Below are 56,341 nucleotides of genomic sequence, written 5' to 3' on the forward strand. Positions count from 1 at the left end.
TCCAGTGGCGCCACGGCTTTGCGCGCCAACAGCGCACTTGCCGCCCCACCCATCGCGCGCATCGCATCAGTGATTTCTGCCGGCAGGGCCAGCGTTGGCGCATCGATGCCGCAGTACCGGGCCCAGAATTCGGCCGATCCGGCGTCCTGTTCCCGGCTGGTGTTCAGCGCGCCAACGGCCCCATTCCCGAACCGTTCATCGATCTGTTCGGCCATGGCCGATATCGCGGCGCGGAGATCCGCGTAGCGTTCGCTGAAGACCGACCGGTAGGCCGCGATCAGGGGCAGGCCCTCGATCCCCTGACCGCAAAATGGGCATGTCTCATCCGCATGCGGCAAGCCCTCCGCGATCCAGTTCCCCCCGCCATCTGTCATCGCATGCGCCGCCAGATGTTCAGCAATCCGGGCTTCTGCATCGGCCGCTACATCGTCCAGCGTTCGGCCAAGGATTTCGAGGAAGCCTTCCGGCAGTTCCGGAAGGGCCACTTCGGCCAGTGCCGCGCGATCGTTGATCTGGCGCGCCTGGCGAACTGCCTCAACATTGCGCTCCTGTTCTTCGATGCGCCGATCGACTTCCGGATCGGCCGTCAGGGCGATGAATTGATCCAAGTTCATGCCCTGCGGTAGATGTGGCTGGATGGCCCTTGCCGCCGCGGTGATCTCACCGGTCTTTTCTCGACTTGCCGTCGCCAGTTGCGAATCCGCTACGGCTAGGCCTACGCCTTCTTCGCCGATGATGACGCGGTACAGGTTGCGGCGGTGTTCGATATCGACCACTTCGCCGGAATGCACATTTTCGGCAACGAACACGCCATCGAAGATGGCCAGGCCGGGGCATGTCGCGTTCCAGGCTTCGCCGTTGAAGCGCGACATGCCCGCTGCCATCAGCAATTCGATACCGATCGGAGCTTCAACGCCCAGGGTCTTTCGGCCCGCTACATGGGCGGCTTCCCCAGTCTTCAAAGACCGAAGGATCGCACAGATAGTCGTCTTGCCGAAGCCGTTCCCGCCAGCGATCAATGTATACCGAGATAAATCTGGATTGCCTGGGGCGGCCGAATTGATGAACCGGCCTACGTTTTTGATTGTAACGATTTTCCGCAGCATCACTGCATCTCTCAATGGGTACCTTTAAGCGGCCGCGCGTCTTCGCCCGCGGCATTCGATCAGGCTCGCAATCTTTGAAGACCGGGTGTCGGTGCTGGGCCTTCGGTATTCAATTTCTAGTATTAAGCAACTCAAAAGGGAGAGACAAATTTCGTCTCCTCCGCCGACGGCCTCGGCATCCCGAAAGCGGCCGTCAGCTTCTCGACGGAACTGGATCAAGACCAACGGGAGGTGGGCATTCAACGCGGCCTGTGCCGAAGGCCGTATTGCGGACAAAATTGCCTCCCGCATCATCTAAATGGATGACTGTAAGCAGTCATAGCTCGTGCAGACTTGTGACACGCCCGGAGGAAATTGGGAGTTCGGGTCGATCGCAGCGCACAGCTTTTTAGGGACCCAAAACGCGGGTTGTCTGCTTAGAGTAAGCGTGCACGCCATAACGGACGTTCCGCCGAAACGCGCATGGTCGTCTCAATTCTAAATGCGACTGGGATATAACTTCGAACATGGTAGACAGCCGTTATGAATACTATCCTTACCAGAACCGGCCTTTGGATCTCCGATAAGCTCAGCAAGATTGCACAAGAGCTGCGCGTTCGCTCCGTTTCGCGAGTGGAGCGAGCGAAATTCGTCGACCTCGCCCCAACTGATACAGCTGACCAAGGAGGGGTATATTCGGCTGCATTAAAGTTCGCGACCGACAATCCGGACGTTTCGAACATTGCTCTCACCGGACCTTATGGCTCTGGCAAAAGCAGCATTATCCGATCGTTCCTAAAGTCCTACCCCCGCCATGCCCTGCATATTTCTCTTGCCGCTTTCTTACCGGAAACAGGCGATGAAGGACGCACTGTCCCTAGACAGGAGATAACTAAACAGCAGATCGAGCGGAGCATCCTCCAGCAACTGCTTTACGGAGCAGACGCGAAAAAACTGCCACTCTCACGCTTCAAGCGTATCCAGTCGCCAGGATATTGGGGAACTTTCCGATCACTCTACATTCTTGCCGGGCTTCTCGCTTTTGGGCTTGTTTTCCAAAGTCGCGCAGCGATTTTTGATGGGTCGTACTTCGAACCGTTCGATTTTACGAACTGGCTTGATATCTTCGTGGTTGCTTTCGCGTTGATCTTTCTTTGGTCCGCGATCCATCACCTCTACGTCGCCAGTTTCGGCATGTCGCTCAAAAGCATTTCGCTGAAAGATATCGAGATACGACCGTCTTCAGACGACCAGGACTCGATCCTCAACCGTCACCTGGACGAGATCGTCTACTTCTTCCAACGAACTCGGTACGACCTCGTTGTCGTAGAGGATCTCGATCGCTTCGAGGATTCAAACATCTTCGTCACCCTTCGCGAGATCAACAGTCTCGTGAACGGTAATGTGGGGGTGAGGCGCCGGGTCAGATTCCTCTATGCGTTGCGCGACGACATGTTCGTCAATACCGACCGCACCAAGTTCTTCGAATTCATCATCCCAGTCATTCCGATTATCAACAGCTCGAACTCGATCGACATGGTGCTCGCGCAGGGCAAGCGGCTAGAGCTAGACGGAAGGCTCGATCAGCAGTTCCTGCGCGAAGTTTCTCGCCACCTGAGCGATCTCCGACTGATACACAACATCTTCAACGAGTACGCGATTTATGTCGCCAATCTGGAGACCGATGGCGAGAACGTGCTCGACGCCACAAAGCTCCTCGCCGTGCTGATCTATAAGAATGTGTATCCTAGGGATTTCGAACGGCTCCATCGCGGCGAAGGGCAGCTCGCTGGAATTCTCGGACGTAAAGACGAGCTCATCGCCGCACTTGAGCAGAACCATCGATCTGAAATCGCCGCACTCGAACGTGATATCGCAGCGGCGGACCAGCAGATCGCAAAGGATTTGCGCGAGCTAAGGCGCATTTACGCGATGGCCCTTCTCGAAACGCTGCCAGCCAATGTCGCCGCCCTAAGCCAGAACGGACAGGCGTTTGTCGCGCCCGCTCAATTGTCCGAGCAAGAAGATTTTGAACACTTCGTCACCACGCCAACCATGCACTTCCACCGTTTCAATGGCGGCCGGCAAAGGCAGGACAATGCCGCCTTCCAAGACAGTGTTGACCCTAAAGCAAGTTATGCCGAACGGGTACAAAGCATCGAACACAAGGAGGACGCATATAAGAAGGCTGCACAGCGAAGGATCGCCCACCTGAGAGGCGAGATCAAAACGATCCGGACGAGCAAGTTCAACGTCCTGCTGCGCTCCAGCCCACAAGAAATCGAATCCCTCTTTGAAAATCTCGGCGGCGGCGGTGAACTCGCTCGGTTCCTGCTTTTGGAGGGCCATCTCGACGACAGCTATTACCAGTACACGTCTCTGTTCCACGCCGGGCGGCTATCGCCGAACGATAACAAGTTCCTGATCCAAATCAGGGCTTTCCAAACACCTGACCCCCTGTTCCCGATCGACAACCCGAGTGAAGTAATTGCGGGAATGAGGGAGGAGGATTTCGGCCTCGATTATGCGCTAAACATTCGGCTCGTCGACGCGCTCTTGGAAAGCGGGGAGCATAATGAGCGGCTCAGGAAGGTTTTCGCATACCTTTCCAACGAGTTTCCGAACCAGCAGGAGTTCTTCGAAGCCTACTACATGACAGGGTCGCGAGTTGGCGAATTCTTGAGGCAGCTCGTCGACGCTTGGCGCGGCTTCGTGCCGATGGCCATTGTTGGTTCCTTCGCAGTCTTGCATATCGCGCGCCTTATCGAACATCTTCCTTCGGCCATGCTGGCTCGCGAGCGCAAAGAGCACCCCGAACTGCGGACGTTTGCAGCGGACAATCTCTTAGACATTCTCGGTCTTTTGGAGGGGGTCGATCCGGCCAAGTTTGACGAGTTGCAGATCGAGACAAAGGACCTTGCGGCAATCAATGGATTTCCGAACGTAGTACGCAGACTGTATGAGCTCGGATATTACCGCCTGAACAAAGCGAATTTCAGCTACATCGTCGGCTCAATACTCGGAGAAGAAACCGGCCCTACCTTTCGTAAGCGGCATTACTCGAGAGTTCGAAGCTCCAGAGCCGAACCCCTCCTCGACCGTGTCGAGAGCGATTTCGCGGCGTACTTCAAGAACGTGCTGCTCGAGATGGACGATAACGATGAAGAGGATGTCGACGCGATACTAGCTGTGATGTCTCACGATGAGCTCGACGCCGAAGAGATAGAGACCTTCGTCCTGCGCCAAACAGAGCTATTACCGACACTCGAAGATGTACCCGAGCGCTTTCAGACCACGGTGGTCCGCGAGGCCAAGATGGCTCCCACTTGGCCGAACTGCCTAGCCTATGTCCAGTCAGAGACTTTCGAGAGCGACGCTCTCATCACCTTCCTTGATGATGAGGAGGTCCGCACCGCTCTTCTGGAAACGCCGATTCCGGCAACGAAGGAAGCGCTCCCTCTCCGCCAGTTCCTGATCAATGCCGAGGAATTCGAGGATAGGGTGTATGGCGCTTACATCCGGGCGCTACCCGAGAAATTCAAGAAATTTCCCGAATCCATAGGTGCCGGCAAGCTCCTGATACTTATCGATGAGCGGCGTGTCACGTTCGATGCCAGTAACTTGGCAGCACTCGACGGTGAAGTCGATCTTCAAACCGCATTCGTCTCCCGGAACATCGCCTCCTATCTTGGCGACCCCACCTCTTTCTCGATCGACGATGACTTCCACGAGCGATTGCTCGGCACCGATATCTCAGACGAACACAAACGTGCGATCATCGGTTTGATGGACTTGAACGGTCTTTACAACCTTCCAGAGCGCGCCGGCATTATTGGGCCAATCCTGTTGCGTACAAATGGCGCGCTGTCTTCACTCACGCCTGATATCGTCAAGGCAGTTGTCGTGAACGCTAAGCCAGTCGCCACACAGGTCCAGTTGCTCAACCAACTTCACGAAACACTCGACATGATCGAGGTTCGTCAGGTTCTGGGGCAGCTTCCTTATCCATACTCGAAAATCCAAACCGGATATGCTCGCCCGAGGTTAAAAAGGACGATTGAAAATAGCGAGCTGGTCAGATGGTTGGATGAGCGAGACATCATCTCTTCGGTGGGGAAGTCGTCTTGGTCGAACGATATAGTGGTTAATCTATATCGATCTTAGTTTGATCGTCTTGGATTCCGGCTCTTTCGCAAGTCCACTTGCTCCGGCGTTCCAACATTCGGCAAATGCATGCACTGGCGCTGAAAGCCGATTGGCCACTTTGAATGATCATGAAAATGGCGAAACTGTCTGAAATCGAACGGCTGAAGCTGCTCAGGCTACCGACAGGAAATGATCAACCCTTGTCACTCAGGCGTTGGATTTCTTTCGCCCCCTCCTGCGCCGAAGCGAACGTTCCGCCACACCGCTAGAAGGCGTCCATCGACAAGAGCAGGGAATCTCCGCCAAATTGCCCGCCTACTGACGCGCCGGAGAGTTCATTGCCCAGCTTGTTCTTTTCCTATTCCCACCAAGACGAGGACCTCCGCGACCAGTTGGAAACTCAGCTCGCGATGTTGAAACGCCAAGGCGTCATCGACGCGTGGCACGACCGACGAATCCCTGCCGGCGGAGAACTGGATCTGGAGATCGACCAGCATATCAACACGGACGACATTATTCTGCTGCTTGTCAGTCCCGATTTCATCGCATCGGACTATTGCTACGAAGTCGAGATGAAGCGGGCGATGGAACGTCACGGCGCCGGCGAAGCCATTGTCATTCCAGTGATCTTGCGTGCTTGCGACTGGCAGCCAGCACCATTCGGACGCCTCAAAGCGGTTCCGCGGGATGGCAAGCCTGTGAAGCAATGGACGGACTTGGACGAAGCCTTTTTGGACGTGGCAAAAGAAATCAGGGCTGTCGCACAGCGCTTCACGGACGTTGAACACGCCACCTTTGTGGCGACCGCCCCGGTGGCACCCGCAACGGCGACACCTGCGATCCAAACACCGCCGCGGTCGAGCAATCTACGCGTGGCAAAAACCTTCTCGCAGCGCGACAAAGACGCGTTCAAACATGAGACCTTCGCCTTCATGGCCCGCTTTTTCGAGAATTCCCTGGACGAGCTCGCGGCCAGAAATCCTGAGCTAGAAGGCGTGTTCCGACACATCGATGCCAATCGCTTCACCGCTGTGATCTATCGCGCAGGCGCGGTCGTCTGCAGCTGCACGATCTTCATGGGCGGTGGGTTCGGCAACGGGATCAATTTCGTCCACGGCGAGACCAGCGAAAGCAACTCCATGAACGAGTCCCTGCGCGTCGAAGCGGACGACCAATCGCTTTATTTCACCAGCATGGGCATGGCCATGTTCAACGCATCACGCGAACGAGACATGAAGCTTTCCCAAGAGGGGGCCGCCGAGCTTTACTGGGGCCTTCTCATCGCTCCGTTGCAGTAGTTCGAGGCCATTATGATTTCTATCTCACAGGCATTTGCTGGCAGCCTGCAAGACGCTCCACCAATGTCATTCTTCGTCGCCACTTCGTTGGGTGGGCTGGAGTTGCTGGTAATAGGCACTCCTGACAATCGGTCGGCCGTCGTCTTGTCGGGCGAAGACCCGTTTGTTGCTTATGGGCGCGAATTTGATGATTGGGCGGGGCTGATCATACGGGATGTTGCCATCGAACTGGACCAAACGTGCGTGTTCGATTCCAGAACCGGGCAGGCTCCTGCGGGCTGTATCATTTTGGCGGGTGACAAGCCTTATATCCGGCTCGTCGGCAATCACGGCACTAGGTATATGGCGGCGATCGAAGACTCTGCACAACCACATCAGGCAAGCATCGGAGTGGCGTTCCCACGCTGGCAAATCACCCTTGGCCAGGGCGAGCAAAAGCAGGTCTTGAAGACCATCGACGTCGGCCCCAAATAGCCCAACCGCTCCTTCAGCCTCACTCCCCCAACATCTCATCAAACCCCACGCCCAGCGCCCGCACGATCTGTTCGAGCGAGACGATGGTGGGGGCTTTCTTGCAGCGTTCGAGCTGGGAGATGTAGGTGCGGTGAAGGCCGGCCTCGTGCGCCAGGTCTTCTTGCGACCAACCGCGCTCTTTGCGCAGGCGTTTCATGTTGGCGGCAAGGCGGGCGCTGATATCCATCTGCAGTAAAGGACGGATATGCAGCCCATAAGACTACAGCCTATGAGTCTCATTTCGAGTTGACTGGCGCGCCAAAGGACGCTGTCTGCCAGTGAGCTGGACGAGACTCATAGGATGCAGACCCGAACACCTTTTCCGATCGCCCCCACGGCCGTGCGCTATATCAAGCTCGGCGCTGGCGGCGTGTTCGCGAAGGACGCCCTGGCGACAGGTAAGCTGGTCCTAGATTTTCATGAGATTGACCACGGCGTCGCCGCATCGGGAGACGCCGAGGCTCTCTTCGCAGCCTGCCTCGCTTTCCGCGATGGCAAAGCCCAGTCCGCCCGCGGAGATGCGCGGGAGATCACAGCCTTCTATCAAGCCGCAGAGACCGACCTCTGGATCACGCTGGAAGCGGGCAAGCTCTGGTGGGGCTTTGCGGAGGCCGAGGTCATTCCAACCGATCCCGCTGACGGACTGGGCGCGCGCTATCGGCGCATAGCCGGTGGCTGGTCATCACACGACGCGCAAGGGATCCCGCTGGAGCTCCGCGATCTGGACGGACGGATCGCATCCCTGGCCGGTTATCGCCGCACCCTCTGCAATGTCAAAGAAGCCGAGCGTGTTGTCCGCCTCATCAACGCCACGCCCCATCCCGAAGTCGTCGCCGCGGAGAAGGCGCGCGAAAAGCTCCTAGCCTTGGTGCGCACGCTCATCCCGATGCTGTCGGCCGATGACTTTGAAATCTTGATCGACCTCATCGTCGCACGGTCGGGCTGGGAACGCGTCGGAGCCATCGGCGGGGTCCAGAAGACCGTCGATCTCGAGGTCGTCCAGCCGCTGACCGGTGAGCGCGCTTTCGTGCAGGTTAAGTCACGTACCCGCCAATCCGAGTTCGACGTCTATCTCGGAGAATTTGAGGCCTATGGGGTCGACCGGATGATCTACGCCTATCATACCGGACCGGCGCTAAAATGCACCGACCCGCGCGTGCAGATCATGGATCTAGGCGTAATAGCCAACAGCGTTTTGGAGCGGGGATTGCTGCGGTGGCTCACAAATCGCGTCCGATGAGCGATTTTGCAACTGGACAGTTCCAATTTTGCGCCGAAACCCCTATAATAATTGACGTCTGAGACACCAAACTGACCCAAGCGTGATGCGACAGGTCGTGGAAGGTCCCGGGGATTTTGAGCGGACATGGCGCTGCTCCCCCAACGTCGCTGACGCGCTCTCGCGACATGGTGCGCGATGATCGTCGAACGACACTCCGATGACATGGGTCTGCGGAGCTTTCACCCCAAATTTTCATCTTATCCGGCGCCGCGCACGGACTCCTTTCTCATGCGCGCTGCCGCCGGCCTTTGGAGATAGACCTATGTCTACCAAGCAACCTCACGCACGTGACTTCGACGTGATCCCGGCAGACCCATGCCAGCTTGTCCCCTACGAGAAGAACGCCCGAACGCATTCCGACCGCCAGATCGACAAGCTGGCGCGCTCGATCGAGACCTTCGGTTTTACCAACCCTGTGCTAACCGATGGCGAAAACGGCATCTTGGCGGGTCACGGCCGGGTCATGGCGGCCATCAAGCTGGGCCTCAAAACCGTGCCCACCATCCCTTTGGCACACCTCAGCCCAGCGCAGCGCCGAGCCTACATCCTGGCGGATAACCGGCTGGCGGAAGATGCCGGCTGGGACCGTGACCTCCTGCGCTTGGAACTGGGTGCGCTGGAGCTGGACGCGGACGAGATCGAGCTGACCGATACCGGGTTCGAGATCGGTGAGATCGACCAGATCCTGCTGGAAGACGAACCGGCCGACGCTGAAGATACCGTACCGGAGCCTGAGGCTGGGCCCGCGATCACCCAGCCGGGCGATGTCTGGATCTTCGCGGGTGGTGACCACAAGCTCATCTGCGGCAACGCCTTAGACGCAGACGACCGAGCCGCGCTAATGGGTGAAGACCGGGCCCAGCTCTTGCTGACCGACCCGCCCTATAATGTGAAGGTCGACGGGCATGTGGGCGGCCTGGGCAAGGTCAAGCACGCCGAGTTCGCTTTCGCGTCCGGTGAAATGGACAAGGCGGGCTTCACAGACTTCCTGACCAACGCGCTCACGGGCGCAGCCGGTCAGCTCGTAGACGGGGCGCTCGCCTTCGTCTTCATGGACTGGCGGCATGTCGAAGAGATGATGGCCGCGGGCGGCGCCGCGTTTGATGAGTTCAAGAACATCTGCGTGTGGGCCAAAACCAATGGCGGTATGGGCTCGCTCTACCGGTCCGCGCACGAGTTCTGCTTCATCTTCAAGTCAGGCCGGGGAGCACACATCAACACGGTCGAGCTCGGCCGCCACGGGCGCAACCGAACCAATGTATGGTCCTGCGCGGGAGCAAACAGCTTCTCTGCCTCGCGAGACAAGGACCTCGCCGACCATCCGACGGTCAAGCCTGTCGGTCTCCTGGCCGATGCGATCCTCGACGTAACCCGGCGCGGGGACATCGTACTCGATGTCTTTGGCGGATCCGGTTCGACCCTGATGGCGGCGCACAGAACCGGCCGGCGATCCCGGCTGGTTGAGTATGAGCCGCGATACTGTGACGTCACTGTGCGCCGCTGGATCGAGCGCTATGGCGACGTCCCGGTCCTCGCTGCAACCGGCGAGACTTTTGATGAGGTCGCGGCGCGGCGGGCGGTAGATGCAATAGCAGCTGAAGCTGAGGCGCCGGCGAATGATGCGGACGCGACGACCTCCGGCGATGAGGAGGCTGCGTGATGGCCCGGTCGAAAAAGCTGCCGGCGAATTCGATGCCCGCGACGGCGACGGATGACGAAGAGGCGGTCGGCTACTGCAAACCGCCGAAGGAGCATCAGTTCAAACCCGGCCAGAGTGGCAACCCGAACGGCCGCCCGAAGAAGAAGGGGCCGACCGCCCGGGAATTGATGGCCGATTTTGCGTCCGAGACGATCCCCATCAAGCGCGGCGGCCGCGTTGAGAACGTGCCGCGCTTCAGGGCGTTCCAAGAAAAGCTCTTCCAACTGGCCATGAATGACAACACAGCCGCCGGGAACATGTTTATCAAGCTATTGGGGATGTCAGGACAACTTGCTCCCCCTGAGCCGCAAGACCTGACGGAAACGAAGTTTATCTACTTCGGGCTGCCAGAGCCGTGCAATTCCGACGAGGAATGGGAAGCCTTGCCGAATGAACAGGTCGTCGACGAGGGCGAGTGGCTGCGCAGCCAAAACATAAACGGATAGTCGTTCTATCGTGCGCTTTGCCGGGGCCTTTGCGCCCCGGCTTTTTTCTGCGCGCTGCTGGATGGACTGTCCGGGCGGGTCGGTCCTCCTTGGCGCCATGAGTGACGATCTTGAAGACCCGCCCGAACCGCGCACGCAGTTTTATGAACTCGACCCCGCCCACATCATGATGGTTGAAGCCTGCACGCTGTTGAGCAACGCCTCGGAAGCCGCCCTCGCCGTCGGCAATGTCCGCGCAAACGCCCAAGCCATCATCACCGCCTGCTATGACATCGAGCGCAGCTGTGACCTCGCCCGCACCATTCTGCGCGAGGCGGCCCGGTTCGCTGGTGATCAACTGGACATGTGACGACACACCGATTGCCGACTGGACTTCCTGCCGGACCCGAGCGGTGGTGACGAGACAGGAGACTTCGCATGACTGATCCGCTTTACGACCTTCTTGAAGAAGCGCGGCGACAATGTCTGGAAGCCCGCGAGCTGACGGATTGCCCTACACTTCGACCGCGACTGACCGCAATTTCGGCCTTGCTTGAACAGGCCCATATCCCACCCAGGATTCAGACCGCCAGGCGACGGCGACCGCACACCAAGCGCGCAGCCTTGATCGATTGGCTCAAACACCCTGATGGCGCGAGCGCCGAGGCGATAGAGAACCGCTTCCAATGGTCCAGCGGCGCCTTATCGGCCGTGCTGACGGATATTCGCCAAGAAGGCTATGTGATCGAACGAAATCGGCTGCCCGGCCAGAAACGATCAACCTACCGCATCCTGCGGGACTAAAAGCCTAAATGAGCACAGTCGGACTGGACTTCCTGCCCGACCCGAGCATGCATGCTGACCACGCCCGGACGGCTCCGCTTCAAGGACCCGGGCTTGTCTCAGTGCAGCCCCTCGCATCCCGCGACGGGGCCATCACAGGAGACAGACATGTCCAAACTCACACCCACCCACCTTGCCATCCTCAAGTCCCTCGGCGCCCAGGACGGCCCCACGCCCGTCGATCAGCTCTCCGGTCTGCCGGCCTCGGGCGCCGCTCTGGTCGCGCATCTCGATCACCTCGCCAGCCGCGGACTTCTCACGCGGACAGGCAAAGCCATCGCTCTCACCGAGGTGGGTCAGGCCGCCCTCTCTGAAGCGCCGACGAAGGCCACCGGGACGGCGAAGAGCAAGCCCGGCTCCGTGCCAGCGCCAGAGCCTGAGCCCTCGGAAGCAAAGCCCGACGGACCGACGACCAAAAAGGCCCGCCTGATCGCGCTCCTGACCGCCGAGAAGGGCGTCACCGTGCCTGATCTGGCAGCGGCGCTCGAATGGCTGCCCCATACCACACGGGCCGCCCTGACGGGCCTCAAGAAGGCCGGCTACACGATCGACAAACTTCCCCCGCCCGAAGGCAGCCGGTCCTCGCGTTACAAACTCGTCGAGGCGGCCTGATGGCGCGGCGCAAACGCTCGGTCGAGATTGATCTCGATCGCCTGGTTGAACGACCGCGGGATGAGCTGGTGGCGATCTGGCTGGCCAGCTTTGCCACCAAACCGCCGCGTGGATCGAGCCAGGCGTTTCTGGCCCGTCTTCTGGCCTACGACCTTCAGGTCGAGGCCAGGGGCGGGCTTGGCCCGCGCCTGGAAAAACGCCTGCTTTCGCTTGCCGCCGGTGAGACACCCAAGCCCGCGGCCCCCAAACTCAAACCCGGCGCGCAGCTGATGCGCACCTGGAATGGAATCACGCACCGCGTCGATGTCGTTGAAGAAGGCTATCGCTACCGCGACGAGACCTTCACCTCGCTGTCCGCCATCGCCAAGGCGATCACGGGCACGCACTGGTCAGGCCCACGCTTCTTCGGGCTCGTCTCGCGCAAGAAGGCCGCGTGATGGACCGAGCCCCGGGAAACGCCCGCCGCACCATCCGCTGCGCGATCTATACCCGCAAGTCCTCCGAGGAGGGACTGGACCAGGAGTTCAACTCGCTGGACGCCCAGTTCGAGGCTTGCGCGGCCTATATCGCCAGTCAGAAAGCTGAGGGCTGGAAGCTATTGCCCGAGCGCTATGATGATGGTGGCATTTCCGGCGGCACGCTGGAGCGCCCCGCCATCCAGCGTCTCATGGCCGATATCGATGGCGGTCGGGTCGATATGATCGTCGTCTACAAGATCGACCGGCTGACCCGTTCGCTGGCGGATTTTTCCCGGTTGATCGACCGGCTGGATGCGGCGGACTGTTCCTTCGTTTCGGTCACCCAGGCCTTCAACACCTCAACCTCGATGGGCCGGCTGACGCTGAACGTTCTGCTTTCCTTTGCCCAGTTCGAGCGGGAGGTCACATCCGAGCGCATCCGCGACAAGATCGCGGCCTCCAAGAAGAAGGGCATGTGGATGGGCGGCATGGTGCCCACCGGCTATGACGTCGATCCCGACCCCAATGCCAGAGGCCTGATCGTCAACGCCGGTGAGGCAGACAATGTCCGCACCCTGTTCGCGCTCTATGACGAACATGAATGTCTTTCCACCGTCGCGGCCCAGGCCGAGGCTCAAGGAATCCGTTCGAAGCATCGAACCTTCGCCTCGGGCAAGCAGTATGGCGGGGCCGTTCTGTCCCATGGCGCGATCCACAATATCCTGACCAACCCGATCTATGTCGGCCGCATCCGTCACAAGCTGGAGACCTATGACGGCCAGCACGAGGCCATCATCGCTGAAGATCTCTGGGCCCGTGTACAGGACAAACTCCAGGCCCAAGCTGCCCGACCGCGCGTACGAGATCCCGCCACCAAAGCGCTCAAACAACCCGATCAGAAATCACCGCTCGCCGGAAAGCTCTTTGATGAGACGGGTGATCGCCTGACGCCCAGCCATTCGCGGCGCAAGACGGAAAACGGTCACAAGCGCATCCGATATTATGTCTCACGGCGGCTGATGAAGGGCGCGGCAGACGATCCCTCCGGTTGGCGCCTGCCGGCCCTCAAACTGGAGCGGGCCGTTTGTGGTGCGATCGTCAGTCACCTCGACGGGGTCGGTGAGCAGCTTTTCTGCGAACCCGATCCCATCGCGATTTACAGGGCGCAGGACGCGCTCGGTCGGGTAAAGACCCGACTGGATGCGCGCGACGGGGAGACGCTGCGCGTGATCACCCAGACGGTCCGCGTGTCGCCGAACCGGCTTCGCATCGACCTCGACCGTGCGGGGCTGGCGGAAGCACTGGACATCGACCCGAGCGCACTCGCCGAGGATCAGCTCACCATCGAGACCGGGTTTGAGCTGCGCCGGCGCGGTGTTGAGATCAAGATCATCACCGGCCAGTTCGAACGGGCCCCGGACCAAACCCTGATCAATGCCATCGCGAAGGCCCACCAATGGCTCGCCGAAGCTCGCCGCGGCGTCTCTCTGGCCGCCATCGGTCGACGCTATGGCTGGACCGATAGTCCTATCCGCCAGCGCATCCGCCTGGCCTTCCTGTCGCCCGACATCACCGCGGCGATCCTTGACGGGCGCCAGCCGCCAGAGCTGACCTTGCAGCATCTTCTCACCCACCCCATTCCTCTGGACTGGGATGCACAGGCGCGGGTGTTGGGGTTTTCCGAAATCGGCCGAACAGAGCCTGTTTTGGTCCAAAACAGGGCCTGATACTTGCTCGAACAGGGAATAAAGTTTCCCTGTTCGGGGTTTAGGGAAACCCATATAACTCATTGATTATATTAACGACACAGGATCGTCCGATCCGGCGTTCGCTGTTGTTCTCGCAAAAATCCCTGTTTTTGGGGCCAGAGCAGGCAAATCCGCTACCCGATCTGCCCGAACTGGGCCCGCGAGACCTCAGGGGAATTTTAGCCCAGATACGCCCGATCCCGAAGCTCTCTAAGGCGCGCAGGCGCGCTAACCCGCGGACTATCGGGGGTTTCCGGCGGGCGCCGGTGCCATATCCAGATTTGGAGGGATAAATGGCGGTGAGGGTGGGATTCGAACCCACGAGACGGGGACACCGCCTACACGCGTTCCAGGCGTGCGCCTTCGACCACTCGGCCACCTCACCGCAAGAGGCGCGGACTATACTCATAAGAGCGCGGCGGGCAAGGCATCTCGCTCAGTTGAAACACCTGTCCAAACTTTCACTCGCTCCCGGCCCGTCCTGCCGCGAAAGTCGCGGGGGACGCAGACGCCGAACAAACCGGCGCAACACAAAGGGGAGTTCCATGAAAAACAAGCAGTTGAAGGCCATTTTCCTGAGCGGCATCACGGGCCTGCTGGTCCTTGGCGCGCCGGCAGTCCTGGCACAGGACAATGCCACGCGACGCAGTTGGGGCGAGGAGGCTCGGCAGGAAATGGCCCGGCTGGCCCCGCTCGCCGGGGATTGGGTGGTCACGGAGCAGGATTTCGGACGCGATGGCGAATGGCACACTGCGGAGACGGTATACCGGGAGACCACGCGCTACCTGCTCGACGGCATGGCGTTGCGGATCGAACCGGCAGAACGCCCGGCGAAGGCCTGGCGGCTGGAGACCACGATCCAGTATGACCAGAACCGCGATGTCTTCCGTCTCGTCGCCCTGGACGACACCTGGGGCAATCTGGATGTCTTCGAAGGCGATTTCGACACGGACGGGCATCTGGTGGTCACCAATCTTCGGGTCGACACGCCCTATATCGATCCCGACGGTGTGCGCACACACTTCCGGCTCAGCTTCCAGCTCACCGACCTGCATCGCAATGCCCTGGTGATCGATGCGACGACGGATGGCGGTGAGACCTGGACCCCGTTCCAGCGCATCGACCGGGTGCGCTTTGGCAGTGAGGTGCACTGACGCCTCTGGCATTCCGTGTCATGGCCCCTAAATTGGGGATCAGAAGGCTTGTTCCAGGACACCCCCATGATCCCCACCCCGTGGAAAACCGACCTCATTCCGGCCGACAAGGCCCTGCCCGGACGTGATACGGCCCTGCCGACCGCCGACACCCATTTTGTCACCGGGCGCGATCTGAAGATCGCGGTGCCGGACGGCATGGAGGAGATCGTCTTCGGCATGGGCTGTTTCTGGGGCGTGGAGCGCCTGTTCTGGCAGACGCCCGGGATCTGGCACACGGCGGTCGGCTATGCCGGCGGCAGCACGCCCAATCCGACCTATGAGGAAGTGTGTTCCGGTCGCACCGGCCACGCCGAAGTGGTGCGGGTCATCTATGATCCGACCCTGATCGCGCCGGATGATGTGCTGAAGGTTTTCTGGGAAGGGCATGACCCGACCCAGGGCATGCGCCAGGGCAATGACCAGGGCACGCAATACCGCTCGGCCATCTACACGATGACCGAAGAACAGGCCGAACTGGCCCGGGTCAGCCAGGCGCGCTACCAGGACGAGCTCGACAAGGCCGGCCTGGGCAGGATCACCACGGAAATCCGTCCGGCGGGCGATTTCTACTACGCCGAGGATTACCACCAGCAATACCTGGCCAAGAATCCGGACGGGTATTGCGGCATTGGCGGCACCGGCGTGGTCTGCCCGATCGGGCTGGGCGTCAACGCGCAGGCCTGACCGTCAAAACAGACTGACAAGCCGGTCCGGGCTTTCTAGACTCGCGGTCTGGACTGCCCGGGACCTGCGCACGTGACACGCCTGATTGCCTTCGACGTCGATTCCACCCTGTTGCGGGTGGAATCCCTGGACACCGCACTGGAAGCGGCCTTTGCCGCCCTGCCCGACCCGGCGACCGCCCGCAAGCAATTGCACGAGATCACCAATGCCGGCATGTCCGGCCGCATGGCACTGCGCGACAGTCTGGAAGCGCGGCTGAAACTGGCCGGTCTCGACAAGGCCGGGGTCGACATGATCGCCCAGACCCTGCGCCAGCGGATCACGCCGGGCATGTCGCCGCTGATCCGGAAACTGCGCGAGCGCGGTGATGCCCTGCATGCCGTTTCCGGCGGGTTTGCCGACCTGATCGAACCGGTGCTGGAGGATCTGGGCTTCCAGCAGGGCGACATCCATGCCAACCGCTTTGTCTGGCAAGAGGCCCGGGTCGTGGGGCTGGACATTGACTGCCCGCTCTCGCGCAATGGCGGCAAGGCGGAAGTGCTCGACAAGATTGCCGCCTCGGCCAGCGAAACCATCGTCGTCGGGGACGGGATGACGGATTTCGAGGCTTTCGAAAATGGCGCCGCCGACCGTTTCATCGGCTTCGGCGCCATCGCCAAACGCGATGTCGTCATCGCGGCGTGCGAGTATTCCGGCGCGGATTATGTCCGCAGTGTTGCCGACCTGGCCAAGGCGCTGGGCGTCTAGTCCGGATAGATCAGGCGCGCGCGGATCGAGCCTTCCAGCGCATTCACCCGGTCCATGAAATCATCGGGCAGCGGACCTTCCAGATCGGAGGCCACATAGCCCAGCTGACCGCGGGTCTCCAGCTGCTGGGCCGCCACGTTCGCCGAGGTCGCCGAAATCGCCTCGTTGAGGCGCATCAGGAAGCCCGGCGCATTGGCGTGGAAGGACAGGAGGCGCACCCGCCCCGGCTTTACATCGCCCGGCTCGATCTCGGGGACATTGACGGCCCCCTTGGTCGACCCCTGCGACAGATAGCGGGTCAGCTTGGCGGACACATCCTCGCCAATGGCGGCCTGGGCCTCCAGCGTGGAGCCGCCGACATGCGGCGTCAGGATGACATTCTCAAATCGTTGCAGCGGCGAAACGAAGGCTTCGTCCTTGGAGGCCGGCTCTTTCGGGAAGACATCGATGGCCGCGCCCAGCAGGCGTCCCTCGGCCAGGGCATCGGCCAGGGCATCGATATCGACCAGATCGCCACGGGCGTGATTGATCAGGAAACTGCCCGGCTTCATCTTCGCGATGGCCTCGCGGCTCATGATATTGCGCGTCTGCGGCGAGGACGGGACGTGAAGCGTGACGACGTCACACGTCTCCAGAAGCTCGTCCAGCGAGGCACAGGAGCGGGCATTGCCGTGGGCCAGCTTGGGCTCGACGTCATAATAATAGACATGCATGCCCAGTCCCGAGGCCAGGACGGAGAGCTGGGAGCCGATATTGCCGTAGCCGACAATGCCCAGCTTCTTGGCGCGGACCTCGTGGGAATTCGTCGCCGTCTTCATCCATTCGCCCCGCTTGGCCGCGGCGGAGCGCATCGGCACGCCGCGCATCAGCATCACGACGGAGGCCAGGGTCAGCTCCGCCACGGAACGGGTATTGCCGAACGGACCGTTGAAGACCGGAATGCCGCGGGCCTCGGCCGTCTCCAGATCGACCTGGTTGGTGCCGATGCAGAAACAGCCCAAGGCTGCCAGATGGGGCGCCGCGTCGAAGGCCGCCGCATTCATCTTGGTGCGCGAACGGATCCCGGCCAGCTTGGCGCCGGCAAGGCGGTCATGGAGTTCGTCGACCGGCAGGGCCGATGTGTGACGCTCGACATCCAGACCGGCGACCTGGAAGGCGCGGTCGGCGAGCGGGTGGATATTCTCGAACAGGACGACGGTATCGGACATGACGATTTCCCTGCGGATGGCCCCAGTGGCAGACCGGTCCTAGGTAGGCCCGGACATGGCGCACCGCAACATGCAGGACGCCAATAGTCCACATCCTGTTACCGCTCACAGGGGCCTCGCACAGACCTGCCCGCGCAAGACTATTGTTCGTTCAGCGCACGAACCGCGGCAATCGTCTGGTCGACATGCTCATACGGGTTCATTTCCGACCAGGTGAAGGCAATCGTCGAATTTTGATCAATCACATACGAAGTGCGGCTGGTCCAACCCGGACGCATCATCATGCCGACTTCGTAATCGCGCATCATGCCGTCCGCGATCGCGAAGACCGGAAAGGCCGAGGCGCAGTGCTGGGTGGAGAAATCCGCCAGCCGGTCCGTATTGCCGGCCGTGACGCCGATCACCTGCGCGCCTTCGGCCTCGAACAGATCGATCGATTCCGCAAAACTCGCCGCCTGGGCTTCGCACCCGCCGGTGAACGCCGCCGGGAAGAAGAAGACCACGACCGGCCCGTCCTGCAGGGCCTCGGCCAGGTGGAAGCTGACCGGCTCACCGGCCTGGAAGCCCTCGACCGTGAAATCGGTTGCAGCCTCTCCGGGTTCCAGTTCGGCCAGGGCCGGAGCGGACAGGGCGGCAACCGCCGCGAACGAGGCAATGAGATGGCGCATGGAAAACCCCTTCAAGAATCTGGTTGATGCAGAGAATGGGGCTTTTGCGGCGGCAGACAAGGGCCCGCCGCTCACTTCTCAGTCATCATCCATCTTCAGGGCGGCGATGAAGGCTTCCTGCGGGATTTCGACCTTGCCGAACTGGCGCATCTTCTTCTTGCCGGCCTTCTGCTTGTCGAGAAGCTTGCGTTTCCGGCTGGCATCGCCGCCATAGCATTTGGCCGTCACGTCCTTGCGCAGGGCGGACAGGGTTTCGCGGGCGATGATGCGTCCGCCCAGGGCGGCCTGGATCGGGATCTTGAACATGTGCCGCGGGATCAGGTCCTTGAGCTTCTCGCACATGGCACGGCCGCGCATGTCGGCGCGGGCCCGGTGCACCACCATGGAAAGCGCATCGACCGGCTCGTCATTGACCAGAATCGACATCTTCACCAGATCGCCGACCCGGTCCTCGATCCATTGATAGTCGAAGCTGGCATAGCCCTTGGTGACGGATTTCAACCGGTCATAGAAGTCGAACACGACCTCGTTGAGCGGCAATTCATAGACGACGAGCGCCCGGTTGCCGGCATAGGTCAGCTCGGTCTGGATACCGCGGCGGTCCTGGCAGAGTTTCAGCACGCCGCCCAGATACTCGTCCGGAACCAGGATGGTGGCCTTGATCCAGGGTTCGGCAATCGTGTCGATCTTCACCGGGTCCGGCATGTCGGCCGGATTGTGCAGGTCGGTCTGGGTCCCGTCCGTCATGGTCAGGCGATAGACCACGGACGGCGCCGTGGTGATCAGCTCGATATTGTACTCGCGCTCGAGACGCTCGCGGATCACTTCCAGGTGCAACAGGCCCAGGAAGCCGCAACGGAAGCCGAAGCCCAGCGCCGCCGAGGTTTCCATCTCATAGGAGAAAGAGGCGTCGTTGAGGGCCAGTTTCTCGATCGCGTCGCGCAAATCCTCAAACTCGGCACTGTCGACCGGGAAGAGACCACAGAAGACGACGGGCTGGGCCGGCTTGTAGCCGGTCAGCGCCTTGTCGGCCGGGCGTTTGTCATCGGTGACCGTGTCACCCACGCGCGCGTCGCGGACCTGTTTGATCGAGGCGTTGAGATAGCCCAGCTCGCCCGGGCCGAGGCTGTCGATCGCCTCTTTCTTGGGGCGGAACACGCCGACGCCATCCACCGGATAGGCGGCACCCGTCCCCATCAGGCGGACCTTCATGCCCTTTTTCAGCGTGCCCTCGATCACCCGGACCAGACAGATCACGCCGAGATAGGGGTCGTACCAGCTGTCCACCAGCATGGCCTTGAGCGGCGCATCCGGATCACCGGCATCGGGCGCCGGCAGGCGCGTGACAACGGCTTCCAGCACGTCCTCGATCCCCAGACCCGTCTTGGCGGAAATCTCCACCGCGTCCGACGCGTCCAGGCCGATGACATCCTCGATCTGGGCCTTCACCCGCTCCGGCTCGGCGGCTGGCAGGTCGATCTTGTTGAGCACGGGGACGATCTCGTGATCGACCTCGATGGCCTGGTAGACATTGGCCAGGGTCTGGGCTTCCACGCCCTGCGAGGCGTCCACCACCAGCAGCGAGCCTTCGCAGGCGGCCAGCGAGCGGTTCACCTCATAGGCAAAGTCGACGTGTCCGGGCGTGTCGATCAGGTTGAGGACATAGGTCTTGCCGTCCTTGGCCGTGTAGTCGAGACGCACGGTCTGGGCCTTGATCGTGATGCCGCGCTCGCGCTCCAGCTCCATGGAGTCGAGCACCTGCTCCTTCATTTCGCGATTGGACAGGCCACCCGTGACCTGGATCAGGCGATCGGCCAGGGTGGATTTACCGTGGTCGATATGCGCCACGATGGAGAAATTTCGGATCAGGGACGGATCTGTGCTCATGGCGCGGGCAGGTAGCATTCAAAAGGGGTTTGGCCAAGCGGGATAGGCATGGATATTCGCGCCATGGCGTCCCCGCCTGGCGGTCTGTGAGGGGTGCGGGACACGGGTTGGCGTCGTCGCTTTGATAATTTGGGTGACACCCACCGGTGTCCCGCACGCGAAGATTTCCTCCCGCCTCTCGACGGGGCTTCAAGACCGGGTGGGTACAGGTTCCGACCGTTGGAACCAGCGGACCCCCTCGATAGCCGTTCCTTCCTTCCGGTGGTCAATCCAGATGTCCGAAACGCTCCGCTCCCCCAACACCCCCGACCTGACCGGGCCGGGCCTCGAGTGGTGCTGAGGCAAGGGGGAGATTAAGCGAGGCGGTTGGGGGTGGGGATAAAACGCCGATTATCCTTCCCCTTGATGGGGAAGGTGGATTGCCGCGCAGCGGCAAGACGGAAGGGGTGAACCCCGGTGTCCACGGGATAGACCTCGCCCCCACCCCCTCCGCCCGGCATTCGCCGGGCACCTCCCCCATCAAGGGGGAGGATAGTAGAGCCATTTCCGCACTCCCTCGGAGAAAGGGCACTCATACCCGGTGGTCTTGCTCCCCCTACGCGTAGCTCACAACTTCAAACTCGATGCCGTCCGGGTCATCGAAATAGAAGCGGCGGCCGGGTTCATAGTCGGCGTGGGAATGGGTGTGGAGGCCGGAGGCCTTGATCCGGGCCTCGGCGGCGTCTAGATCCTCGACCAGGACGCCGATATGGTTGAGGCGGCCGGCGGGCAGGCGGATGTCATGCGCCTCGGGCAGGCCGTAGACCGCGACATAGGCGTCGTCATTGCCGACATGATAGGTGGTGCCGCCATTCTTGGCCGGGCCGTGCCAGCGCACTTTCCAGCCGAACCAGTCGGTCAGGCGCTGAGCGGTTTCGGCCGGATTGCTGACCGTGACATTGACGTGTTCCAGCGTCGATTTCGTCATCTTGAACTCCTGTTTTCCGGCCCGCGGCCGTCTTGACAGGAAGCTTGATAATTCCTCAACCTTACTTGAGGTCAAGAAAGAAATTTCAGCATGCCGACAGCGCCCAAAACCCCGGCGGATCCGCTCTCCATCGGCCAGCTCGCCAAACGCACCGGCGTGTCGGTCTCGGCCCTGCGCTTCTACGAGGACAAGGGGCTGATCGATCCGGGCCGCAATGCCGGCGGGCAGCGCCGCTTCAAACGGGCCGATGTGCGCCGCGTCTCCTTCATCCTGATCGCCCAGCAATTGGGCCTCAGCCTGGGCGAGATCGCGCAGGCCCTGCAGAGCCTGCCGGACGGCCGCACCCCGACCCAGGCGGACTGGGCGGGGATCAGTGCAAGCCTTCTGGAGCGTCTGGACCGGCAGATCGAGGAGATGACCCGCATGCGCAAAAGCCTGACCAGTTGTATCGGCTGCGGCTGTCTCTCCCTGAAGGCCTGCCGCCTGTACAATCCGCAGGACCGCCTCTCCGACCTCGGCGCCGGCCCGCATTTCGGGGTTCCACAGGCCGACGAATAGAGTCCGCGCAGCGCCCAAGAAAAAAGGGCGCCCCGATGGAGCGCCCTTCTTCAAAAGCCTGGAACAGGCCTATTCCGTGTCACCCATGCCCTCCGGCACCGGGAAACCGCGATCGCGCATCAGGGCGGCCGGGTCGGCGTCGCGGCCGCGGAATTCGCGGTAGGCGACGGCGGGGTCGATCGCATTGCGCGGGGCGAAGAGATAGTCGACCAGGCGGCCGGCCATTTCCGGATCATAGTAACCGCCCGGGGCTTCCTCGAAGGCTTCCGCCGCATCCGAGGTCAGCACATCGGCCCACATATATCCGTAATAGCCAGCCGAATAACCTTCACCGGAGAAGATGTGCCCGAAGTGCGGCGAGCGGTGACGCATGACGATTTCGTCCGGCATGCCCAGCTCTTCCAGGGTTTCCCGCTCGAACGTGTCCGGATCGGAAATCTCCGACGGATCCGTGGTGTGATAGACCATGTCCATCAGCGCCGAGGCCAGATACTCGCCCGTGGCGAAACCCTGGTTGAAGTTCGCTGCCGCCCGGATGCGTTCGACCAGTTCCGCCGGGATCGGCTCACCGGTTTCCACATGCACCAGGTAATTGTCGATCACCGGATCGGTCAGCAGCCAGCGCTCCAGCAGCTGCGACTGGAATTCGGTGTAGTCCCGCACCCCGCCATTGAGCGTCGGATAGGCGACGTTCGAGGAGAGATAGTGCAGGGCATGGCCGAATTCGTGGAAGAAGGTCTCCGCATCATCCCAGGACACCAGGACGGGTTCGCCCGGCGCGCCTTCGATGAAGTTGGAATTGTTCGTGGCCAGGACATTCTGCTCGCCATCAAACGTGGTGTGCGAGCGGAAGGAATTGGCCCAGGCGCCGGACCGCTTGCCCTGGCGGGCGAAGGGATCGAGATACCACAGGCCGACATTCTCGCCGCTCTCCCGGTCGGTGACTTCCCACACCCGCACGGTCGGATGCCAGACCGAAACCTCGCCTTCCGGCAGTTCGCGGAACTCGAAGCCGAACAGCTCGCCGGCCACGTAGAACATGGCTTCGCGCAGATTATCCAGCTGCAGGTATTGCTTCACCTCGTCGCTATCGAGCGCATAGCGGTCCTGGCGGACCTTCTCGGCATAATAGCGGTAATCCCAGGGCGCGATCGTGATGTCGTCACCGCGTTCATCGGCCAGGGCCTGCATGTCAGCGACTTCTTCCTCGATCCGGCCGACGGCGGCCTGCCAGACCGGCAGCATCAGCGCCATGGCGTTTTCCGGATTGCCCGCCATGCGGTCTTCCAGACGCCAGGAGGCATAATCGTCATAGCCCAGCAGCGCCACGCGCTCGTCACGCAGGGTCAGGATTTCGGTGATGATGGCGTTATTGTCGTACTCATCGCCATTATCGCCGCGGCTGTAATAATTGCGCCAGACCTGTTCGCGCAGATCCCGCTCGTCCGAGAAGGTCAAGAAGGGGTCCATCGAGGAGCGCGTATTGGTGATGGCGTACTGGCCCTCCTGCCCGCGCGAGGCCGCCGCAGCCGCCGCGGCCTGGATGAAGCCGTCGGGCAGGCCGGACAGCTGGTCCTCGGTCAGATAGGTGACGTAATTCTCCTCGTCATGCAGGACATTGTTGGAGAAGGTCGTGTGCAGTTCGGCCAGGCGCTGATTGATCGCGGCATAGCGCTCGGCCGCCTCGCCTTCCAGCGTCGCGCCATTGCGGGCGAACCCGTCATAGGTCAGCTGGACGACACGCTGCTGGTCGGGACGCAGCGTCGCCATTTCCTCACCCTCATAGACCGCCCGGATGCGCTCGAAGAGCGCTTCATTCTGGGTGATCTGGGACTGGTAGGCCGACAGGGCCGGGATCATCTCGCGCTGGATCTCGCGGAATTCCGGCGAGGACTGGTTGGACGACCAGATACCCCAATAGGAGAAGACGCGGCCCAGCGGATCGCCGGCGCGTTCCATGGCGGCAATCGTGTTCTCGAAGGTCGGCGGTTCCGGATTGTTCACGATGGCGTCGATCTCGGCGAGATTGGCCGCCATGCCGGCTTCCAGCGCGCCACGCAGATCATCCAGGCTGGCCGCCTGGAAATCCGGCACACCGCCATAGGGGCCGGTCCATTCCGCCAGCAGCGGATTGGTGTCCAGCGCCTCTTGCGTGGCTGCATCCAGCTCGATCCGGGTCTCAGCCGCTTGTGTGACCGTGTCCTCGCTCACCGTGTCCTCACTCGTCGTGGACGGCGTACAGGCCACCGCAAAAAGGGCCGCAAGGCTGGCCGTGCTCATCATCAGTTTACGCATAATTCTGGCTCCCCTGGAGTTTGGCCGGAGACTAGCCGCTCCGGGCATGGGGCGAAAATGAAGATTTCACCATCTTATCCTGCCAAGCCTGCCAGAGCCGCCCGGCCGGCGCTTGATCCCGGCCGGCGAAGCGCCAATGCTGTCCTGAAACCGGGGAGATCAAGACGTGCGGACAAGCTTTATCCTGGCCTTCGGCCTGCTGGTATGTGCGGGCCTGTGGGGGATCTACCGGACCCCGGCCGCCTTGGACACGCCCTCCGAACTCCACCTGACCGCGCACCGGGAGAGCGCAGAGCCAGCCGAACCCGCCGCCCATCTCGTCGCCATCCAGCCCTGGCTGGACCAGCGTCATTACCAATCACCCGACCGGCTGCGCGCCCATCTGGGCGCCTATCTCGCCGAAGCCCGCAATGCCGGCCAGCTCGGCGAGGGCTCGATCGTGGTCTTCCCGGAACACATCGGCACCTGGCTGGTCGCCGCCCGCGCCCCCCGAGCCAGCTTCACCGCGGACAGCACGACCGGCGCGATGACCCATCTCATCCTCGCCAATCCCCTGCCCTTCGTCCTCGCCCTGACCCGCTCCGGCGAAGACGACCGCCTCGCCGCCGCCGTCTTCCGCATGCGCGCCGCAAGCATGGCGCGCGACTATCAATCCGTCTTCTCCGGCCTGGCCCGCGAGTACCAGACCACCATCGTCGCCGGCTCCATCGTCCTGCCGGAACCCTCCGTCATTGAGGGCGAAATCCGGCCCGGCAATGGCCCACTCTACAATGTTTCCGCCGTCTTCGGACCGGACGGCCGGGTGCATGACGAGCTCGTCCGCAAGCTCCACCCCATCCCCGACGAAGCCGGCTTCACCGCCGCCGCCACCCCGCAGGACATCCCGGTCTTCCAAACCCCGTCCGGCCGCCTCGGCGTCCTCATCTGTGCCGACAGCTGGCACCCGGACGCCTACGCCCCACTCACCGAAAACCAGGCCGACCTCATCGCCGTCCCCGCCTTCCTCCAGCCCTCCGGCGTCTGGACCCAGCCCTGGGGCGGCTACACCACCGGCTGGCCCGACGACGCCGACCGGGCCGATGCCGGCCGCCTCACCGAAGGCGAAGCCTGGCAAACCTACTCCCTCGCCGGCCGCCTCAACACCGCCGGCGCCCGCCAAGGCGTCACAGCCTTCCTGCGCGGAGATCTGTGGGATCTGGGATCAGACGGCGCCAACATCCTGGTCGAGGGCAACACGCACCGGGTGGCAGGGGAGATGGACGGCGCGTCGATCTCGGTGTTGCGAATTGGGGGTTAGGGGGAGACGTTGGGTTGGCATGCGGAATGACTCCGTCCAACTTCCTCTTTTCACGTTCCGATTGTTTCTCAATCAGGTCGCCATGGGTGCGGAGTTTCGGCTATGAAGACGGTGTCTGGAAGTTGCGTGGTTTTGGCCTGCCTCTTCTTTTCGGCCGGCTGTTCAGGCGCATCCGATTCTGGAGCGTCGCCAGCCCCATTCCTTTCCCAAAGAACCTGCTCCGCATTTGACAGGGACAGCGCGTCGGAAGAACGCATGGTGGAGCTGTTGGAGCAACTTGCCGCAAATCACAGTGGCAATCTGGATATACACGGCGGATTCCACAGCCTGTCGCTGGCGAACATCGATTACTATGTGATTTTCAAGTCAGGGTTTGGGCCTTACGGCAACATGCTGCTGACATACTGGAGCGATACGGCTCCCGGACAGGACCTTGACTCCATGATTGTAGAATTCGTGTCAGAGCACCCAAACTATTCCGACTGTTCAGCCACATTCAGCTCCGCGATCAACCCTTTCTAGGATTGGTGGAGGGGCGCTCCTGCTCTGCCCGCTTTCTTCAACAAACCCCATTTACCCCGGGCGCAGCCCCGGGGCCGACAGGGCGTTCCGGATATCTGATGGGATTATTCCCTTGTCATCCCGGCCGGTCGCCCCGCGAAAGCGGGGCATAGAGCCGGGACCTATCGTGCCACGGGGCGCAAATGGGTCCCTGATCTGCGCCCCCGATCAAGTCGGGGGCATCCGTCAGGGATGACAAGCCGATGCGTTTGAAGAGTGGGGATAAGCCACCGACTATCCTTCCCCTTGATGGGGAAGGTGGCCCGCAGGACCGGAAGGGGTGAACCCCGGTGCCTCCTGATACACCTCGCCCCCACCCCCTCCGCCGGGCATGCGCCCGACACCTCCCCCATCAAGGGGTAGGACAATTCTTGTTGTCCGCTCACGCGGACGCCCCTCACCCGGCGCTGCGCGCCACCCTCTCCCGCAAGGGGAGAGGGAGTAGGATCAAGCTCTGACGTCCTCCTTCTCCCCTTGCGGGAAAAGGTGCCCGGAGGGCGGATGAGGGGGAAATCCCGGTGCCCGAAGGCTAAAGCTCGCTGAAAAACAGCCCCCCGCCTCCCCCTAAACCAACCCCAATTCATGCGAATCCCAGGCGCGCACCAATTCCTCGGCCACATCCGGCCGTCCGGCCTCGATCATGGCCAGAACCCGATGCTCGGCTGCGGCGATCCGGGCCTGCACGGACTGGCGCGCCTCGCGGTCTCCGGCAAGGCGGCGGGATTGGGCAGCGCCGCGCTCCCAGAGGGTCGGGTCGAACACGCTCCAGGCGCCCTCGAAGCCTGCCGGCCGGAAGAGGGACACGCAAGGCGTCATCGTGCCGGTGAAGGCCAGGCGCGGCGGCTCGCCCGGTGTCAGCATGGCCAGCATGGAATTCGTGGTGGCGTGCGGTCGCAGCAAGCCGCCCGCATGCATGCAGACATCCGCCGTTGATCCTTTTTCGAACCCGGTCCCGCGATCATGGCTGCGCAACAGGGCGGCCATCGGCACCAGTCCCGGCTCGGTCATGGCGTCCAGCCCGGCCATCGTGCAGGCCTGCCGCTCGCGCGCCTTGCCGAAGGTGCGCATCAGCCAACCCTCATCCCGGGCCCCGAACCCGTCCTCCGGCGCGCCCTCGGACTGCATCACCACCGGTCCGGTCAGGGAATAGGTGTTCGAGATCGAGGCGCGGTCGGGGCAGCGTTGCAGTCGCCACTCCCGGCCGCAGGTCTCCAGGACGAGAATGTCCTGCAGGTCGGCGATCAGGAAGGAATTGTCATAGCGAAAGCGCTTGTCCTTGAAGCCGGCCGGTCCGCCCTGGCCGTGGGTTTCCAGGAGATGGATGATTGTGCCGGCCGCCTCATGTGCCGTCGAGCCGCGCTCCAGGGCCAGGCGCACCAGATCCATGCCGAGAAGGGCCGCGCCGGGCCGCATCACATTTTTGGAAAAGACCGCCTCATTGCCGACCACGACCCCGGCGGCATTGGCGCCCATTTCCGCGCCCCACATCCAGTCGGGCCGGCACAGGATTGTCGCCTGCCGGTCGGGCACCTGGTCGATCTCGATATGGGTGCAGCGCACGGTCTTGGCCGTATCACCCGTCACCGCCGCATGCCGCTCGACCCGCTGGGCCTCCTTCGGCTCGCGATCGGAATTCTTGGCAAAGAAGACCGAGGCGCTGGAGCGGATGGCGAGCGTGTCACACATCAGCCCGCCTCCAGCGCGCGGGTGACTTCCGCCACCGCCCGCTCGGCCGCGTCGAGGGCGCCCTCATAATATCCGAAATAGGCGGTCGCCGTTTCCGTCCCCGCCATGTGAAGCGGCCCCAGCGGCTGGCGGAGATGTTCGCCATAGGCTGTCCAGACACCCGGCCCCATCAGCGCGGCATAGCAGCCGCGTGTGAAGGGCTCTGCCGTCCAGTCCTGGTCCACATAATCAATGGGATGGAGGGCCGTTTCATTAAAATAAGCGCTGAAGGCGCGCAGCACGGCGGCCTTTCGCTCCTCCGGGTCACGGCCCGACCATTGGCGCGCTTCACTGCCCTCGATGAAGCCCAAAAGCTGGCCCGCCGTCTTGCCCTCCTGCGTATTATCGAAGGTCACGCGCACCGTCAGTTCCGGCCCAACTGCTTGACCGGCAAGGCCTTCTTCGCGCCAGAACGGGGTCTCATACTGGGCGATGCACTTGATGCAGGCCCCCGGCGGCATGCGCAGCCAGAGCCCCGCCCGGCCCGCCGGAAGGTCCGGTTCATAGCGGATCCGCATGGCCTGGCTGGGCGGGATCGCCATTATCCCGCGCCGGGCATGGTGGATAGCCCGGTCGGTTTCCACGCGGAGACCGTCGGACCAGTCGATCTTGCGCACCGGCTCATTGAGCCGGACCCGGTCTCCCAGACTGTCCGCTATCCGCGTGGCGAGGCCGGCCATATCCCCATGCACCCGGTCCTGCTGCGCCCCGCCCGTGGTGGAGACGAGATTGTCCAGTGAAGTGCCGGCCCTGGCATAGAAAAGCGCATGCAGGAGCGAGACATCATGGGGTTCTGCCGCAAAGACCGCGCCGATCCCGACGGCGAAAACCTCGAAGGCGCGGCGGTAGAGCGCATGCTTGCGCATCCATTCCGCCACGGTCTGGCTGTCCCACTCCTGCGCCCTGGGATGCGCCCAGGGACGGGCCGGATCGATCTGCGCCGCCATTTTGTCGAAGCGCGTCATCATCCAGTGGACATTCAGGAGGATATGCGGGGCGAGCTTGGGGATTGTCCCCGTATACTTGCTGAGCCTGTCGCGGCTCAGCATCAGCCGGTCGCCCTGGTCCCAGAGGGGATAAGTCATCATCCCCATCTCATTGATAAGGGCGTAGAGACGGTCCTGTCCGGGCCCGACCCACTGGCCGCCAATATCGACTGTATCCCCGTTTTCAAACCTGTGCGCCAGGGCGCGACCGCCCACCCGGTCCCGCGCTTCGATCACGCAGACATCATGCGTGTCCGCCAGAAGCTGGGCCGCGCGCAGCCCGCTCATCCCGGCGCCAATGATGATCACATCATGCTGTTGGATATCGGCCATGTGTCTCCCCTGGAACCATGCTGCGCCGATTTTCGTTGAATTGACCAGCCCGACACGGCGATCTTAACCAAGCCTCAACCCTTTCGCCGCTGTCTCGCCATAGTCGTGATACAGGAATTATCCTGTACAGCCTCGCGAACGGAGACATTCGATGCGCGCCCTTGCCAGCCTGCTTGCCGGTATCAGCCTGACCTTCACCCTGTCCTCCGGTCTGACGCCGGATGCCGATGCCCAGGACCCCGATTACGGCCAGCCCAGCGAATATTCCGAACCGGTCGACACTTATTCCCAGGACGAGCTCGTGGATGCCGTGTCCGACTTCTTCGGCGTCACCGCGGAAGCGGCCGCCAGTGTTCTGGAACGGGTTTTCTCCGATCTGGGCCGTCCGGTCGGGTATGTGGCCGGCGAGGAAGTCGCCGCCGCTGCCGGCATCGGCCTGCGCTATGGCGAAGGCTATCTGACCCTGAAATCCGGTGAGCGCGAAAAGGTCTATTGGCGTGGTCCGTCGATCGGCTTCGACGCCGGCGGCAATGCCAGCCGGGTCTTTGTGCTGGTCTATAATCTCAACGACACGGACCGCCTCTATCAGCGCTTTCCGGGCGTGGAAGGCTCGGCCTATTTCGTCGCCGGCATGGGTGTGAACTACCAGCGCGCCGACGAGATCACCCTGGCCCCGATCCGCTCGGGTGTCGGCCTGCGGGCCGGTGCCAATGTCGGCTATCTGGCCTATTCGCGCCGCCGCGCCTGGCTGCCCTTCTGAGCCGCGGCGACCATGCAGATCCGCCCGGCCGACGAAGACGACCATTCCGGCATTGATGCCCTGTTGAAAGCGGCTTTTCCCGGACCGGAAGAGGCCCGCCTCGTCGTCAGCCTGCGCGCTGCCGACCAGGACACGCTGGAACTGGTCGCGGATGACCATGGCCGGATTGTGGGAACCGTTCTCTTCTCACCCGTCCAGGCGAAATCCCCGGCCGGAACGGAGTTCTACGGGATCGGCATGGCACCGGTCGCCGTCATACCGGAGCACCAGAACCGGGGGATCGGCTCGGCCCTGATCGAGCACGGGCTGACCTTCCTGACCTCTCTCGGCGTCCCCTGGTGCATTGTACTGGGGCATCCGGACTACTATCCCCGCTTCGGCTTCCAGCCGGCCGGATTGATCGGCTGGAGCTGGGACGGGGACCCGGATGGTGCCCATGCGGACGCATTCATGATCAAGCCCTTGGGCGGACACGCCCTGCCGGACACGCCCGCCATTGTCAGCTTTCACCCCGCTTTCGACGGGGTCTGACCGGCCTGGTCATGATGCACGCACAGGGCGTGCTCCGACAGGGTCTGGATCACGCGGCATTCGTCCACAACGCCGTGGGAGCAACGCTCGACCATTCGCAGCAATTCGGCCCGGACCGCTTCCAGCCCGGCGATGCGGCGTTCCACATCCTGCAACTGCCGCCGGGCGATCCGGTCTGCTTCATCGCAGGACTGGTCCGGCCGCGCGGACAAATCCTGCAGGGCGCGCAGATCATCCAGGCCAAAGCCCAGTTCGCGGCCATGGCGGATGAAGCGCAGTCGCTCAAGATGGCCCGGCCCATAGCGTCGCTGCCCCCCGGGCGAACGTGGCGGCGCGTCCAGCATGTCGATGGATTCATAATAGCGGATGGTCGGAACCTTGACCCCGGACAGGGCCGACAAACGGCCGATGGACATATCTGACATTTTGCCCTTGAACCTCTAGTCACTAGAGGAATTAGGCTCCTTTTGCTGTCCAGAATCAAGGAGAGGCCTGTGTCCGGCTGTTGTGATCACGAAACCGAGTTTGACGGGACATCCATCGCCTTCCGCCGCGCGCTGTGGGCGGTAATCGCGATCAATGCGGCGCTCTTCCTGGTCGAAATGCTGGCTGGGGCAGCGGCGCAGTCCCAGGCGCTGAAGGCTGACGCCCTGGACTTCGCCGCGGATGCCGCGACCTATGGCCTGTCGCTCTTCGTGATCGGGAAACCGGCGCTGTGGCGCGCCAATGCCGCCCTGGTCAAAGCCGCGAGCCTGTTCGTCATGGGAGCGGTTATCCTGTGCCTGGCGATTTGGCGGGCCTTCTTCGCGGCCCAGCCGGATGCCGAGCTGATGGGTGGTATCGCCCTGCTCGCCCTGGCGGCCAATGTGGCGAGCGTGCTGATCCTGGTGCGCTGGCGCAATGGTGATGCCAATGTCCGCTCGGTCTGGCTGTGTTCCCGCAATGATGCGATCGGCAATCTCGCCGTGATCGGCTCGGCCGGGCTCGTGGCCTGGACCGGGACACACTGGCCGGATGTGATCGTGGCCGGGCTCATGGCCGGCCTGTTCGTCTCATCCGCTGTCCAGATCCTGGGCAAGGCCCTGGCGGAGCGCCGACAGGCCCGTCACGGACGCGCCCCGGACGGCCAGGCCCCTGGCGAGACCTGCCAGTCCCACTAGTGGCCGTCGCCGCCCGTCGAGAAAACCGAACCCATCAGGTCGTCTTCGTCATGGGTGTGACGGCGGCGCGGCGGCTCGCCATCATGGTGCGGACGGTGCCCAGAACGGCGCGGAGCGCAATCATCGCAGCCGCTCGCAATCCGCTCGCGCACCATGGCGAGGCGTTCCGACAGATCATGGAAGCGGTCCTGGCCATCATGCCAGAGCGAGGCCGTGTCCTGACAACTGGCCTCGTCGAAGCGGTTGACCTGAAGACAGCGATTATAGGTCCGGCAGGAGGCCGTCGCGAACCGGTAGGACGCGTCCAGATCGGTTTCGAAGGCAGCGATGAGTTCCTGCGTCTCGGTATTGGCATTGTCCGAGCGCGGTGAGGCGGTGGCCCCGATGGCCTCGCGATAGCCATGGATCTCGTCCAGCATGGCGAGGCGTTGTTCCGCGAGGGTTTCCACTTCGCACATGTCGATTGCCGGCTGGACCGTGTCGCGCATCGGCGGGGCGGGGCGCGACGGCCCCGGCGAGACCGGGCCGGGATTGGGCCGCCGGTGATTGTCCTGAGCACAGGCGGACAGGGCCGCGGTCGCGATCAGCAGGAGTGCCAGTTTCTTCATCACGCCTATCCTTCCTGGATTACCGCTCTGCCGAGCCGGAGGTCTCACCGCCACCCGCGGTGTCCTGACCATCCACCGCTGCCTGATAGCAGCCGGGCAGGTTCAATTCTGCGCCATTGGCGCGTCTCATTTCATCGACCCGCCTTTGCCAGGCGAGATAGAAGCGGTCGCCATTGCGTTCCGCCTCGGCCAGTAGCTGGTCGGATATCCGGGACCAGCGATCGGCGGGCGTGCCGCGGCGACCGGCATACTGGCGCAGCGCCAGGGCGCGACCATGCCCCAGTTCGGCCGCCCGGCGCAGATAGCTTTCCGCCCGTTCCGGACTTTCCACGATCCCGCACAGGCGATAGCTGCCCTGTACCGTGCCGGTGCCATAGATCAGGGCCAGATTGAAATTGGCCCCGCCATGACCGCGCTCGGCCGCCGATTCGAGCCATTCCAGGGCCGTATCGATGTTCTGCTCCAGGCCGAGCCCGGTCGCGAACATGATCCCGAGCAGGTTCTGGGCATGGGTGTCGCGCGCCGTCAGTGCGGCATGGCACATCAGGGTGACGGTCTCCGCCGGGGTCAGTGCACCGGTCTGGTCAAACCCCATATCACCCTGGAAGTCGCGGACAGAGCGGCGGGTCACCGGACCATAGCTGCCATCCACCGTACCGGCATAATAGCCCAGCGCCGAGAGGGCGCGCTGGCGCTGTTCCAGCTCGATGATGTCGCCATCATCCTCGGTCTGGGAAAAGCCGTAGGCGATGCGGGCCAGGGATTGCGGCGTGGTCGGACAGGAGCGCTCCAGAATGGCGGCCTGCAAGCGGCGATGGGCCGTCAGCGAGGCCTGAGACCCGCCGGTTGTCGAACCGACGAGCAGAGCCTGATCCCAGGCGTCACGGGCATCCTCGATCCGGCCGACCGCCTGATAGGCATCCCCCACATTGAGCCAGCACCGGGCGATATCTGCCTCGGCCACGCCATAGGTCTGGGAGGCGCAGATGCGGCCGCCCGGGTCATAGCTGTAGAAGGAGGGCCGCCGATAGGAGCGCGCCTGACTGCCCCCCGTCACGCCCGTGGCGAGAGGAAAATTGAAGCTGGAGCCGGAACCGGAATACCGGCCGGTGTCATTGTCGGAATAGGTGTCGGCACCGGGATAGGTGATCGTTCCGCCCCCTGCGCCGGTGTCATAAGGATCGCGAATGGTTTCTCCAAACGGACCCGAGGTCGGCCGGTCCTGATAGTAGCGGCCATCCTCGCCATAACCGCCGGAACGGATCACGACCCGGTCAGGCGTGTCGGTTCCGCTCTGGTTCGCCTGCCGACCGAAAGGCCACCAGGCGGGCGATCGCGCCTCCCCGTCCGGGCAATGTCGTGTGGCGCAATAGCCGGCCTCATAGGCCTGGGAATGGGTGAAGGCGAGCACAGCGACGAGGCCGATAACAACCAGAATGGTCGCTGCCGCCTGAGCCAGTAGCGCTGTTACGCGTTCCACCATGTCTGATCCCACCGTTGCCGAGGCTCCCCAAAACCCCGGTACGCTTTACCCCTGATTAACCATACTAGCGGTGGCATTCCGGCTCGGCCATACGCTCGAGGCGGGATTCTGGAAGAATCCGGTACAATCAGCGCGAGAATATTTTGATTTCGCGTGACACGCGAATTTTGTCCGGATCACTCGCCCAAAATCAGGCGTGAATGAAGTCCAGCTCTGGCCAGAGGCGTTTCTGCGAATCGCATTTGCGGTTCCAGCCCTCCGGATTGGCGACCCCGGGCATGGGCCGGACCGTCCGGTCAAAGACCGCATCCAGCCCCAGCGGCGCCAAGAGGTCCGGTGCCCCGGTTTCATCGAGACGCAGCGCGACCGCATGGGTCAGCGAGGCGAAGTGACGGAGCGCGTCCTCGGTATTGCGCAAGGGTGCCCGGTCCGTGCCGAACTTGTCATTGAACCAGAGATGCACGCGGGCCTGGTTGCACACCTCCACCGGAACCGGAAAGCCGGCAAATTCCGGTGCAACCCGGCGAATGACCGCATCCTCGGCTTCCCAGCTCAGATCGCTGCCGTCGAAATAGGCGAGGTCATAATCATTGATGCCATAGCCCGGTTCACGACCGGTCAGGGCATTCCAGACCGCCTTGTAGACGGAGCCCGCCATGAGCGCGTAATCCGGCAGTTCCAGACGTCGCGCACCGTCCAGAACGCGGACCGCCAGCGGGTCGGCCAGCACCGCCTCGATCACGAAACGGGGCTGGTCCTCAACCGGCGGGACAGTCCAGCTCACCGGCTCACCCGCGCAGGCTGCCGCCGGTTGCCTTCTCGACCTTGGCGACAATGGCCGCCGCGACCTTGTCGATCTCCTCGTCGGTCAGGGTCTTGTCCTTGGGCTGCAGGGTGACCTCGATACCGAGGGAGACCTGGCCGTCGGGCACGCCCTTGCCGTCATAGGTGTCGAACACGGTGACGCCGGCGATCAGGGCCTTGTCGGCACCCTTGGCGGCCCGGACCAGCGCATCGGCCGCCACGCTCTTGTCGACCAGGAAGGCGAAGTCGCGGCGCACCGGCGTCAGCTCGGCCCGGTCCAGCTGCGCGCGGGCCTTCAGGCCGGAGGCCTTTTTCGGCATCGGGATATTGTCGAGCACGATCTCGAAGGCCAGCACACGGCCATCAATGTCCAGCGCCTTCAGGATGGCCGGATGGATCTCGCCGAACTCGGCGAGGACATTCTTCGGCCCCAGACGCAGAACGCCGGAGCGGCCCGGATGCCACCAGTCCCGCGCCTCGGCGGCGACCTGGAGATTGTCCACCGGCGCGCCCGCAGCGGCCAAGGCCGCCAGCGCATCAGCCTTTACATCGAACACGTCGGGCACGCGGGTGCCGGCCCAGTGACGGCCGGCCTCGACCGGACGCACACCGCTGGCGACCAGGCGCTGACCGTCCGGCGCATCACTCAGATAGACCGGGCCCACTTCAAACAGGCGCGGGTCATCCTGGCCCTTGTCGGTATTGGCCTGCATGGCCGTGAGCAGATGGATCAGCGCGGTCGGACGCATCACGTCCAGTTCCGACGAGATCGGATTGTCCAGTTCCAGACCTTCGCCATGGCCGCCGAACAGGGCGGCCTGGGACTTCTCGCAGAAGGACCAGGTCACGGCTTCCGAATAACCCCGGCCGGCCAGGGCACGGCGGGCATAGCGGGCGCGCAGCTGCATCGGCGTGGCCGGCGCTTCGCGACGCACAGGCGGGCGCGGCAGGGAGACGGTGTCGAGCTTGTCGAAGCCGTGGATACGGGCGACTTCCTCGACCAGATCAGCCTTCTGCGAACAATCCATCCGCCAGGACGGCACACCCACGGTCAGGACATCGCCCTCCCCCTTCGGGGCAAAGCCCAGCGTCTCCAGAATGCGCACGATCTCTTCGCGCGGCAGATCGAGCCCGGTCAGGCGGTTCACTTCGGCGATCGGGAACTCGATGTCCGCCGGCGGGTTCGGAATCTCACCGAACACCATCGTCTCGGAGGCTTCGCCACCGCAGAATTTCAGGATCAGCTCGCTGGCCTGTTCGATCCCCGCCTTCACCGAAGCCGGGTCGACGCCGCGCTCGAACCGGTATTTCGCATCACTGTCGATCCCGGTCGCCTTGGCGGTGGCGCGGGTGATCAGCGGGTCGAACCAGGCGCTTTCGATGAAGACATCCGTCGTTTCGGCGGACACACCGGAATAGGTGCCGCCCATGATCCCGCCGAAGCCGAGGCAATGGCTGTTGTCGGCAATCACGCACTGGTCTTCGCCCGGCACGTATTCCTTGTTGTCCAGCGCCTCGAAACGGTCGCTGTCGCCCGCACCCCGGCGCGCACGCAGCGGACCGTCCAGCTTCGCCAGGTCATAGACATGGAGCGGACGGCAGCGGTCATAGGAGATCATGTTGGTGATGTCGGCGAGGAAGTTGATCGGACGCAGGCCGATCGATTTCAGGGCCTTCTTCAGCCAGTCCGGGCTTTCAACATTCTTCACGCCGCGGATCACGCGGCCGGCAAAGACCGGACAGGCTTCCGGCCAGTCCAGCTCGACCGTCACCGGACAGGGGAAGCTGCCGGGAATGTCCTGAATGTCATGCGTTTTCAGCGTGCCGATGCCGGTGGCGGCGAGGTCGCGGGCAATGCCGCGCACGCCCAGCCAGTCCGGCCGGTTCGGCGTCACTTCGAAATCGATGACCGGATCATCCTGGCCCAGCGCGACGACGGCCGGCGTGCCGACATCGAACGGTTCCGGCAGATCGATGATGCCATCATGATCCTCGCCCAGTTCCAGCTCGCGTGCGGAACACATCATGCCGTGGCTTTCCACGCCGCGGATCTTGCGCGGTTTCTTGTCCAGCGCGAAGTCGAGGCCCGGGATATAGGCGCCCAACGGCGCGTAGACGGCATACATGCCGGTGCGGGCATTCGGGGCACCGCAGACGATCTGCTTCTCGCCATCCTTGGTCGCGACCCGGCAGACCTTGAGCTTGTCAGCATCCGGATGCTGGACCGCCTCGATCACGTGACAGACGGAGAAGTCGGCAAATTTCTCGAGCGGATTGTCGATATGCTCGATCTCCAGCCCGGCCATGGTCATGGCTTCGGCGAGTTCGTCGAGCGTGGCATCCGTTTCAAGATGGTATTTCAGCCAGGAAAGCGGGAATTTCATCGTCGGCTCCTGCCGTCACGTGGGTTTCAATTTGTATCGTCTTGCGGGGTGTCTTGCGGATCGGGTCGGTCAGCAGAGCCGAAGCGCTCGAACACGTCAAAGCGGTCACCGGCTTCACACTGGCGTACCGGCAGACGGTCCTCATTGTCCGACGTCGACTGCCAGCAACGGTCGAAAACCGAGCAATAGCAGGCGACCACACCCCAGTGACTCCACTCGTCGAGCAAGTCGTTGAGGCCATTATCGTCCAGATCGCCGCGCGACCAGGAGAAGGTCACAGGTTCCACTTCGCCGCCCGGGGCGAGAGCCCGGCCATTGATGCTGGACCAGGACCGGTCAAACCCCGCCGGCAACAGCTCGATCAGGCCCGTGAAGTCAGACACTTCCACCCCATCGCGCACCAGCACGACACGTTCGATCATGGCCGGGCCGACACCGTGATTGACGATGCGCAGGCCAATATTGCGGGCCTCGGGCGTAGACTGGATAAAGCCGTCGATCTGCAGGACGGGCACAACCGCGCCATGCTGTTGCGCCCGCATCACCCGCCCCTGGTCCCAGGCCACGAACAAGGCCGCGACACCCACGAGCATCGCGCCGACCCCGGTCAAGGTCTGGTGGTTATGGGTGAGCCAGCGCCACATCACGAAGCCCCCAAAGATACTTTCATGTCTTGCCGAAAGGCCGATATCCACTGCGGTATGAAGCTTTGATCCGACCGCAACTTGGCTCTGACAACCACATTCTCAAACGTCGGGTCATCAATGACGGCTTCAATCGACAACTGGCCACAAGACAAGTGGCTGATCCGAAGCAAAAAGCCGTAATAGCCACGCAAGTCGACCTGGCCATCCAGCGTCTGATGGAAGGCCGATAGATCTTTCAAGAAGAGGTCAAATCGCGGAAATACGTCGCCGTACTTAAGAACCCCCATCCGGGTCTCCAGCCGGATTTCAGCCTCAACACCTGCGTCGTCCTGCGCCCCCAACTGGAGGGACAGGCGAACGCCTTCATTCTCCAGCTCGAACGCCATCAGCTCAAACCCGTCGCCAAATTCGCCTGAAGCAGCGGCGAGAAGCCGTAATGGGCCAGCCAGCGGACGTCGGAGTTGAAATAGTCGCGCAGGTCCGGTGCGCCGTATTTCAGCATGGCGAGACGGTCCACGCCCATGCCGAAGGCGAAGCCCTGGTACTCGTCCGGATCGAGGCCGCAATTACGGATCACATTCGGGTGGACCATGCCGCAGCCGAGGATTTCCATCCATTTGTCGCCGGAGCCGACTTTCACCGCATCGCCGACGCGCTCATAGCGCACATCCATCTCCGCCGACGGTTCGGTGAAGGGGAAGTGGTGCGGGCGGAAGCGGGCTTCCACCTGGTCGGTCTCGAAGAAGGCCGCGATGAAGTCCAGCAGCACGCCCTTGAGGTGGCCCATATGGGTTTCCTTGTCGATCACAAGGCCCTCGACCTGGTGGAACATGGGCGTGTGGGTCTGGTCCCAGTCACAGCGATAGACGCGGCCCGGCGCGATGATGCGGATCGGGGTATCGCCTTTGAGCATGGTGCGGATCTGGACCGGCGAAGTGTGCGTGCGCAGGACTTTGCGCAGGCCCTCGGCATCCGGCTTCATGAAGAAGGTGTCCTGGGTGTCGCGCGCCGGGTGACCTTCCGGGAAGTTCAGGGCGGTGAAATTGTGAAAGTCATCTTCCACGTCCGGCCCTTCCGCGACGGCAAAACCCATATCCGCGAAGATTACGGCGAGTTCTTCCATCACCTGGGTGATCGGGTGCAGCGTGCCGGTCTGCTCCGGACGCACCGGCAGGGAGACGTCGACGGTCTCAGACGCCAGGGCCGCGTTGAGCGCGGCGTTTTCCAGATCGGCCTTGCGGGCCTCGATGGCGTCGTTCAGCCGGGTCTTCAGCCCGTTCAGGGCCGGACCCATCACCTGGCGCTCTTCCGGGCTCATCTTGCCCAGTTCGCGCATCATCAGCGACACGGAGCCCTTCTTGCCCAGCGCCGAGACGCGCACCGCGTCCAGCCCGGCTTCATCGGTCGCGCCATCGATCTGGCTGCGCACCTCGGCTTCAAGCGTGTCGAGATTGGAAGTGTCGGTCATGTCGTATTGTCCCTGAAATACGGGCCTTGCGTTCAGGACTGGATTTAGCCGCTGGTGTCAGGGCTGTCGACCGGGAGTGACGGCTCGAGGACCGGGATTGTGAAAACGAGCCGCAATGGGCGCATTGCCCGCCCGTACCGGTCCTGTTTAGGCTAGCGACCGGTAACTGGATGGCGGGCGAGACAACAACACCGATGTGGACTTTCCTGCGCTCCCTGTTCGGCCTGTCACCTGTTCGCGCCAAAGCCCCGACCCGACAAGGGCTCCCCTCAGCCGACACCCCCGAAAAACGCCAGCAAACCGCCGCGACCCTGCTGGCGCTTCGCTCCGGCAAACAATTGATCCATTTCAGGGATCACTACCGCCACGCCTTCCCGGCCTTTCATGAAGACCGGCGCCTGCTTCCGCGGGAGATGGCCGGGCGCTTTGCGCAGCAGACCTTCCACGTGCAAGCCGAAATCGTCCCGGCCTACCTGTTCCACCCGAATGGCCATGTGCGCCAGGCGGCGATCGAGGCGTTGTCGCCGGGACATTTGACTGCCTTCACCATCATCGTTCTGGCCGCCCGCACCAATGACTGGGTCGAGCCTGTCCGCGAGCGCGCCCTCGCCCGCTTGCTCGACCTCCTGCCACGCGCCGAACCCTATGTTCTAGAGTCGGCACTCCCGGTTCTCATCCGGCGTTCGCCCAGCTGGCGACGCTACCGGGTGGTGAACGGGGTGGTCTCGAGCCTGCCGGAGTCTGAGCTTCTGGATCAGGTCTTCACTGTGGAAGAGGCACGCTCCGCCGCCATCTCAATGCTGTCGAGCCTGATGGCCGGTCCCACCACGCGTATATTCAGGACACTGGCCAAGTATCGCTGGATTGACCCGCATCTGGAAACATTGTCCCTGGAGGCCCGCGCGAACGGGATCAGGCGGGCCGCGACGGCGGCGTTGTTGCAGGGCGAGGTTTACTGGAAGCGATCACCAAGCCCCGCCGACTTCCGACTGCCGGGCCGACCCGACCCTGCCCTCGAACACCGGCCCCTCACGATTCATCCGGACATCCCACGCGTCTTTGCTGCAGCGGCCCGCGACCGGACCGCCTCCATCCGCGCCCTGGCAGCCGAGGCGCTGATCCGGCTGGGCCCCGACGCCTTCCCGGCGGAGACATGGGAACACCTCAAAGCCGAGAAACGCCCCTCGGTCCGCTCCCGCATGGACTTCTTCCGGCGCAAATGGATCGATGATGATCTACCGGACTATCTCAAGGACGGCGGATAAAGGCGGGAACCGGACAAGAAAAAGGCCCGCCAGCGTGTCGCTGACGGGCCTTTTCAAATTCCGTGTCTGACCGCTTAGGCCAGAGCCGCGCGGGCCTGGTCGACCAGGGCCTTGAAGGCTTCCGGTTCGCGGATCGCGATGTCGGACAGGACCTTGCGGTCGACTTCGATGCCGGCCTTGTTCAGACCGTTCATGAAGACCGAATAGCTCATGCCGTGCTCGCGGGCACCGGCATTGATGCGCTGGATCCAGAGAGCGCGGAAATTGCGTTTCTTGGCGCGGCGGTCGCGATAGGCGTACTGGCCGGCCTTCTCCACAGCCTGGACGGCAGCGCGGAAGGTGTTCTTGCGGCGGCCATAATAGCCTTTGGCCGCTTTGATGACTTTCTTGTGGCGTTTGGCGGTCGCCGGACCGGACGTGACTCGAGACATGTCTAAGGGCTCCTAGCTCGAAAACCGCGGCTTAAAGGCCGTTCGGGATGTACTTCTTGACGATGCGCGCATCTTGCGGCGACAGGACGACCTGGCCGCGCTTGTTGCGGATCTGCTTGGGAGTACGCTTGATCATGCCGTGGCGCTTGCCTGCCTGGCCGGCCTTGATCTTGCCCGTGGCGGTGAGCTTGAAGCGCTTTTTCGCGCCGCTCTTCGTCTTCATCTTCGACATTTGCATCTCCTTCGTAGAGGCGCGCGAGGCGTCCCGGTGGATGGTTCAGCCGGCGGGCATGTCGAAATCGGCCCGGACGGCTGGTGTTGGAAGCGGGGGTTTATACGCGCCATTGCCTCAAATGCAAGGACGAAAGGGAGTCTGGCGGACAGGCCGGATCAGGCGTGGTCATGCTCGCACATGCCGCAATCGCGCTCATGATCATGACCGGCGCGGCTGCGCCGGCGCCAGTTCACGAAATGCGCCACGGCCAGAATGGTGACACCGCTCAGGGTCAGGATGGTTTCCGCCAGGCGCGGCACGATATGACTGGCACCGATCGCCATCAGGGCGAGACCGAACAGGCCGACGGCAAACAATTGCCATCCGCCCCGAACATTGCGCACACCCCAGCCCAGGCCGAGCAGCGAGACCGGCGCCGCCAAAGCGAGCAGGACCAGGTGCCAGTCATGGCTCAGACCCACGACCTCACCCAGCTCGGGCGCCAGCATGGGCGCGGCAGACGCGGCGGCCGGCAGGAGAAGACAGTGCAGCATGCAGATGAAGGACAAGCCGACGCCGGTCGCATCCAGCGTATTGCGGTGCGTGTGCGGGGCCTTGGGGGCCGGGTTCGAAGACAGGGGGTTGTGCGCCATGGGATCCGTATCGGGCTGATGTCAGTGATATAGTATAACGTTCCGGGTTTGGAAACCGCCCGGGAGTGTTTTTTTATCAGCCAGACAAAAAGAGCGGGGCCGCCCGCAAGCCGCCCCGCTCTCCATTCGATTGAAACCGGTATTATTCCGGCTGCAGGAAGCCCAGCTCGGAAATGGCCAGCTGTGCCGGAGCCCCCTCGCCTTCCCAATAAGTGCCGACCCAGATGTCATAGACACCGGCCTGCGGCTCTTCGAAATGGATGCCCGGATTGAGCCCTTCGGACCCGTCATCATTGCAGACCCAATTGCCCGACGGATCATTGATCACGAGCGTGGTATCGCTGTCGGACAGGGCCGAGATGTAGAGATCCAGCATGCCCGGCTCGAAGCTCAGTTCGAAGTCCGGCTGCGCCGTGACATAGCCGCGGCAGGTTTGATCGGCGCCCTCTTCAGCGGCGATGTCTCCGCCGGCCACGAGGTCGACGACATAGGGATCCGGCGTGAAGCCGCCGGTCAGCTCAACGCTGCCGTAATTGCTCTCCAGCGAGAAGTCGAGCTGCGGGCTCGGCATGAATTCACTGCCCCAGCCCAGTTCGGAAATGTGCAGGGTGGCATCGGCCGCCGGGCCTTCCGAATAGGTGCCGACCCAGATGTCGTAGCGGCCCGATTGGGGATTGTCGAAGACCAGACCCGGATTGAGATCGCCGGCGCTGTCATCATCACACCACCAGGACCCGTCCGGGGCATTGACGATCAGCGTCGCATCCCGGTCCGCCGTGGCGGAGATGTACAGGTCGAAGTCGCCGGCCGTGTAGGTGACGTCGTAGTCCGGGGCCGTCGTGGCATAGCCACGGCAGGACGCATCAACCGCTTCAGAGGCCGGCACATCGCCGCCCGCCTGCAGGGACACATTGTAAGGGTCCGGGGCAAAGCCCGCTGTCAGCTCGGTCGAACCGTAATTGGACGGCAGGGAGTAATCGAAGACCGGCGGCGTATCGACCGTGCCGAGATAGCCCGTTTCGGACACATAGACGGTCGCCGGGACATCCGCGCCGTCGGAATAGCGTGCCGCCCAGACCGCGTAGCGACCGGATTCGGGCTCATCGATCCGGATACCCGGATTCAGACCCACTTCGTCATCGCTGCAGAACATCTGGCCATTCGGGCCTTCCACCATCAGCGTGGTGTCGCTCTCGGATTCCATGGAGAAGTAGAGGCGGCGTTCGTCATTGGCCTCATAATCGACCCACAGGTCCGGCGCCTGGTCAGCATGACCCCAGCAGGAGGCGGTATTGCGGGACAGGTCGACATCACCACCCGCCTGGACCGGGAAGGTCCGCGGGTCCGGACGGAAACCGGCGCGCAGGTTGGCCGAGCCATGTTCCGGCGCCAGAGCGGCGTTCGGTGCGCGCGAATAAACATTATCGGTGGAGAAGGCGAGTTCGGAAATATGGAGCATGGCCGGCTCATAACCGACGCCCGACCCGTAAGTGCCGACCCAAATGTTATAGGTGCCCGATTGCGGGTTCTCGATCATGACACCGGAGTTGAGACCGATCCCGTCGCCGTCATCATTGCAGGACCAGCTGCCATCGGGCTGATGCACGACCAGAACCGTATCCACGTCGGACACGGCCGACAGATACAGGTCGAAGGCATTGCCGGCCTGGAAGTCCAGATTGTAGGAGGGCTGGTGCGTGATATAGCCCCAGCACATGTCGGACGCCTGCGCGGCATCAATCGCGCCCCCGGCCCGCAGCCCGACCGAGACCGGATCCGGTGCGAAACCGGAACTCAGCTGCATCGACCCGTAGGCGGGCGCCGCCGAGGGATCCTGGGCGTGGGCCTGCGCGGAAAAGAGCGCTGCAGCCAAGGCAACGCCAGTCATCAATTGAAGTTTCATTCTCGATCTCCCCCTAGTGAGATGTCCCTATTTCAGCATTCTTTCCGGTCGATTGCATCCCAAAACAAGCGGCCTGAATGCGCGCTGAACGGGATCGGCACCATCCCGCCCTATTTCTCCGTGTCCGTCGCTGGCCCCAGCGCCTCCGACGCTTCAGCCGGGCCTTCTTCCGCTTCCTCGTCTTCCTCCGCCTTGGTATCCGCCTCCTCGATCCAGCGGTCCATCACGGTGCAGGCCGTCAGGTCGCCGGTGACGTTCACGGCCGTCCGGCACATATCGAGAATCCGGTCCACACCCAGCAGCACCGCCACACCGGCCGGTGGAATGCCGATCGAGGCCAGGACGCCGGTCAGAATGACGATCCCGACACCGGGCGTAGAGGGACTGCCGATGGAGGCGCCGATCACCGTCACGGCAAGCAGGATGAAGTCGGCCACGGACAGGTCGACCTGGAAGAGCTGCGCCATGAACAGGGCGGCCACCGTCTGGTAAAGCGCGGTGCCATCCATGTTCACCGTCGCACCCAGCGGGATGATGAACCGGCTGATCGCCGGGCGCACTTTCAAGCGTGTCTCGGCGATTTTGAGCGAGAGCGGCATGGTCGCGGCCGAGCTCGACGTGGAAAAAGCCAGAAGCTGTGCATCGAGGACCTGACGCAGGAAATGCACCGGATTGCGCCGCCCCAGGACCAGTACAATCAGCAGATAGACCAGCAGAAGCAGGACCAGCCCGCCCAGCACGCACAGGATATAGGCGGACAGGGAGACCAGGGCGGACAGTCCGACCCGCATCACGAAGTCACAGATGAGGCCGAACACGGCGATCGGCGCCAGCCTCATCGCCCAGCCCACGATCACCAGAGCCGCTTCCTGGACCACCTGGACGAGATGGATCAGCGGACGGGTCCGCTCCGCATCCAGGCTGACCAGGGCAACACCGGCGAGGACAGCCGCGATCACGATCTGCAGCATGTTCTGGGTCAGGAGCGCCGACGACAGATTGGCCGGGATCAAGGCGGCCAGCCCTTCGACAATCGCATCGGATGCCGGAACCGCAGCGACCGCTGTTTCCTCGATGTCCGGCACGGCGTCAACCGGCATGTGCCCGAGCACGCCGGGGTCCACCAGTGTGCCCGGTGCGACCCACAGGGCCACACCGGCGCCCAGCAGGACGGCCAGGGTCGTGGTCGCGAGAAAATAGGGCAGGATGCGACTGGCGACCCGCCGCAACATGGCCGCATCCCCCGAGGCGCAAATGCCCAATATGATGGAGGAGGTGACCAGAGCGATCACCACCATCTGGATCAGGTTGAGGAATACCAGGCCCGGAAGGCGCAGCCAGGGTCCCAACTCATTGGCTTGCGCAATCGAGACGGACACGACACTGCCGACACTCGGGGCCAACAGCGCGCCCAGCGCGACACCCCCGACCATGGCGATCAGGATCTGTGCCCAGAGCCGGCTGGACAGGAGACCACTGACAGCCCGCAATTTCAGCGCATGGCGCGTACGGGCAGTGCGATGACGGCGCCAGGTCAGCATGGGCTTGATCCGTTACGGTCTGGACGAACCCTGTCATGACCGGATTTTCAGTCGGGGTAAACCGGTCGGCTTGCCGCAGCCGGGTACGGGCCGGATGCCAGCCGGGATTCCCTTCCGGGAAGAGGGGTTATAGCTTGCGCGCACCAACAGGACGCGCCGCATGCTGACCCCCTCGCTCGACATTTTTCGCCACCAGCCCTACCGGCACTACTGGATCATGCGCCAATCCCTGTCGGCCGCCCGGCAGATGCAGGCCGTGGCGATCGGCTGGCAGGTCTATGATGTGGCCCGCGAAACCCGGTCGATCGAGGAGTCCGCGCTCATGCTCGGCTTTGTCGGTCTGGCCCAGTTCGCACCGGTCTTCTTCCTGTCACTGGTGGGCGGTCAGGCGGCCGACCGGCTGGACCGCAAACTCATCCTCGTCGTGACCAATCTGGTCCGCGTGGCCTGCGCCCTGGTTCTGGCGATCAGCCCGTTTTACGCCAATGAGATGACGCTCTGGCTGGTGTTCGGAGCGGCCATTCTGCTGGGTGTGATGCATGCCTTCTCACCGGCCGCTGCCAGCGCCCTCCTGCCCCGCATCGTGCCGCGCGAAGACATGCGGCAGGCGATCGCCTGGAACTCACTGGGCTTCCAGGGCGCGGCCATTGGCGGCCCGGCCCTGGGCGGGCTGCTCTACATTCTGGGACCGTCGACGGTCTATCTCGTCAGCGCCGGCCTGCTCCTCCTCGCCACCCTGGCCATCGCCACTGCGAGAACCCCGTCGCACGAAAAGATCACCGGCCAGTCGGGCTGGAAGATGACGCTGCAGGGTCTGCGCTATGTGCGCGACAACAAGATCGTGCTCGGCGCCATTTCCCTGGATCTGGTCGTCGTCCTGTTCGGCGGCGTGACGGCCCTGCTCCCGGTCTTCGCCCGCGATGTGCTGATGACGGACACGGTCGGGCTCGGCCTGCTCCGGACAGCGCCGGCCGTGGGAGCGGCGATTGTCGCCTTCCTACTGGCCACCCGCCCCCTGACCCGGAAGATCGGCCTGTGGATGCTCGGCGCCATCGCCGTCTACGGCATCGCCATGATCGGCTTTGCCCTGTCGACCGTCCTCCTCCTGTCCCTGATCGCCTTGGCCATCACCGGCGCGGCGGACATGATTTCGGTCTTCATCCGCCAATCCATCATCCAGCTCGCCACGCCCATGGACATGCGCGGCCGGGTCTCCTCGGTCGAGTTCATCTTCATCTCGGCGTCCAACGAGCTGGGCGAGTTCGAAAGTGGTGTGGCCGCCCGCTTCCTGGGGCCGATCGGGGCCGTCCTGATGGGCGGCGTCCTGGCCCTGGTCACCGCTGCGGCCTGGTTCAGACTTTTCCCGCAACTCGCCCGCACCGACGAGCTGGAGCATGTCGAGGAACACGGGGCGGACGATGCCGACAAGGGCGCCGGCAAACCGGCCTGATCCGGAATCAAAAACGGCGCCCCGCGGGGCGCCGTTTTCGTGTGTGATGAAGGTCGGGCCGATCAGCGCGGCGCCATCACCATGACCATCAGACGACCTTCGAGCTTCGGCTCGAATTCCACCTTGGCCACTTCGGCGAAGTCTTCCTTGACCCGGTTCATGATATCCATGCCGCGGTCCTGGTGCGCCATTTCGCGGCCCCGGAAGCGCAGGGTCACCTTGACCTTGTCGCCCGCCTCGAAAAAGCGCGTCATCGCCTTCGTCTTCACCTGATAGTCGTGAATGTCGATGTTCGGACGCATCTTGATCTCTTTGATCTCGACGGTCTTCTGCTTCTTCTTGGCCTCGGCCTTTTTCTTTTGTTCCTGGTATTTCAGCTTGCCGTAATCGACGATCTTGCAGACCGGCGGATCAGCATTCGGGGACACTTCGACAAGATCGAGTCCCACTTCTTCGGCGGCCTCAAGGGCTGCCTCGACAGGCATGATGCCTTGTTTTTCGCCGTTTTCGTCGATCAGGAGGACCCGCGGTACGCGGATATCCCGGTTGGTGCGCGGCCCCTCTTTCTTGGGCGGTTGCGCCTGGTGCGGTCTACGGGCTATGGCCTTGTCTCCCTTGTGGCCCTTCAAGCTGAAGCATACTAATCCCTCCGAGCCGTCGCCGGATCAAGTCCAAAGCGGCAATTCACGCCGGTGGCCGGTCGGGAAGCCGCGCACTATGGTCAAATGAGCACATTTGGCAAGCGCGCTGGCCTGTAACTGGGGTTTTGGGGCTGCTGAATCAAGCCGGGATCGGTAATGCCGCGTCACGCGGCGGCCGGTTCCCGGTTGAATCCGCCGGCAAACTTCATCGCCGCGATAGCCTCTTCCGGCGTCACCTGGGCCAGGGTCGTGGCGTGCATCAGGATCACCGGTTCCTCGCCGCGCGGGGCAATCAGCGCAGGATCCTCGACATTGCCGTAAAGGGCCAGCGCCGGAGCCCCGGACGCGACCAGGAGATGCAGGAGCGGCGTATCCTCGCCGAAGACAAAGCTCGCATGCCGGGCCAGCCCGGCCAGCTGGGCCAGCTTGGCCTTGCCGGTTATGTCGCGGGCACCCGGCGTGACATGCGCGACATGGCGGCCCACATCCCGCGTGTCCGGCCCGCCGACTATGGCGGGCGTGATGCCGGCCTGCTGCAGCTCATGCGCCAGGGCCGCCCATTTTTCCTGCGGCCAGCGCAAGGGCGCCTTCACTGTATCGCCCGCCGGGGCCAGCAGCGCGAACGGGCCGTTGAGACCGAAATATTCCGGATCCAGCATGCGGGACTTCTTTGCCAGGAAATCAACCCAGCTGGCATCCGGTGCCGGAGCCCCGCCAAGCGGATAATGGTCCGGCCCCGTCCCGAGGACGGCATTCAGCTTGCCGCCGACCTCATCCACCGGATGCTGGCCGGTCTTGCCGGTCGGTGCGACCTCGACCCACTGACAGCGCGAGAACCGGAACAGCTTCTTGAGTTTCCGGGAATCGGAGTCACCGACCAGGTCGAACACGCGGCTGGGCTTGGTCAGCTTGATCCGCTTGTCCCGCAGACCGGCCATCGGACGCGTATCCGGCAAGGCGTCGATCTCGATCGCGTTGAAATAGGGGCTGTGCTTGAGAAAGCTCTCATAGTCCGGCGTCGTCAGCAGGATGATACGGTCGCGCCGGAACACGTCGCGGATCTGCCGCGCAGCCGCAAGCATGCGCACCGTCGAGGCCAAATCGCCCCAATGCAGGACGTAGGTGATGTCACGCTGCGGTTCGTTCATGGGACCGAGTTTAGAACCTCATGATAGACCCGCAAAGTCGAAGCTTGCAGGGCCGCGGTAGAAAAATGCTCACTGACATGGTCACGTGCCCGGCCGCCCATGGCTGAACGGTCCTCGGGCGACAGGCAGAGCGCGCCCTCAATGGCCGCCGCCAGAGCCTCATCATCCCCCGGCGTGACACGCCAGCCGGTCTCCGAATGCAGGATCACCTCCTGTGCACCGCCATGATCCGCCGCGATGACCGGAACCTCCATGGCTCCCGCCTCGGCTGCGGTCCGGCCGAAGGCTTCCGGCTCGTTGGACGGCGTCAGGACCAGGTCGCTCAGCGCAAAGGCGGCCGGCATGTCGGTACAATGTCCGACCAAGCGCACATCTTCCGTCACGTCTTCAGAGCGGATCAGGTCGCGGAGTTCCGCCACATAGGCATCCCGGCCCTGTGCATCACCGGCCAGCACGAGAAGCGGCTGATCGATTTCACCATGGCGCCGGATCCGGCCCATCGCCCGGATCGCCTCACGCTGGCCTTTCCATCCGGTCAGTCGTCCCGGCAGGAGGAGGACGGCGCGATCCTCCGGCAAATCCCAGGCGCCGGACAGGGCCGAGACGCGATCATCGGACACGGCGCTGCGCTTGAAGCGCTCCAGCTCCACACCACGCGGAATCACCCGGACACGGGGCGCGGCGAAGGGGTGTTCGTGCGTGATGTGATCGGCGATGAACTGGGAATTGGCGATAACGAGCTCGCCCCGGGCCATGACGGAATTATACCGCCGCTTCAACGCGGAGCGGGCATTATAGGTTCCGTGATAGGTGGTGACGAAATGGACACGCGTGCGGTCGCTCGCCCATTTCGCGCTCCAGGCCGGCGCGCGGGACCGGGCGTGCACGATCTCAACCCCCTCTTTCCGGATCAGGGCTGCGAGCCGGTTCGTATTCTGCCACAGGGTGATCGGGTTCTTGGAGGCCAGTGGCATCCGGACCAACCGGCCGCCCAGCGCCTCCAATTCGCCTTCCAGCCGCCCGCCCTGACTGGCGACCAGGGCCTCGCCGCCCTCGGCGATGATGGCTTCCGCCACTTCCAGCGTCGTCCGCTCGGCACCGCCGGCATCGAGTTCGGGAATGACCTGGAGAATCTTCATGAAAGGGAACACGTCGCGCGGGCAGGAAGACGTCTCTTGTTTCACACCTTCCCGCTGAAAACAAACGGGCAGGCGTGCTGAACCCGCCCTGCATGATGCCTTTGTAACGCGTCGTGCGATGGACGGCAGGCGTTGCGAGAACTAGCGTGGCCCTGTCCAGTCGCGAGTATGTTGATGACCCGTTTTGCCGTCCTGGCCCTGACCCTGGCTTTCACCCCGTCCGTTCTGGCCCAGACCGGCGCGCGCCAGGATGAGCGCATGCGTTACCAGGCCTGTATCGCCCTGAGTGGCGAGGATGCGGCAGCGGCACTGGAAGAGGCCCAGACCTGGCGCATTGAAGGCGGCGGCTGGCCGGCGGAAGTCTGCGAGGCCCATGCCTTCATCGCCCTGAACGATCACGGTGTGGCCGCCACCATTCTGGAAGAACTGGCCGCGGAACGCCGTGCCGGCATGGTGGACGAGGAGCGGGTCGATTTTCTGACCCTCGCTGCCGAAAGCCGGACCGCCCTGGGCGAAACCGAGGCCGCCCTGACCAATTATGATGCGGCACTGGCCATCAATCCGGCAGCCATCCTGACCCGAACCGGACGCGCCCGGCTCCATCGGGACGCGGCCGACTGGCCCGCCCTGTCCCGCGATGCCGAAGAGCTGATCACGCGCGTTCCTCAACTGGCCATCGGCTGGCATTTGCGTGGTGTCTACCGGCTGGAGACAGGGGATTTGGACGGCGCCTGGGCTGATATGGAACGGGCCCGCGAACTGGAGCCGGAGCGTATTGAAACCCTGGTTCTGCGGGGCCGTATCAATGAAGCCCGTCGTCTCGCTGCCCAGTCAGACGACTAGCCGACGGCGGCGATGCGAGGCGTTTCGCTGCGAGGCGGCGCGATCATGACACGATTGCGCCCCGCGCCCTTGGCTTCATAGAGCGCCTCATCGGCCATGTGCAGCAGGCTTTCGGCCGTTTCCATGACATCATCATGGCCGGTCAGCGCCAGGCCCAGACTGGCCGTGACCGGGATCGGCTCGCCCTTGTCATCGGTGAAGACCTGCCCGGAGACCGCCGTACGGATCCGTTCTGCCGCCCGGATTGCCGCCTCGCCCTGAGCGCCGGGCAGCACGACCGCAAATTCCTCACCGCCCAGGCGGCCCAGCATGTCACGCTCGCGCAGGCAGGCCTGCACGGCCTTGACCGTTCCGGTCAGCACGCGATCACCGCAGGCATGGCCATAGGTGTCATTGATGCGCTTGAAATGGTCGAGATCGACCATGATCACCGACAGGGGGTTACCGCCCCGCCGGGCCAGATCCGCCTGGCTTTCCAGATACTGCATGAAGGCGCGCCGGTTGGCCGCGCCGGTCAGGGCGTCCGTCTCCGCCATGCGGCGGAACTGGCGTTGCATCCGGACCAGCCGGGTCGCAGCCCGCAGGCGCGCCCGCAACTCGGTCATGTTCACCGGCTTGCGAATGAAGTCATCGGCACCGGCATCCAGGGATTCCTCGAGACGCTTTTCCTGGCCCGATGCGGTTACCACGATCGTGTAAACGGTCTCGGTCTCAGGATTGGACTTGAGCTGCCAGCAGGCTTCCAGACCACTGGTTTCGCCCACTTCGATCCCGGTCAGGAAAATGTCGATCGGCATGAGACGCAGCAGCCCCAGCGCGTCGTCGGCGGTGTTCGCCGTGTGAACTTCATAGCCGGCAGCCCGGACGGCCTCGGAGAGAATTCGGAGTTGAACCTGACTGTGCTCGCACACCAGAACCGACACACGCGAACTGCGCGCGGACGTATCCGCCGGTGCGAATGGCACATCTCCCCCGGAACTCGTCAATTGATCGCTCCCCCGAACGCGTCGACTTGACCCAAGTCGCTCGACCTAACGGAAAAAGGCTAACAAGCTCTCAACTTAACGTCATGGATGTGCAGCCGCACCCCATTCGGAGCGGACATGCGGATCCGCCTCGTCCGCCAGTGCCGCACCGGCGCGCTGGGCGGCTTTTCCGGGCGCCAGACGGGATAGGGCCCAGACTGCCATGCCCCGCACCAGGGGTGACGCGTCCGCCAGCAAGGACTCGACGCGGGGCACCAAGCTCTCATCCTGCGAATTGCCGATCGCAATCAGAACATTCCGGACAAAGCGGTCCCGCCCGATCCGCTTGATCGGCGAGGCCGTGAAAACCTGGCGGAATTCCGTGTCATCCAGTGCCGCCAGTTCCGACAGCAAGGGCCCTTTGAGCTCCGCCCGCGGATGAAAAGCCGCCTCGCGGGCCGTGGCCGCAAACTTGTTCCAGGGACACACGGCCAAGCAATCATCACAGCCATAGATCCGATTGCCCATCATCGGACGGAATTCCTCCGGGATCGGGTCCTTGTGCTCGATGGTCAGGTAGGAAATGCAGCGCCGCGCATCGATCTGGTAGGGCCCGGGGAAGGCGTCGGTCGGACAGATGTCCAGACAGGCCCGGCAAGAGCCGCAATGATCGGTTTCACCGGCATCTGGTTCCAGCTCTGCCGTGGTCAGCATCACGCCCAGGAAGAGCCAAGATCCGTGCTCTCGGCTGACCAGATTGGTGTGCTTGCCCTGCCACCCCATGCCGGCCTTCGCCGCCAGCGGTTTTTCCATCAAGGGCGCGGTATCGACAAAGACCTTCACCTCCGCGCCGGTCTCCGCCACGAAAGCCCGGGCCAGCTGTTTGAGCCGCTTCTTGATCAGGTCGTGATAGTCATTGTTCTGCGCATAGACCGAGATCACGCCCTCGGATTTGCGTTCCAGCAGCGGCAGCGGATCGGCATCCGGCCCGTAATTCATCGCCACCACGACTGCCGATTTCGCATCCGGCCACATGGCAGTCGGGTGCTGGCGGCGTTCCAGCGTCTCTTCCATCCACGCCATCGTGCCGTGCCGGCCTTCGGCCACGAACTCGGCCAGCCGCGCCCCCGCATCCCACGCCTCGTCCGCCCGGCAGATACGGGCATCGGTGAAGCCGATCTCGGCAGCGAGGGTTTTGAGGGCGGGGCGTTCCATGACCTCTACTGACTGATGCGCGCCATCCGCGCCGACTGCAGGGTGGCATTGGCCATCTCCAGGCGCTCGAACTCGATCAGCGTGGTTTCGATATCCAGTTCCACCATGGGCGATCCCCGCTCCATGGCGTCGGCAGCCCGGGACAGAGCCTCCGCGATCCCGAGGTGATTGTCGAAGGTCTCCTCATAGGTGGAGAAGACTTCCAGACCCAAATCCGCCATCTGACGCGCCTCGCGCCCTTGGGAACGGAGCATTCGCAGGGTATCCCGCGTCGTCCGCAGCCGGTCCAGACCGGACCGGACTTCACTGCGAATGGTCTCAACGGCTGTCCGCAAGGCCGTGATTTCATCACCGGCATTGGTGAACGACCCGTCCACCGTGATTTGCCGGTTGGCATTGTTCAGGGCCAACAGGCCATCATAGCCGGCGACCCCGGCACGCAATTCGGAGCCACGCGGTGAGTCACCCGGCAATTGCAGGGACACGGCACGGAAAAGGGATTGCTGCTGCCGGATGAAGGCATCACCGGAGTCGAAGACGATGAGCGCCAGTTGGGTTTCGTCGTAATCGCCCCCCTGCTGGACCGTCTCATAGACATTGCCGATCGCGTCAACGAACGTGTCCGTCAGCGCCACGCCGTCTCCGATCGAGTCATACATGGTCTGATAGGCGGGCTGGATGGCCCGCAGAGTCCTGAAGCGCGGCGGTGGCGGCAGGGCCTCGGCCTGGGCAATGACACCCCGTCGGGCCGCATCGAGCTGCGCCCTCAGCGCCACCAGGCGCGATTCTGCCTCGGCATCGCCGATCTCCCCGGCATCCCACGCCATGAAAACCTCGTCGAACAGGTCCACGAGGTCGAACAGGGCCAATTGCCCCATCTGGACTTCCGTCGCCGTTTGCGACCATTGCGCCGCCGCCGTCAGCTCGTCCTGGGCGCGTTGCGCCTGCACCGGTGCAACGCTGATCCAGACCAGGACCAGCACATATTTCAAGAACCGCATTGATTTCCCCCTCAGAAATCCAGATCCGCATAATGCCCTGCCGGCGGCATGCCCGGCAATTTGTCCGCGAGCAGGCCGCGGAAGGCCGGACGGCATTTGACCCGTTGATACCAGTGCTTCACCGGCTCGAATTCATCCCAGGGGACATCACCGAGATAGTCGGCACAGGACAGATGCGCGGCGGCCGCGATGTCGGCCAGCGTGTAGCGGGGCCCCGCCAACCCATCGCGCGTCTCCAGGAGCCAGGCCATGTGGTCGAGATGCCAGCGCAGATGCTCGCGCCCCGCTCGCAACGCCGCCGGGTCCGGCGCCCCCAGCGCCTGCACGCGTTTTTCCAGCTTTTCGTGGAGGAGGTAGGCGTTGACCTCACCATCATATTTTCGGTCGAACCAGTCCATCAGCCGCCGCGCCTCGGCGCGCTCGGCCGGCCCGCCCGGCAGGAGACACGGGCTGGGCGTGGTCTCTTCCAGATATTCCAGGATGGCGCGGCATTCGACGACAATGCGACGCCCGCCGCCACTCTCATCGACCAGGACGGGCGTGCCGCCTGCCGGGTTGAGCGAGAGGAGATAGTCGGCCTGCTCCCACGGCTCCTCGGCCTGCAAATCATGGCGCAGGGATTTCTCGTCCAGGACCAGGCGGACCTGGCGCGAGAAAGGATCGAGGGGCCAGTGTAAAAGCGTGCGCACCGCCACAGGCTAGGCTCCCATCATGGCGAGACTGTGAGACATGGGCTCATTCCTCCTCGGGACGGAAGAAGTCCGCACCATGACGCTCCGCTTCGCCGTGCGGATCGGCGTGAATGATGATGTCGGCGGCGGGATAGGCTTTCAGGAGCCGTCTTTCGCAATCCACCTGGATGGCATGGGCATCGCGCAGGGCGATCCCCGGCGGCAACGCCATGTGGAACTGGATGTGAAGCAGTGGCCCGGCCGCACGGGTGCGCAATTGGTGGATATCGATAATCCGCGGATCATTCTCGGCAATGGCCTGGATCTGCTCACGATCGGCTTCGGGCAATTCCCGGTCCATCAACTGGTCGCCCGCACCGCGGGCCACGCCCCAGGCCGTCCAGCCCAGCCAGCCCGCCACACCCAGCGCCGCCACGGCATCCAGCCAAAGCCAGCCCAGCAGGGTGGACCCCAGAATGCCGATGATCACGACGAGATTGGAGGCCAGGTCCGTGAAGTAGTGCGCCCGGTCGCCTTCCACCGCCACAGAACCGGTCTTTTTCACCGCCTGGGTCTGCACCCACAGGAGCGCGACCGTCAGCGTGATCGACAGCCCCATCACACCCAATGCCCAGGGCGAGGCCCGCAGCGGCAGGGGGTCAATGATGTGGTCAATGCCTTCCCGGATCAGCAGGGCCGCCGAGACCGCCACCAGGATCGCCTGGAAAATCCCGGCAAAAGCCTCTGCCTTGCCGTGACCGTAGCGGTGTTCCGGATCAGCGGGTTCGGCGGCATAGCGGACCGAGAAATAGACGGCGAGCGAGGCCGTCAGGTCGAGCAGGCTGTCCGCGGCCGAGGCCAGGATGGCGACCGAGCCCGACATCCACCAGACCACGCCCTTGGTGATCGCCAGAATGGCCGCCACGCCGACAGAGGCCGCTGTCGCCCGGCTGGTATATTTCAGCGCCTCGTCCGGGCTCAGACGCCCCGGACCGGCCGGTGATGCTGCATGATCATGAGGCATGGGCGACACATCCTTCTTCAAGCGGTTTAGGGTGTGCGGCGCGCCAGCGTCAATCTCCGCCGGGCACCCCTGGCCGCCAGAATGCGCCCCGGGCCTTCCCAAGCCGGGGCAAGTGTTCAACACTGGCCATGTCTTCAAGGGGAAGTTGCGTCATGTCCTTGGTGTATCTGGTCGTCCTGGCCCTGGTTCAGGGCATCACCGAATTCCTGCCGATTTCCTCTTCCGCCCATCTCATCCTCGCCCCCAGCGTTCTGGGTCAGGCGGATCAGGGTCCGCTGATCGATGTGATGGCCCATGCCGGGTCCCTGGTCGCTGTCCTGGTCTATTTCTGGCGAGACATCCTCAATGTCGCCCAGGGCAAGCTGGCCCTGCTGACGGGCAAGGTCACACCCGGCGGACGACTGGCCCTCCTCGTCGCCGCCTCAATGCCGCCGGTCTTCATTGTCGCCGGCGGGCTTTACGCCTTTGATCTGGTGGACGCGCTGCGCTCGCCAGCAGTGATCGCCGCCTCGACCCTGATCTTCGCCCTGCCGCTCTGGCTCGCTGACCGCTATGGCAAGCAGACCGTCGCGATCGAGACGATGAGTTTCAAACAGGCCGCCCTGATCGGCGTGGCCCAGCTCTTCGCGCTGATCCCGGGCGCCTCGCGCTCCGGTGTCACCATGACCGCCGGCCGCGCCCTGGGCCTGAAACGGTCGGAAAGCGCTCGCTTCTCCATGCTGATGGCCGTGCCCGTCATCGCGGCCTTCGGCCTCGTGTCCGGTCTGGAACTGGCCCGCGGCGCCGAGGCCGGGGCCAGTCTGACGGACGGGTTGATCGTGGCCGGCCTGTCCTTCCTGGCCGCCTGGGCCGCGATCGCCATCCTCATGAAGCTGGTTGACCGGATCGGCTTCCTGCCCTTCGTGATCTACCGGATCGCCCTCGGCCTCGGCCTGATTGCCCTGCTCGCCCTTTAGGAGAGATGTCATGCGCGCCATTGCCGTCTTCCTCGTTGTCACCTTCGGTTTCAGCTGGGCGGTGGCGGCGCGCCTGCAGGCTCATGGCGGGTTGGAAGGGGCCGGTGTCTGGGCCACGCTCTACCTGACCGTCTTCATGTTCGGACCCGCCTTGGGCGCCCTGACCTGCGCAATCCTGTTTGACCGGGGGCGCCGCCTGAAGGCCCTGGGCCTGG

Annotated in this window: 55 protein-coding genes and 1 tRNA gene (2 of these 56 only partly in view); 25 read left to right on the forward strand and 31 right to left on the reverse strand. The window is 63.1% G+C overall.

What is annotated here, in order from left to right:
• On the reverse strand, window positions 1-1,106 hold the 5' portion of the coding sequence (locus FCS99_RS11820) for an AAA family ATPase (protein WP_138512787.1). The gene continues 1,183 nt to the left of window position 1, outside the view; 1,106 of the gene's 2,289 nt are visible here — the first part of the coding sequence; the start codon lies at window positions 1,104-1,106; its stop codon lies off the left edge, out of view.
• A gap of 522 nt (window positions 1,107-1,628) precedes the next feature.
• Here FCS99_RS11820 and FCS99_RS11825 point away from each other — a divergent pair.
• From FCS99_RS11825 to FCS99_RS11835, 3 genes are all read left to right on the forward strand, one after another.
• Window positions 1,629-5,249 carry a YobI family P-loop NTPase gene (locus tag FCS99_RS11825; protein ID WP_138512789.1) on the forward strand — a complete coding sequence of 1,207 codons (3,621 nt, stop codon included), beginning with the start codon at window positions 1,629-1,631 and terminating at the stop codon, window positions 5,247-5,249.
• A gap of 320 nt (window positions 5,250-5,569) precedes the next feature.
• On the forward strand, window positions 5,570-6,529 hold the full coding sequence (locus FCS99_RS11830; RefSeq protein ID WP_138512791.1) for a toll/interleukin-1 receptor domain-containing protein: 960 nt from the start codon (window positions 5,570-5,572) through the stop codon (window positions 6,527-6,529).
• A gap of 12 nt (window positions 6,530-6,541) precedes the next feature.
• A complete protein-coding gene (locus FCS99_RS11835; RefSeq protein ID WP_138512793.1) occupies window positions 6,542-7,003 on the forward strand; it encodes a hypothetical protein in 462 nt (153 codons plus the stop codon).
• Window positions 7,004-7,022: 19 nt separating this feature from the next.
• Here FCS99_RS11835 and FCS99_RS11840 read toward each other — a convergent pair whose 3' ends face one another.
• Window positions 7,023-7,229 (reverse strand): helix-turn-helix domain-containing protein, encoded by a 207-nt coding sequence (locus tag FCS99_RS11840; protein ID WP_138512795.1) that lies wholly within the window; start codon window positions 7,227-7,229, stop codon window positions 7,023-7,025.
• Window positions 7,230-7,343: 114 nt separating this feature from the next.
• On the opposite strand from FCS99_RS11840, the gene FCS99_RS11845 reads away from it, so the two are divergent.
• From FCS99_RS11845 to FCS99_RS11880, 8 genes are all read left to right on the forward strand, one after another.
• A complete protein-coding gene (locus FCS99_RS11845) occupies window positions 7,344-8,282 on the forward strand; it encodes a hypothetical protein (protein WP_138512796.1) in 939 nt (312 codons plus the stop codon).
• 304 nt (window positions 8,283-8,586) lie between these two features.
• The gene (locus tag FCS99_RS11850) at window positions 8,587-9,984 is read left to right on the forward strand and encodes a site-specific DNA-methyltransferase (RefSeq protein ID WP_138512798.1); all 1,398 of its coding nucleotides are present in this window, start codon (window positions 8,587-8,589) and stop codon (window positions 9,982-9,984) included.
• Window positions 9,984-10,469: a DUF5681 domain-containing protein gene (locus FCS99_RS11855; RefSeq protein WP_138512800.1), complete on the forward strand. Its 486-nt coding sequence runs from the start codon at window positions 9,984-9,986 to the stop codon at window positions 10,467-10,469. Before FCS99_RS11850 ends, FCS99_RS11855 begins: the two co-directional genes overlap by 1 nt.
• A gap of 97 nt (window positions 10,470-10,566) precedes the next feature.
• A complete protein-coding gene (locus FCS99_RS11860) occupies window positions 10,567-10,818 on the forward strand; it encodes a hypothetical protein (RefSeq protein WP_138512802.1) in 252 nt (83 codons plus the stop codon).
• A 68-nt stretch (window positions 10,819-10,886) separates the two neighbouring features.
• The gene (locus tag FCS99_RS11865) at window positions 10,887-11,252 is read left to right on the forward strand and encodes a DUF3489 domain-containing protein (protein ID WP_138512804.1); all 366 of its coding nucleotides are present in this window, start codon (window positions 10,887-10,889) and stop codon (window positions 11,250-11,252) included.
• A 147-nt stretch (window positions 11,253-11,399) separates the two neighbouring features.
• Window positions 11,400-11,903, forward strand: a complete 504-nt coding sequence (locus FCS99_RS11870) for a DUF3489 domain-containing protein (protein ID WP_138512806.1) — start codon at window positions 11,400-11,402, stop codon at window positions 11,901-11,903.
• Window positions 11,903-12,340 (forward strand): DUF2924 domain-containing protein, encoded by a 438-nt coding sequence (locus tag FCS99_RS11875; RefSeq protein WP_138512808.1) that lies wholly within the window; start codon window positions 11,903-11,905, stop codon window positions 12,338-12,340. The genes FCS99_RS11870 and FCS99_RS11875 overlap by 1 nt, the downstream gene beginning before the upstream one ends.
• Window positions 12,340-14,088 carry a recombinase family protein gene (locus FCS99_RS11880; RefSeq protein WP_138512810.1) on the forward strand — a complete coding sequence of 583 codons (1,749 nt, stop codon included), beginning with the start codon at window positions 12,340-12,342 and terminating at the stop codon, window positions 14,086-14,088. The genes FCS99_RS11875 and FCS99_RS11880 overlap by 1 nt, the downstream gene beginning before the upstream one ends.
• A 315-nt stretch (window positions 14,089-14,403) precedes the next feature.
• On the opposite strand, the gene FCS99_RS11885 is transcribed toward FCS99_RS11880, so the two are convergent.
• Window positions 14,404-14,494 (reverse strand) — tRNA-Ser (locus FCS99_RS11885).
• A 160-nt stretch (window positions 14,495-14,654) separates the two neighbouring features.
• Here FCS99_RS11885 and FCS99_RS11890 point away from each other — a divergent pair.
• From FCS99_RS11890 to FCS99_RS11900, 3 genes are all read left to right on the forward strand, one after another.
• Window positions 14,655-15,263: a DUF1579 family protein gene (locus tag FCS99_RS11890; RefSeq protein ID WP_138512812.1), complete on the forward strand. Its 609-nt coding sequence runs from the start codon at window positions 14,655-14,657 to the stop codon at window positions 15,261-15,263.
• 66 nt (window positions 15,264-15,329) lie between these two features.
• Window positions 15,330-15,989, forward strand: coding sequence for a peptide-methionine (S)-S-oxide reductase MsrA (gene msrA, locus FCS99_RS11895; protein ID WP_138512814.1), 660 nt, complete (start codon window positions 15,330-15,332; stop codon window positions 15,987-15,989).
• Between the two features lie 72 nt (window positions 15,990-16,061).
• Window positions 16,062-16,736: an HAD-IB family phosphatase gene (locus FCS99_RS11900; RefSeq protein ID WP_171036359.1), complete on the forward strand. Its 675-nt coding sequence runs from the start codon at window positions 16,062-16,064 to the stop codon at window positions 16,734-16,736.
• Here the strand turns inward: FCS99_RS11900 and serA are convergent.
• The 4 genes from serA to FCS99_RS11920 all read right to left on the reverse strand — a co-directional run bounded on the left by serA (window position 16,733) and on the right by FCS99_RS11920 (window position 21,466).
• Complete coding sequence (gene serA, locus FCS99_RS11905) at window positions 16,733-17,944, reverse strand: phosphoglycerate dehydrogenase (RefSeq protein WP_138512819.1); 1,212 nt, start codon at window positions 17,942-17,944, stop codon at window positions 16,733-16,735. The genes FCS99_RS11900 and serA overlap by 4 nt on opposite strands.
• Window positions 17,945-18,084: 140 nt before the next feature.
• A complete protein-coding gene (locus FCS99_RS11910) occupies window positions 18,085-18,612 on the reverse strand; it encodes a peroxiredoxin (protein ID WP_138512821.1) in 528 nt (175 codons plus the stop codon).
• Window positions 18,613-18,690: 78 nt separating this feature from the next.
• Complete coding sequence (lepA, locus tag FCS99_RS11915) at window positions 18,691-20,499, reverse strand: translation elongation factor 4 (RefSeq protein WP_138512823.1); 1,809 nt, start codon at window positions 20,497-20,499, stop codon at window positions 18,691-18,693.
• Between the two features lie 595 nt (window positions 20,500-21,094).
• Complete coding sequence (locus FCS99_RS11920) at window positions 21,095-21,466, reverse strand: VOC family protein (protein WP_138512825.1); 372 nt, start codon at window positions 21,464-21,466, stop codon at window positions 21,095-21,097.
• 90 nt (window positions 21,467-21,556) lie between these two features.
• Between FCS99_RS11920 and soxR the strand changes: the two genes are divergently transcribed.
• Entirely contained in the window at window positions 21,557-22,024 is a 468-nt protein-coding gene (soxR, locus tag FCS99_RS11925; protein ID WP_138512827.1) for a redox-sensitive transcriptional activator SoxR, read from the forward strand.
• A gap of 69 nt (window positions 22,025-22,093) precedes the next feature.
• On the opposite strand, the gene FCS99_RS11930 is transcribed toward soxR, so the two are convergent.
• Complete coding sequence (locus FCS99_RS11930) at window positions 22,094-24,319, reverse strand: M3 family metallopeptidase (protein WP_138512829.1); 2,226 nt, start codon at window positions 24,317-24,319, stop codon at window positions 22,094-22,096.
• A 166-nt stretch (window positions 24,320-24,485) separates the two neighbouring features.
• On the opposite strand from FCS99_RS11930, the gene FCS99_RS11935 reads away from it, so the two are divergent.
• Together FCS99_RS11935 and FCS99_RS11940 are read left to right on the forward strand one after the other, a co-directional pair.
• Window positions 24,486-25,616, forward strand: coding sequence for a nitrilase-related carbon-nitrogen hydrolase (locus tag FCS99_RS11935; RefSeq protein WP_138512831.1), 1,131 nt, complete (start codon window positions 24,486-24,488; stop codon window positions 25,614-25,616).
• Between the two features lie 102 nt (window positions 25,617-25,718).
• Entirely contained in the window at window positions 25,719-26,138 is a 420-nt protein-coding gene (locus tag FCS99_RS11940; RefSeq protein ID WP_138512833.1) for a hypothetical protein, read from the forward strand.
• Window positions 26,139-26,741: 603 nt separating this feature from the next.
• Here FCS99_RS11940 and FCS99_RS11945 read toward each other — a convergent pair.
• Window positions 26,742-27,863, reverse strand: a complete 1,122-nt coding sequence (locus FCS99_RS11945; RefSeq protein ID WP_138512835.1) for a peptidase C69 family protein — start codon at window positions 27,861-27,863, stop codon at window positions 26,742-26,744.
• Entirely contained in the window at window positions 27,863-29,221 is a 1,359-nt protein-coding gene (locus FCS99_RS11950; RefSeq protein WP_138512837.1) for a flavin monoamine oxidase family protein, read from the reverse strand. Before FCS99_RS11950 ends, FCS99_RS11945 begins: the two co-directional genes overlap by 1 nt.
• A 151-nt stretch (window positions 29,222-29,372) precedes the next feature.
• Between FCS99_RS11950 and FCS99_RS11955 the strand changes: the two genes are divergently transcribed.
• Both FCS99_RS11955 and FCS99_RS11960 read left to right on the forward strand, forming a co-directional pair.
• Window positions 29,373-29,981, forward strand: coding sequence for a DUF1134 domain-containing protein (locus FCS99_RS11955; RefSeq protein WP_138512839.1), 609 nt, complete (start codon window positions 29,373-29,375; stop codon window positions 29,979-29,981).
• Between the two features lie 12 nt (window positions 29,982-29,993).
• On the forward strand, window positions 29,994-30,512 hold the full coding sequence (locus FCS99_RS11960; protein ID WP_138512841.1) for a GNAT family N-acetyltransferase: 519 nt from the start codon (window positions 29,994-29,996) through the stop codon (window positions 30,510-30,512).
• Here the strand turns inward: FCS99_RS11960 and FCS99_RS11965 are convergent.
• Window positions 30,488-30,937: a MerR family transcriptional regulator gene (locus FCS99_RS11965; protein ID WP_138512843.1), complete on the reverse strand. Its 450-nt coding sequence runs from the start codon at window positions 30,935-30,937 to the stop codon at window positions 30,488-30,490. The two genes, FCS99_RS11960 and FCS99_RS11965, sit on opposite strands and share 25 nt — an antisense overlap.
• Before the next feature lie 69 nt (window positions 30,938-31,006).
• On the opposite strand from FCS99_RS11965, the gene FCS99_RS11970 reads away from it, so the two are divergent.
• On the forward strand, window positions 31,007-31,672 hold the full coding sequence (locus FCS99_RS11970) for a cation transporter (protein WP_138512845.1): 666 nt from the start codon (window positions 31,007-31,009) through the stop codon (window positions 31,670-31,672).
• Here FCS99_RS11970 and FCS99_RS11975 read toward each other — a convergent pair.
• The 7 genes from FCS99_RS11975 to pheS all read right to left on the reverse strand — a co-directional run bounded on the left by FCS99_RS11975 (window position 31,669) and on the right by pheS (window position 39,066).
• Window positions 31,669-32,280 carry an acetaldehyde dehydrogenase family protein gene (locus tag FCS99_RS11975; RefSeq protein ID WP_138512847.1) on the reverse strand — a complete coding sequence of 204 codons (612 nt, stop codon included), beginning with the start codon at window positions 32,278-32,280 and terminating at the stop codon, window positions 31,669-31,671. The genes FCS99_RS11970 and FCS99_RS11975 overlap by 4 nt on opposite strands.
• A 19-nt stretch (window positions 32,281-32,299) precedes the next feature.
• Window positions 32,300-33,763, reverse strand: coding sequence for a peptidoglycan-binding protein (locus tag FCS99_RS11980; RefSeq protein ID WP_138512849.1), 1,464 nt, complete (start codon window positions 33,761-33,763; stop codon window positions 32,300-32,302).
• A gap of 190 nt (window positions 33,764-33,953) precedes the next feature.
• Entirely contained in the window at window positions 33,954-34,547 is a 594-nt protein-coding gene (locus FCS99_RS11985; RefSeq protein WP_233352790.1) for a nucleotidyltransferase family protein, read from the reverse strand.
• A 4-nt stretch (window positions 34,548-34,551) separates the two neighbouring features.
• Complete coding sequence (pheT, locus tag FCS99_RS11990; protein WP_138512851.1) at window positions 34,552-36,951, reverse strand: phenylalanine--tRNA ligase subunit beta; 2,400 nt, start codon at window positions 36,949-36,951, stop codon at window positions 34,552-34,554.
• Window positions 36,952-36,977: 26 nt separating this feature from the next.
• Window positions 36,978-37,595: a hypothetical protein gene (locus FCS99_RS11995; protein WP_138512853.1), complete on the reverse strand. Its 618-nt coding sequence runs from the start codon at window positions 37,593-37,595 to the stop codon at window positions 36,978-36,980.
• Window positions 37,595-37,984 (reverse strand): hypothetical protein, encoded by a 390-nt coding sequence (locus tag FCS99_RS12000; protein WP_138512855.1) that lies wholly within the window; start codon window positions 37,982-37,984, stop codon window positions 37,595-37,597. The genes FCS99_RS11995 and FCS99_RS12000 overlap by 1 nt, the downstream gene beginning before the upstream one ends.
• Window positions 37,984-39,066: a phenylalanine--tRNA ligase subunit alpha gene (pheS, locus tag FCS99_RS12005; protein WP_138512857.1), complete on the reverse strand. Its 1,083-nt coding sequence runs from the start codon at window positions 39,064-39,066 to the stop codon at window positions 37,984-37,986. Before pheS ends, FCS99_RS12000 begins: the two co-directional genes overlap by 1 nt.
• 170 nt (window positions 39,067-39,236) lie before the next feature.
• On the opposite strand from pheS, the gene FCS99_RS12010 reads away from it, so the two are divergent.
• The gene (locus FCS99_RS12010) at window positions 39,237-40,331 is read left to right on the forward strand and encodes a hypothetical protein (protein WP_138512859.1); all 1,095 of its coding nucleotides are present in this window, start codon (window positions 39,237-39,239) and stop codon (window positions 40,329-40,331) included.
• A gap of 74 nt (window positions 40,332-40,405) precedes the next feature.
• On the opposite strand, the gene rplT is transcribed toward FCS99_RS12010, so the two are convergent.
• The 5 genes from rplT to FCS99_RS12035 all read right to left on the reverse strand — a co-directional run bounded on the left by rplT (window position 40,406) and on the right by FCS99_RS12035 (window position 45,073).
• A complete protein-coding gene (gene rplT, locus FCS99_RS12015) occupies window positions 40,406-40,762 on the reverse strand; it encodes a 50S ribosomal protein L20 (protein WP_138512861.1) in 357 nt (118 codons plus the stop codon).
• A 31-nt stretch (window positions 40,763-40,793) separates the two neighbouring features.
• On the reverse strand, window positions 40,794-40,994 hold the full coding sequence (gene rpmI, locus FCS99_RS12020; protein ID WP_138512863.1) for a 50S ribosomal protein L35: 201 nt from the start codon (window positions 40,992-40,994) through the stop codon (window positions 40,794-40,796).
• A gap of 158 nt (window positions 40,995-41,152) precedes the next feature.
• Complete coding sequence (locus FCS99_RS12025; RefSeq protein WP_138512865.1) at window positions 41,153-41,629, reverse strand: MerC domain-containing protein; 477 nt, start codon at window positions 41,627-41,629, stop codon at window positions 41,153-41,155.
• A 142-nt stretch (window positions 41,630-41,771) separates the two neighbouring features.
• Window positions 41,772-43,532, reverse strand: coding sequence for a hypothetical protein (locus FCS99_RS12030; protein ID WP_138512867.1), 1,761 nt, complete (start codon window positions 43,530-43,532; stop codon window positions 41,772-41,774).
• Between the two features lie 110 nt (window positions 43,533-43,642).
• Window positions 43,643-45,073 (reverse strand): dicarboxylate/amino acid:cation symporter, encoded by a 1,431-nt coding sequence (locus FCS99_RS12035; RefSeq protein ID WP_138512869.1) that lies wholly within the window; start codon window positions 45,071-45,073, stop codon window positions 43,643-43,645.
• Window positions 45,074-45,233: 160 nt separating this feature from the next.
• On the opposite strand from FCS99_RS12035, the gene FCS99_RS12040 reads away from it, so the two are divergent.
• Window positions 45,234-46,523 carry an MFS transporter gene (locus FCS99_RS12040; protein ID WP_138512871.1) on the forward strand — a complete coding sequence of 430 codons (1,290 nt, stop codon included), beginning with the start codon at window positions 45,234-45,236 and terminating at the stop codon, window positions 46,521-46,523.
• Window positions 46,524-46,585: 62 nt separating this feature from the next.
• On the opposite strand, the gene infC is transcribed toward FCS99_RS12040, so the two are convergent.
• The 3 genes from infC to FCS99_RS12055 all read right to left on the reverse strand — a co-directional run bounded on the left by infC (window position 46,586) and on the right by FCS99_RS12055 (window position 49,451).
• Window positions 46,586-47,125 carry a translation initiation factor IF-3 gene (gene infC / locus FCS99_RS12045; RefSeq protein WP_171036369.1) on the reverse strand — a complete coding sequence of 180 codons (540 nt, stop codon included), beginning with the start codon at window positions 47,123-47,125 and terminating at the stop codon, window positions 46,586-46,588.
• Window positions 47,126-47,328: 203 nt separating this feature from the next.
• The gene (locus FCS99_RS12050) at window positions 47,329-48,312 is read right to left on the reverse strand and encodes a glycosyltransferase family 9 protein (RefSeq protein WP_138512874.1); all 984 of its coding nucleotides are present in this window, start codon (window positions 48,310-48,312) and stop codon (window positions 47,329-47,331) included.
• Window positions 48,309-49,451, reverse strand: a complete 1,143-nt coding sequence (locus tag FCS99_RS12055) for a glycosyltransferase family 4 protein (RefSeq protein ID WP_138512876.1) — start codon at window positions 49,449-49,451, stop codon at window positions 48,309-48,311. Before FCS99_RS12055 ends, FCS99_RS12050 begins: the two co-directional genes overlap by 4 nt.
• A 174-nt stretch (window positions 49,452-49,625) precedes the next feature.
• Between FCS99_RS12055 and FCS99_RS12060 the strand changes: the two genes are divergently transcribed.
• Window positions 49,626-50,294 carry a tetratricopeptide repeat protein gene (locus FCS99_RS12060; RefSeq protein WP_138512878.1) on the forward strand — a complete coding sequence of 223 codons (669 nt, stop codon included), beginning with the start codon at window positions 49,626-49,628 and terminating at the stop codon, window positions 50,292-50,294.
• On the opposite strand, the gene FCS99_RS12065 is transcribed toward FCS99_RS12060, so the two are convergent.
• The 5 genes from FCS99_RS12065 to FCS99_RS12085 all read right to left on the reverse strand — a co-directional run bounded on the left by FCS99_RS12065 (window position 50,291) and on the right by FCS99_RS12085 (window position 55,170).
• Window positions 50,291-51,259, reverse strand: coding sequence for a GGDEF domain-containing response regulator (locus tag FCS99_RS12065; protein WP_138512880.1), 969 nt, complete (start codon window positions 51,257-51,259; stop codon window positions 50,291-50,293). The genes FCS99_RS12060 and FCS99_RS12065 overlap by 4 nt on opposite strands.
• A gap of 102 nt (window positions 51,260-51,361) precedes the next feature.
• Window positions 51,362-52,474, reverse strand: a complete 1,113-nt coding sequence (gene queG / locus FCS99_RS12070) for a tRNA epoxyqueuosine(34) reductase QueG (RefSeq protein ID WP_138512881.1) — start codon at window positions 52,472-52,474, stop codon at window positions 51,362-51,364.
• Between the two features lie 5 nt (window positions 52,475-52,479).
• Complete coding sequence (locus FCS99_RS12075; protein ID WP_138512883.1) at window positions 52,480-53,475, reverse strand: hypothetical protein; 996 nt, start codon at window positions 53,473-53,475, stop codon at window positions 52,480-52,482.
• A gap of 11 nt (window positions 53,476-53,486) precedes the next feature.
• The gene (gene fzlA, locus FCS99_RS12080) at window positions 53,487-54,164 is read right to left on the reverse strand and encodes an FtsZ-binding protein FzlA (protein ID WP_407658286.1); all 678 of its coding nucleotides are present in this window, start codon (window positions 54,162-54,164) and stop codon (window positions 53,487-53,489) included.
• Window positions 54,165-54,210: 46 nt separating this feature from the next.
• Window positions 54,211-55,170 carry a cation diffusion facilitator family transporter gene (locus tag FCS99_RS12085; RefSeq protein ID WP_138512887.1) on the reverse strand — a complete coding sequence of 320 codons (960 nt, stop codon included), beginning with the start codon at window positions 55,168-55,170 and terminating at the stop codon, window positions 54,211-54,213.
• A 152-nt stretch (window positions 55,171-55,322) separates the two neighbouring features.
• Between FCS99_RS12085 and FCS99_RS12090 the strand changes: the two genes are divergently transcribed.
• On the forward strand, window positions 55,323-56,126 hold the full coding sequence (locus tag FCS99_RS12090; RefSeq protein WP_138512889.1) for an undecaprenyl-diphosphate phosphatase: 804 nt from the start codon (window positions 55,323-55,325) through the stop codon (window positions 56,124-56,126).
• A gap of 10 nt (window positions 56,127-56,136) precedes the next feature.
• Window positions 56,137-56,341, forward strand: the beginning of a protein-coding gene (locus tag FCS99_RS12095; RefSeq protein WP_138512891.1) for a CPBP family intramembrane glutamic endopeptidase. It continues 659 nt past the right edge of the window; the window shows 205 of its 864 coding nt (coding positions 1-205); the start codon lies at window positions 56,137-56,139; its stop codon lies off the right edge, out of view.

The sequence above is a fragment of the Maricaulis alexandrii genome, assembly GCF_005871165.1.
Taxonomy (GTDB): domain Bacteria; phylum Pseudomonadota; class Alphaproteobacteria; order Caulobacterales; family Maricaulaceae; genus Maricaulis; species Maricaulis alexandrii.

Bases quoted from the DNA above. Each gene is read 5' to 3' on its own strand.
- FCS99_RS12025 (WP_138512865.1), bottom strand. From the start codon at position 41,629: ATGGCGCACAACCCCCTGTCTTCGAACCCGGCCCCCAAGGCCCCGCAC.
- FCS99_RS12010 (WP_138512859.1), top strand. From the start codon at position 39,237: ATGGCGGGCGAGACAACAACACCGATGTGGACTTTCCTGCGCTCCCTG.
- FCS99_RS11950 (WP_138512837.1), bottom strand. From the start codon at position 29,221: ATGGCCGATATCCAACAGCATGATGTGATCATCATTGGCGCCGGGATG.
- pheS (WP_138512857.1), bottom strand. From the start codon at position 39,066: ATGACCGACACTTCCAATCTCGACACGCTTGAAGCCGAGGTGCGCAGC.
- FCS99_RS11960 (WP_138512841.1), top strand. From the start codon at position 29,994: ATGCAGATCCGCCCGGCCGACGAAGACGACCATTCCGGCATTGATGCC.
- FCS99_RS12075 (WP_138512883.1), bottom strand. From the start codon at position 53,475: ATGCGGTTCTTGAAATATGTGCTGGTCCTGGTCTGGATCAGCGTTGCA.
- FCS99_RS11880 (WP_138512810.1), top strand. From the start codon at position 12,340: ATGGACCGAGCCCCGGGAAACGCCCGCCGCACCATCCGCTGCGCGATC.
- FCS99_RS11910 (WP_138512821.1), bottom strand. From the start codon at position 18,612: ATGCGCCATCTCATTGCCTCGTTCGCGGCGGTTGCCGCCCTGTCCGCT.
- FCS99_RS12055 (WP_138512876.1), bottom strand. From the start codon at position 49,451: ATGAAGATTCTCCAGGTCATTCCCGAACTCGATGCCGGCGGTGCCGAG.
- FCS99_RS12035 (WP_138512869.1), bottom strand. From the start codon at position 45,073: ATGCTGACCTGGCGCCGTCATCGCACTGCCCGTACGCGCCATGCGCTG.
- FCS99_RS11850 (WP_138512798.1), top strand. From the start codon at position 8,587: ATGTCTACCAAGCAACCTCACGCACGTGACTTCGACGTGATCCCGGCA.
- FCS99_RS11980 (WP_138512849.1), bottom strand. From the start codon at position 33,763: ATGGTGGAACGCGTAACAGCGCTACTGGCTCAGGCGGCAGCGACCATT.
- FCS99_RS12060 (WP_138512878.1), top strand. From the start codon at position 49,626: ATGACCCGTTTTGCCGTCCTGGCCCTGACCCTGGCTTTCACCCCGTCC.
- FCS99_RS12040 (WP_138512871.1), top strand. From the start codon at position 45,234: ATGCTGACCCCCTCGCTCGACATTTTTCGCCACCAGCCCTACCGGCAC.
- serA (WP_138512819.1), bottom strand. From the start codon at position 17,944: ATGTCCGATACCGTCGTCCTGTTCGAGAATATCCACCCGCTCGCCGAC.
- rplT (WP_138512861.1), bottom strand. From the start codon at position 40,762: ATGTCTCGAGTCACGTCCGGTCCGGCGACCGCCAAACGCCACAAGAAA.
- FCS99_RS11890 (WP_138512812.1), top strand. From the start codon at position 14,655: ATGAAAAACAAGCAGTTGAAGGCCATTTTCCTGAGCGGCATCACGGGC.
- FCS99_RS11930 (WP_138512829.1), bottom strand. From the start codon at position 24,319: ATGCGTAAACTGATGATGAGCACGGCCAGCCTTGCGGCCCTTTTTGCG.
- FCS99_RS11825 (WP_138512789.1), top strand. From the start codon at position 1,629: ATGAATACTATCCTTACCAGAACCGGCCTTTGGATCTCCGATAAGCTC.
- FCS99_RS11945 (WP_138512835.1), bottom strand. From the start codon at position 27,863: ATGTGTGACACGCTCGCCATCCGCTCCAGCGCCTCGGTCTTCTTTGCC.
- FCS99_RS11975 (WP_138512847.1), bottom strand. From the start codon at position 32,280: ATGAAGAAACTGGCACTCCTGCTGATCGCGACCGCGGCCCTGTCCGCC.
- FCS99_RS12085 (WP_138512887.1), bottom strand. From the start codon at position 55,170: ATGCCTCATGATCATGCAGCATCACCGGCCGGTCCGGGGCGTCTGAGC.
- FCS99_RS11875 (WP_138512808.1), top strand. From the start codon at position 11,903: ATGGCGCGGCGCAAACGCTCGGTCGAGATTGATCTCGATCGCCTGGTT.
- queG (WP_138512881.1), bottom strand. From the start codon at position 52,474: ATGGAACGCCCCGCCCTCAAAACCCTCGCTGCCGAGATCGGCTTCACC.
- rpmI (WP_138512863.1), bottom strand. From the start codon at position 40,994: ATGTCGAAGATGAAGACGAAGAGCGGCGCGAAAAAGCGCTTCAAGCTC.
- FCS99_RS11860 (WP_138512802.1), top strand. From the start codon at position 10,567: ATGAGTGACGATCTTGAAGACCCGCCCGAACCGCGCACGCAGTTTTAT.
- FCS99_RS11965 (WP_138512843.1), bottom strand. From the start codon at position 30,937: ATGTCAGATATGTCCATCGGCCGTTTGTCGGCCCTGTCCGGGGTCAAG.
- FCS99_RS11955 (WP_138512839.1), top strand. From the start codon at position 29,373: ATGCGCGCCCTTGCCAGCCTGCTTGCCGGTATCAGCCTGACCTTCACC.
- FCS99_RS11835 (WP_138512793.1), top strand. From the start codon at position 6,542: ATGATTTCTATCTCACAGGCATTTGCTGGCAGCCTGCAAGACGCTCCA.
- FCS99_RS12090 (WP_138512889.1), top strand. From the start codon at position 55,323: ATGTCCTTGGTGTATCTGGTCGTCCTGGCCCTGGTTCAGGGCATCACC.
- lepA (WP_138512823.1), bottom strand. From the start codon at position 20,499: ATGAGCACAGATCCGTCCCTGATCCGAAATTTCTCCATCGTGGCGCAT.
- FCS99_RS11920 (WP_138512825.1), bottom strand. From the start codon at position 21,466: ATGACGAAATCGACGCTGGAACACGTCAATGTCACGGTCAGCAATCCG.
- FCS99_RS11995 (WP_138512853.1), bottom strand. From the start codon at position 37,595: ATGTGGCGCTGGCTCACCCATAACCACCAGACCTTGACCGGGGTCGGC.
- FCS99_RS11870 (WP_138512806.1), top strand. From the start codon at position 11,400: ATGTCCAAACTCACACCCACCCACCTTGCCATCCTCAAGTCCCTCGGC.
- FCS99_RS12000 (WP_138512855.1), bottom strand. From the start codon at position 37,984: ATGGCGTTCGAGCTGGAGAATGAAGGCGTTCGCCTGTCCCTCCAGTTG.
- FCS99_RS11940 (WP_138512833.1), top strand. From the start codon at position 25,719: ATGAAGACGGTGTCTGGAAGTTGCGTGGTTTTGGCCTGCCTCTTCTTT.
- FCS99_RS12050 (WP_138512874.1), bottom strand. From the start codon at position 48,312: ATGAACGAACCGCAGCGTGACATCACCTACGTCCTGCATTGGGGCGAT.
- soxR (WP_138512827.1), top strand. From the start codon at position 21,557: ATGCCGACAGCGCCCAAAACCCCGGCGGATCCGCTCTCCATCGGCCAG.
- FCS99_RS11855 (WP_138512800.1), top strand. From the start codon at position 9,984: ATGGCCCGGTCGAAAAAGCTGCCGGCGAATTCGATGCCCGCGACGGCG.
- FCS99_RS11845 (WP_138512796.1), top strand. From the start codon at position 7,344: ATGCAGACCCGAACACCTTTTCCGATCGCCCCCACGGCCGTGCGCTAT.
- FCS99_RS11865 (WP_138512804.1), top strand. From the start codon at position 10,887: ATGACTGATCCGCTTTACGACCTTCTTGAAGAAGCGCGGCGACAATGT.
- FCS99_RS11840 (WP_138512795.1), bottom strand. From the start codon at position 7,229: ATGGATATCAGCGCCCGCCTTGCCGCCAACATGAAACGCCTGCGCAAA.
- pheT (WP_138512851.1), bottom strand. From the start codon at position 36,951: ATGAAATTCCCGCTTTCCTGGCTGAAATACCATCTTGAAACGGATGCC.
- FCS99_RS12030 (WP_138512867.1), bottom strand. From the start codon at position 43,532: ATGAAACTTCAATTGATGACTGGCGTTGCCTTGGCTGCAGCGCTCTTT.
- msrA (WP_138512814.1), top strand. From the start codon at position 15,330: ATGATCCCCACCCCGTGGAAAACCGACCTCATTCCGGCCGACAAGGCC.